The following is a 57671-nucleotide window of genomic DNA, read 5'->3' as shown; positions in this document are numbered from 1 at the left end:
GGTACAATAAATAAAATACCGCTTGTCCATTGTTCAAACCCTCCTTCAACGTAATATGCTAGCGTTAGATAAGACCAAAGAACGAACATTGCTAACATCAAGATGTAAGTCAACATGGCTCTAGAGTCAAAACCTTCTTTACTAAACAAAAATACCGTAAGAAACGAGACAGGAAGTAACGTGGCTAAAATGGTTAGCTCAAGTAAAGCGGTACCACTTTGAAGCGGGACTTGTAGGCGGTGCTGTATCACGAAGTAGGCTAGTAACATTGCCAAGCACACCATGGACTCTCTGCCTTGCTTAAATGAATAACAAAGGAGTAGCGCACAACCTAATAGTATGTACGGCAAGTTTGCGGCAATGCCCCAGTTTGCCTGAGTCATCTGAATAATGCTGTCCATGCCCGAACTCACTATGCCCAGTAGCAAAAAAGGGAATAAGAATCTGAAGCCTGATGAAGTCATTGACGATGAGGACATCTATTACAAACTGCCTGAAAATAGTTGACTATATAATTGGTTAGGTAAATCGTTTTATCAATATGGATATTTATCCGTTATTGAATTTCGAACTTTGAGAACTAGCAAGAATACGTCTATTTGTTCCTTTTCCCAAGTATTTTGGAAGACATTACGGCAAAAAGAGAGAGATTGATTAAATTAAGAGCAATCAATAAGTTGTTATAAACAAGTCGTTGCTATACTCATTTCATAGGAAAAAGGAGATTTACAGATGCAGATAAGCTCAGATGTGCACAATTACATGGAAACATTAGTAGGCCAGGTTCTCAGTTTGCCCGAATTTTTAGAACAGTATGACAACGAACAGTTAGCCGATATTGCTTGCCTTGCGCTTATCCAGCTCAAGCCTGTCTATATCCGTCATGATATTGATTTTTTGTCTTCACTTCCTGAACAAAAATTAAGCCAGTTTAAGCAAAGCGCGGATATAGCGGTGAAAAACGCCGCAGAAATGGTGAAAGAAGACAGGCGTAAAAACCGAGAGTATGATGTGCCTGTAATTTTTTCCCATACTAGTTATGATGATGACAAAGAGTTGGATTGGTATGAAAAACCGATCCTTAACGTTAATATTAAGTAAGAGTCGCTCAGTTGACTAGTGAGCTGACCCAAGGAGGAATCGTGGGATTTTTTTCGCGTTTGTTTGGTGGTAGTGAGAAAACGGTTGAAGCCAAAAATATCGAGCCAGTTGAGTATAAAGGTTTCTTTATTTACCCAGAGAGCCTTTCAGAGGGCGGACAATATCGCATCGCTGGTCGAATAGAAAAGCATGACAATGATGAAGTGAAAACACATCGGTTTATTCGCTCCGATTTACTTGGCTCAGAGCAAGATGCCAATGACCTTATGTTGAAGAAATCTCAAATGTTTATTGATCAAATGGGCGATAAAATCTTCGACTAGCAATTTACTGCAATTTGATTCCAGTCATCTTAAAAAGAGCCATTAGTGTATATGCTAGTGGTTCTTTCTTTTTAACGCTTAAATCTCTGTTAAGTCAGTATTTAATCGTTACCTGGTTAGACCTCAGTCTAGTACGGTGTTGCGTTGTTATTTTTCGAGCACAGAGCGACAATCATTCATTACTTAGCGTTATATGTAATGAAATTTAGTATTTAAATTACAAAACACTTGAAGTAATGAGACGCGTTCGATACAAACAGAATAATAACAGGGCTGTTAGTCAAGGTGTTATTGTGCAAATGGGTGTCCCCAAACATCATCTTTCGTTTGCAATTGTCTTGCGTGGTAAACAGATAGAAATAAAAAAGAATTAGAGTAGAGCGACGCTCTGTTTTGGGACTAATTTATTGATATGTATACAAGGAGTATGCGTTTTGCAAATCGGTGTACCTAAAGAGATACTCGCGGGTGAATCGCGAGTGGCTGCATCGCCGAAGTCGGTTGAGCAGTTAATAAAATTGGGATTCGATGTCGCGATTGAATCCCAAGCGGGGGTGCTAGCGAGTTTCGATGATGCCGCTTATGAAGCAGCTGGTGCGAAAATCGTTTCTAGTGAAGAAGTTTGGGCATCTGGCCTTATTTTAAAAGTTAATGCGCCAATTGTGGATGATGAGCAAGGCATTGACGAAATTGCGTTACTGCAAGATGGAGCAACACTGGTTAGCTTTATTTGGCCGGCTCAAAATGCTGAGTTGATGGAACAACTTTCCAGTAAGAACATTAACGTTCTTGCCATGGATTCCGTTCCTCGTATCTCACGTGCACAAGCCTTAGACGCGCTATCTTCGATGGCTAATATCGCTGGTTATCGTGCAGTGGTTGAGGCAGCTCATGAGTTTGGTCGTTTCTTTACAGGTCAAATTACGGCTGCCGGTAAAGTACCTCCAGCGAAAGTATTGGTTGCGGGTGCTGGCGTCGCTGGCTTGGCGGCTATCGGTGCTGCAGGTAGCTTAGGTGCTATTGTCCGTGCGTTTGACGTTCGCCCAGAAGTAAAAGAGCAAGTTGAATCGATGGGCGCTGAGTTCCTGACCGTTGACTTTCAAGAAGAGTCAGGCTCTGGGGATGGCTACGCAAAAGAAATGTCTGATGACTTCAACAAAAAAGCGGCAGAGTTATACGCAGAGCAAGCTAAAGATGTTGATATCATTATTACGACCGCGCTCATCCCTGGTAAACCTGCGCCGAAGTTGATCACCAAAGAAATGGTCGACAGCATGAAAGCGGGCAGTGTAATTGTCGACTTGGCAGCTGCTAATGGCGGTAACTGTGAATATACAGTGAAAGACCAAGTTATCATGACGGATAACGGCGTAAAAATTGTTGGTTACACTGACATGGTTGGTCGTTTGCCAACACAATCTTCTCAGCTTTACGCGACAAACCTTGTTAACCTTCTAAAACTGCTGTGTAAAGAGAAAGATGGCAACATCAATATTGATTTTGAAGATGTTGTTATCCGTGGCGTTACCGTGGTGAAAGAAGGTGAAGTTACTTGGCCAGCGCCACCAATTCAGGTTTCAGCTCAGCCGCAAGTGAAACAAGAACAGCCTGTGAAGCCAGAGCCTAAAGTAGAAGAACCTACGTCTCCAACGAAGAAAATTATTGGTGTGGCAGCGGCTGTTGGAGCCTTTGCATGGGTTGCATCGGTTGCTCCGGCAGCGTTTCTTTCTCACTTTACTGTATTTGTTCTAGCGTGTGTTGTCGGATACTACGTAGTATGGAATGTTACCCATGCACTTCATACTCCACTAATGTCAGTAACGAATGCTATCTCTGGCATTATTGTCGTTGGTGCATTACTGCAAATTGGACAAGGTAATGGCGTCGTTTCATTCCTATCTTTTATTGCCGTATTGATCGCGAGTATCAATATCTTCGGTGGTTTCACCGTCACCAAGCGTATGCTTGAAATGTTCCGCAAAGATAAATAGGAGTCACAATGTCTGCAGGATTAGTACAAGCAGCTTACATTGTTGCTGCATTATTTTTCATCATGAGTTTGGCGGGGCTTTCAAAGCAAGAGTCTGCTCGTAATGGTAACTACTACGGTATCGCTGGTATGACGATCGCGCTGATAGCGACGATCTTTAGCCCAGATGCGCAAGGTTTTGGTTGGATCATTATCGCGATGGCGATAGGTGGTGCGATCGGTATTTTCTATGCGAAGAAAGTGGAAATGACCGAGATGCCAGAACTGGTTGCGATTCTACACAGCTTTGTAGGTTTAGCTGCGGTTTTAGTTGGCTACAACAGCTACCTAGATGCGCCAGAAGCAGCAACACATGCTGAGCATGTTATCCACCTTGTAGAAGTATTCTTGGGTGTGTTCATCGGTGCCGTAACTTTCACCGGTTCAATTGTAGCATTTGGTAAGCTGCGTGGTGTGATTTCTTCGTCGCCACTTAACCTACCTCATAAGCACAAAATGAATCTCGCAGCGGTTGTTATCTCTACGCTTCTTATGATCTACTTCGTAAAAGCAGATGGCAGCATGTTCGCTCTTATTGTGATGACTTTGATCGCGTTCGCATTCGGCTACCATTTAGTCGCTTCAATCGGTGGTGCTGATATGCCAGTTGTTGTCTCTATGTTGAACTCATACTCAGGTTGGGCAGCAGCGGCAGCAGGTTTCATGCTCGCAAATGATCTATTGATTGTAACAGGTGCTTTGGTAGGTTCATCAGGTGCGATTCTTTCTTACATCATGTGTAAAGCAATGAACCGTTCGTTTATCAGTGTTATTGCCGGTGGTTTTGGTCAAGAGATAGTGATTTCAGGTGACGAAGAGCAGGGCGAATATCGTGAAACAACGGCTGAAGAAGTTGCAGAGATGTTGAAGAACTCAAAATCAGTAATCATCACTCCAGGATATGGCATGGCAGTAGCTCAGGCACAATACCCTGTTCATGAAATTACTGATGTACTTCGTTCACAAGGTATTGAAGTTCGCTTTGGGATTCACCCAGTAGCGGGTCGTCTACCGGGGCATATGAATGTGTTACTCGCTGAAGCAAAAGTACCGTATGATATCGTTCTTGAAATGGATGAAATCAATGATGACTTTGCAGAAACCGATACCGTATTGGTTATCGGTGCTAACGATACGGTCAACCCAGCCGCACTGGAAGATCCGAACAGCCCAATCGCTGGTATGCCCGTATTGGAGGTATGGAACGCGAAAAACGTAGTGGTATTCAAGCGCTCAATGAATACTGGTTACGCAGGAGTACAGAACCCACTGTTCTTCAAAGAAAATACATCAATGCTATTTGGTGATGCGAAAGAAAGTGTTGAGTCTATTTTTAAAGCACTTTAACCATTCTTGATTTAAAACTATACAGGGTCAGCAATCGCTGGCCCTTTTTTGTTCCGTTTCAATGTTATAGTAATGCAAATCCTTCTGTTAGCAGATGTCAATTGCTTGTAGATTGATGTATAGTTTTGGCTAATGTAACAAGTGACGGTAACAGTTTGATTAAAAAGTTTTTGCTCGGTTTTGCAACTGTATTGCCGCTTTTTTCGGCACCTGCATTTTCCGATTCACTACCAGAAAGAATAGATACGTTTACAGAGCTATTTAACTATGAAGTAGCTCTTAAGTCGTACGATATTCGTATTCTGCAATCAAATTATCCTACCAAGTTACTTGCGCCAGATTCGCTTCTGCCGCAAACGTCTGACTATCCGTTAAAAGATATCCAACAGCTTTACAGCTTGGCGAATACTTGTCGTGGCAAATTACCATTAAGTCCTTTAATTACTGAGCCTTTAGTATTTACAAGGGCGATTTGTAAAGGGACGCAGCTGACACCTCGTTGGTTCTCGCGTAGTGGTCTCATTCACCCTGGTGGTGGGACGTATGCGGCACGTTATGTGGATAAGTATCCAGAACTCAAACCCAAACTATCTCAGTACATGCATATAAAAGAGCGTGATAACGAGGAAGGGGATGAGTTGCTAGAAAGCTTGAAAAACATGGATGACGACGCCATTAATGCTTTGATTGCAGGCGCGAGCATGTTTATTGAAGGTAACGAACTTTGGTTAAGACGTGGTGACCGTTACTTTGTTTTCGAGAAAGATATCTGGCAAGAGAACGTAGCGAATGCGGGTCTGTCATACGCTCTAGCGTCTCAAAGCAAAAGTTGCTTTGTTAAACGAGGTAATATTTGTTGGGATGTAGAAGATCACTCGCAAGTTTTGCGGATCAGTATGATCATACTGGTAATCGCCAATATTCTTTTGGTGATTGGTTGGGCGGTGTACCGTTGGAATAGCAAGCGAGAAGAACTACGTAGTAGAATGCTCGTGTTGCAAATTTTAACGCATGAGCTCAGAACACCGATTGCATCTCTGTCACTAACGGTTGAGGGCTTTCGTCGAGAGTTCGAGCATTTGCCTGAAAGTGTGTATGACGAATTCCGCAGATTGTGTGAAGATACGCGCCGCCTGCGTCAATTGGCAGAAGCGAGTAAAGATTATTTGCAATCTGATAACCAAATGCTTGCAACAGACTGGGTACCATCCGTTGCAGATTGGTTAGAATTTAAGATCGAAGAAGAATTTGATAGTGCCGTGCTTTTTAACATCAATGAAGATGTGGCTGCTAAAGTTAATGTGTACTGGTTAGGAACTTGTATCGATAACTTGCTTCGTAATGCGCTTAAGTACGGTGTCGCACCGGTTGAATTGGATGTCTCAACTAGTGAAGAAAAAATAGTATTCCAAGTCCGAGATGCAGGAGGCCTAACGGCTAAAGATTGGGCAAATTTGAAGAAACCGTTCGTAAGTAAGAGCGGGTTAGGACTTGGATTAACAATCGTTGAATCTATGGTAGGCCGCATGGGCGGAAAAATGTCCTTAATGGGACCACCTACAACTTTTATATTGGAGATACCTTGTGAAACAGACACTGCTTCTCGTTGAGGACGATAAAAACTTGGCTGACGGCCTGTTAGTAAGCCTGGAACAAGCAGGATATGAGTGTTTACATGTGGAGCGTATTGCAGACGTAGAGCCACAATGGAAAAAAGCTGACTTGGTAATTCTCGATCGCCAACTCCCAGATGGTGACTCTGTACAATGTCTCCCAGAATGGAAACAGATTAAAGACGTACCAGTTATCTTGTTAACGGCACTTGTTACCGTAAAAGATAAAGTTGCAGGCCTTGATTCCGGCGCGAACGACTACTTAACAAAGCCTTTTGCTGAAGCGGAGCTTTTTGCGAGAATCCGTGCACAGCTACGAGCACCGGATTCAGCAGAACAAAGCAACGCTGATAAAGTGATTACGAAAGACTTAGAGATTGACCGCTCGACTCGTGAAGTGACTTATAAAGACGAGCTAATTACGCTTACTCGAACAGAGTTTGATTTGCTGCTATTTTTGGCGTCAAACTTAGGTCGCGTGTTTACTCGTGATGAGCTACTTGACCACGTTTGGGGTTACAATCACTTCCCGACAACACGTACGGTTGATACACATGTACTGCAGCTTCGTCAAAAACTGCCAGGACTGGAAATTGAAACACTTCGTGGTGTTGGCTACAAGATGAAAGCATAAGTCGTAATGAAAATACTACTCCCTGTAGTTCTCTCATTAGCGTTAGTGAAACCAGTCCATGCGATGGACTGGTTTCAAACTAACACGCCTTTAACACAGGCACATCAACACTTACTTGAAGATGATCTTGCGGGTATGTTCAACTCTCTTGTTGAACTCTGGCAAACTGAACCAAGTAAAGATTTGACTCCTCACCTTAATGATCTTCTTGGTCAGTCACTATCTAAAAACTGTGGCAAGGCTCTCACTGGTGTAACGCTGCCTGATTGGATAAGTGGTGTGAACGTTATTCGTCAGACTATTCAAAGCCCTGGGCGAGATACATTTAGATTGGTGATCAAGCTAAGAGCTACAACTGACATCGAAAATATTTCATTTAATCGATGGGTGGATGATTCTATATCCGCGGACAGTTCATTCAGCTATGAACAACAGCCGAACGGGACAGAACTTGCCAACGAGCGTAGTTACTCGAAACGCTATAACTTAACAGGTAAGCTTGAAGCTGGTTTATATCACTTAACCGTTGTTTCTACTGATAAACAAGAGTATCGAACTTGGGTAATACTTGGAGATTCAAACTCTTCTCAATATGTTCGTTGGACATCTAAAGAGAATTGGAAAGTAGAAAAGAGCGCACTTCGTAATCCCCATTGTCCATTACCGCAACTTGAAGTCGGTTTGTATGACTACATTGATGGCCAGTACGAGCAAATGTGGAAAAAGACTTACGAGTCTAACTATCCAAATTCATTGGAGCTAGCGGGTGTCCCAAACGATAGATACGTATTGGCGGTAAGTATCAATAGTCGCCGTTGGCAGGGCGATATAATTGTTGAGCAGGCTCAAACTATTAGCCGAACCTATGATCTTTCCCAGGAAGAATAGTTAAAGAAATACTACTTGTGCCGATAAAGGTTCAGGACGAACTAAAATCACAAGTGTAGTATGAAAAACAAATATAAAATTCTTGCCACTTCTGTTGCTACTATTCTTTTCGCTAATGCTGCCTCTGCTGCTACTTATGCGATAGAGGCTCGTAGTGATGCAATGGGTGGCGTTGGTACCGTATCAGCAACTTATCTAACTGCGCCTTTTTTCAACCCCGCTCTTACTGCGATTTATCGTCGAAATGACGATGCAGGCATGATCGTGCCAAGTTTTGGTGGCAGCTACGATGATCAATATGATCTAGTTGATGAGATCGAACGCATCAGCAAATTAACAGACGTCGATGAAATCAAAAAATCGATGGATGCTATCGATGGGAAAAAGACAGACTTTGATCTTGGTGGTGTCGTTGCCATTGGTATCCCCAACAAATTCTTATCTGCAACTGCATACGGTAAGCTATACACTGAATCATTCGTACAACCAAATGTTGATACCTCAGGTACTAATCCATTAGATGATAGCTATGTACAAGGTGTTTCTATTGGCGTGGCTGAAGCTGGTATTTCACTTGCTAAATACACTAATTTCATGAACCAACACCTTTCTTTTGGTGTTACTCCTAAACTTCAGCGTATATACACGTACTCATACGCCACAAGTTTTCAGAATTTTGATACTAAAGACTTACGTGAAAATGAGACCGCGGAAACGATGTTTAACTTAGACGCAGGCGCACTTTGGTTCTTTGGCCCATATCGTCTCGGTATTTCAGCAAAAAATTTGATTGGAAGAGACGTTAAAACAAAATCATTCCAGTATGGCAGTGATACGATAAAATCATACGAATATAGCATGCGTCCTGTATACACTGTTGGGGCTGGGATTGTTGCCGATTACTTTACGATGAGTGTTGACTACGATCTCAACGAAGAAAAACGTTTTTCATCCTTTGATGATAATACGCAAATGATTCGAGCTGGTATTGAATTTGATATTTTGCGTCAAATGGCATTACGAGCAGGGTATATGAAGAACTTAGCTCGAAGTAATGACGAAGGAACCATTACTGCTGGTATCGGGTTGTCTCCACTTAAGTTGTTCGAATTGGATATCGCAGCTCAGTACACAAACGAGAACGCTATGGGGGCATCCATTAATTTCCTTGCTACCTATTAATTGAATCGTTATAGTCAGCTCCTCAAAATGAGGAGCTTTTTATGTTTGACGATTTACCCCCTCTATCTCACCAAGAGCAACAACAAGCTGTAGAGAGAATTCAAGAATTGATGGCGAAGGGCACAAGTACTGCAGAAGCTATCAAAATTGTTGCCGAACGGATTCGATCTGAGTACGCAGAAAAACAACAACAACAAAACTAATCAATTCATGGACAGGGCATACGCCCTGTTTTTTTGCCTTTCTATTTTCTATTCCTTTACATTCCCAAACACCACCCTAATTACGCTGTAACTACAATTTACTAAACCTATATGGTTTTAATCTTGTTCAATTGCCTTTAAGACTAAATAGCGAGTTGGTAAAATTTTACCTAATCGTGTTAACCTTAGTTTTCGTAGCACAGGTAATTAGGCATTTTTTAAAGAACTCATAAATTAAACTCAATAATATCAATTATTTACCGCGGGCATTTAATCTGCCAACCATATTGGTTGCGATTGATCTTGTAATTTAATTACAAAGCCCAAGAGAGCTTCGTTCTCAGACAGAAGATTATGCTAAAAAAAGAAAAAAGAGACACCGTAACTTATAACGATAATTAAACTAGAGTTATTAAATAAGCGATATAAGAACAGTAAGCACTCGCAGACATATGTAATAGATGAATCGAAATTCATCTTATTGAGCTGCTTTTTTAGCCGAAATACGTCTCCTGGATTTGAGCGGAGCGTTACATATTGAATATGCTTAATCTAAAGTAGTTTTACTAAACTAGGCGACGTTGAAGTGGGTAATATGAATCCTCAAGAGTAGTAGAAATCAAGAGCAGTAACGCGCATTACAACGTAACGTTTTCTGGCATCCTTCCTGTTAAATAGTCCGATAATTAGAGAAGAAATTGGAAAAACATCGTTTATCTTTGGATGAGAGGAAGCAACAAGGTTGCAATGAAAACTATTTGCCTGTTTTAAACTAAACTCCTTTAACTATCATGTAGCAGTAGTTTTGATGTTGTGTTCGCTCTATGTGGACTAGACTTAATATGAGAACAAAAACTAACCTAGGGAGGAATGATGGGTTATAAGCACGTTTTGGTTGCTGTCGACTTATCTCAATCTAGCCAAGCCGTTATCGAAAAAGCAATAATGCAAGCAGATAACTCAAGCAGCAAACTCTCATTTGTTTACGTAGATGTTGATCGCATAGTCATGGAAGCGAAGGAAGAGCAAGAATTGGAAAGAAGGCTGCAAGAGCTCGCTGATAAATGCTTATATCCAGTAAACGAGACCATGGTAGTAATCGGCGATCTTCATATAAAACTATCGGGAATCGTCAAAAAAGAGGGGATAGACTTAGTTGTATGTGGTCATCATCACAACTTATTGAGTCGCTTTTTTTCATCGATACCAAAGGTTGTGAACGAAGTTGAAGCTGATTTATTAATCGTCTATTTAGACGAGTGATCGACAACTCTTGTTCGCACTCATCATTTTTTGTCACTAAAAAGCCGAACGTTTATGTTCGGCTTGGTGTATCGGTGATAATAAAAGTTTTTAGCCAGGAATGATTGATGCCTCATGAGATAAAACAGATGCAGACTCCGCGTTTGACTGCAGATCAAAATGTACGTTAACTTGCACGCCTTCTCGCTCAAAAGTGACATCATCAAAATCGGTCATAGCGATTTTGAATCCATTTCTAGCAAAAAAGCCAGTCACCATAGTTCGCTGCTTAATTTCTAATGCAGACGCGAGTAGCTTATCCATGGCATTCTCCTTGGTTATTGTGGGGATATGGGTAGAAGATACACATAGATTGGTATGAAATCAATTTTATATAAAGTTGCTTTTGATTAAAATTTTAATGTAAGTCAATCTATCGTTTACCCCACGTGATTTATTCCACGCAAAACCTTGATAACAAGACGGCAGAGCATCTCACATTGTGATAGCAAGCATAAAGATGGTGGTGTTAATAAATACCGCCGAAACAATATGTTACAAAGATTAGCGTTAGGCCTAGTTGAGTAGACAACGCAAAATTCTAAACCTGAACAACCGCCCTAAAATGACTCACTCTTCAATACTTGTGATAACTCAGACCTAATAAAAGTAGATATCTCAGCTAGCTTTCTTGGCAAAGGGTTTTGATAAGGGTAGGCAATATACATGGAACGTTCTATATCAAAAGTTTGCGATATTCGGATATTTTTGTCTATATAGTTACTTTTAATAAGATAGTTTGGAATGACACCAACCCCAACTCCCTCAGAAACAAAGTTTATTAAAATAGAGGTGTTATCAACTTCGATAACATCAGTATATTGATTTTTAATTGATTCCTTATTCGAATGATGTTTGTAGATTAATAGTGTTTTGTTGTTGGCATTACTTACCCTAGATATCAAAACATCACTATAATCACCAATTTTATGTGCAATAAGAGTGTCATCAATAACATTATTAAGCCTAATCGCTAAATCTACGTTGCTTTCTAATAAATTTTCTACATTGTTACTTGACGATATTTCAAAATCAACTTTTGGATATCGTTCTTGTAAGTCTTTAAGAACAGAACCAAAAATAGAAGAGGCTATAGAGTTGGGCATTGTGATTTTAAACTTTCCATCAATGCATTCACTCAACGAGCTAGCTCTGTAATTTAACTCGTGCAAACTCTCTAACGTCTTGATAGCAAGCTCTCTAATGCTTTCGCCATGATCAGTTAAAACGAGTTTCCTTGTTGTCCTGTGGACGAGTGTTACGCCAAGTTGTTTTTCTAATGCTGCTAGCTGCCTGCTGACTTGAGCTTTCGACTTTCCAAGTTCTTTTGATGCCTCTGTAAGAGAGAGGTGTTTACAAATGGCAGCAAAGCAGATCAGCTCATTGTTCATCAATTCCATGATTGTTACCTTTTTGCAACTCTGAGTCACGTTGTCTTTTAACTGGTGGGAAAGTATAACTTGCATCATCGGAGGGGGACAATGATATTTAAAATCCGCCATGAAATAATGGCAGACTACTATCTTAATAAAACCATATTGGATATTAAGTTAAACCGATATCCTGAAGGAATTAACTCAATCGGATTAAATATAGAAAATAAAGATTTAAAAATAGAAATTTTGTCTCGTGAAATTACTAAGTTGGATTCGGGTGATTTAATTGTTGATTGCGCATCATTGATAATGACTCATTCCATATCGAAAAAATTAATAATAAAAGTTGAAATTGATTTTTTAAATTATAAAGTTAAACGTGTAAGGATATTAAAATATGAAGACTGCAATACAAAATTCGAAAAGATCTGTTTATCAGAAAGATACATTGTATAGAATAATAAATAATATTAGTACTTTGTATACCAAATCACTAGTAAAATTATTTGGTGAAGAGTTGAGAATCCATCATTGCAAACATAAGATTAATGTAAGAACCACTAACGAGTTGAGTGAACATATGAAGAAAGATCTAGGTATAGATTGAAAAGTAGAGAGTTTACATCTGTTAGATTCCTTGTTCCTATAAAGATAATCTAGTACTTACACGTTAGGGTTAAGCAAACGCGTATCCATGTTGACTCATATTGAATGAGCAAGATGCAAAACCAACGTGCATGGTGTCGGACGTAACCAAAGATACAGTTCAAGTGGTCGCTGTGGTGGAATCGAAGTTCATGGCCCAGACAAGACAGCTGATGAAGCTTGCAAGGAAGCAAAAGCCAAATACGGTGTAACTAAACTGACTTCACCAATGCTAACCTTCTAACCCTTAAGTTCGCATTATATGTGAAAGGGTTAATATAGGTTAGACAGGGGCGCCTGCTTGTAAGGCATTGATTAAGCGGGGATTATTGTACTTATCATCTATCAAACCGAACACCAAATTTTGATCGTCTAGTTCCAGTAAGTCAGCGATTTTAAAGGCTATTTCCCAATCCATAGAACAGCTACCCGCACGCCAGTGGGCTACGCGACTACGACCAACGCCAAGTTTCTGAGCTAGTTTGTAGTCTGAGCCCAGTTCGTACTTAGCTTTTACTCTGTCTAAAAGTATGTTTGTGTAGTTCATTTAGTAACTGTTTAAAAAAGAAACAAGATTGTTAAATTGTAGAGCATCTTACGTGCTATTTCAGTAGTTTAACTCGTTTGTACGTTTAAAATAATTCGTTTACGGTTGCCATGTTCAAAAAAGAGACAGCTTGCGGAGGCTATGAACATGGAACGTATAATCTCAAACCCAATTCACTTACCTTGCCCTGATATGGCAGGGTGTGCAAATCCAGACCCAATCAAAACGGCTAAATCACTGCGTAAAATCGCAGAATTACGCGAGAAGTTCGCCGAGCAATTCCCTAAAAAGAAACAGACCTACATTCCTACACGTTTTCGTCAGGGGGTTGTAGCATGAATTTGAGTATCTGGAAATCGCGCCGTAATCAGCGCCAACTTGTTGCATCACAAGACAACGGAACTCATATCTACTTCGATAGTTTTGAGCTTGAAGCCGTTGAAGCCTCACTTTGGCTTTACCAAGGGATGACGCTTGTCGCTTGCATCAAAGCACAAAACGACACCTTAGCCGATATTACGACTACCGCTAACCGTATGGCGACACTTGGCGCGCAAAACAACGGCCAACCACTACACGAAATCCGCAAGCAAGATGAAGCGCCCCAAGTGGGCGCGGATTCTTCCCTTTAATCAGGGGGATGCATGGACTTCGACACCAAAGCCATAGAAATCAAGATGGCGGGCAAGACGTTCGCCAATGATGCTATTCATCAAAGCGCCTTTTCACGCCGATTCTTCCCACGCTTACCCGCGATAGTTCGCAATGATGTGCGCCGTAAAGTTGAGGCGCGCACACAGCGCCAAAACGCCACACGTGAAAACGTCATTAAAACCGCCAAAGACGCGGTGAAATTTGGCTTGAAGTGCGCTCACCATATCGAGAATCGTTACTCGTTTGTTGACAGTCGCAAGGGCGCGCATAGCGAGCCATTAACGCACAAGATTTTGATGCGTGACGATGCGCTGACCAAATTCGCGGAGAAGTACGCCGACCAATGCGCCGAGATTTTATCAAGCCTAAATGCCGAAGGTTACGCCTCTTTTGTCGAGGCGTTAGCCGCGGTTTATTCTGAGCAAAAAGCGTTACTTAAGACCATTCACATCAAGCCGCCTTACGTGAATTTCAAAGTGAAAGACGTTGAAGTGTTAGAGCAAATGCTAACAGCTGCGGTACTCAAAATGCAGTCGGAAAAGTGGGTCGAACGTCGTTTGCTGCGTCTGCGTGGTGACTACATCGAGTACGCCCAAATCACGATGAGCCGTGTGGGTGACAAAGGCCATCAAAGTAAATACGTGTCAGAGATTTCCTTTAGTAACTGGAAGCGCAAGCAACGCGAATCCGAGAAATACATGAAGTCGATGAGCGTGTACAACGAGGAAACAGGCGAGCACTTTCCATTAGAGGAAGTGGCAAAGCGCACCATTGCTAACCCTGAGAACCGCCGTATTGAAATGATGGTTCGCTCTCGTGGCTTTGAAGAACTGGCCGACGAACTGGAATACACCGCGCTTTTCATTACGTGGACACTGCCGAGCCGTTATCACCGCAATTCACCAAAGTGGGACGGCTCAAGCGTCAAAGACGGACACGCCGAGTTAATGCGCCAATGGTCACTTGCTCGCGCTAAGTTGGCAAAGTTAGAGATTGAATACTTTGGTTTTCGTGTGGCCGAGCCGCACAAAGACGCAACCAGTCACGCGCACTATTTCTTGTTTTGCTCTCACAAAGACAAAGCCAACATCATTCGTATTCTACGCGGTGAAGCGATTGCGCCAGACCGTGAGGAACTGGGCGACGACATCACGCCACGCTTTGACGTCAAAGAAGCCGACCCAAGCAAGGGCGGCGCAACGGCGTACATTGCCAAGTACGTCTCGAAGAACATCAACGGTAAACACATGCCAGACACCGAAGCCGAAGAAAGCGCATTTAAAGTGCGCGCTTGGGCGTCGGTGCATCGCATTCGCCAATTTCAGCAATTTGGTGGTGAGCCTGTTTCCTTGTGGCGCAGTTTACGCCGAGCGACAGCCGAACAAACCCAAAAAGATGATCAGCTAGAAGAACTGAGACAAGCGGCAGACTCATCCAAATGGGCGCTGTTTTGTCAGTTAGCTAAGGGCGCGAAGTTGGCTTACAAAGAAAACAAAAACGACTACGGCGAGCCAATCAAAAAAATCATTGGTTTTGAGTGGTGCGGTCAAGTCATCGAAACCGCTAGCGAGTGCTATTCGCTCGTGCAAACGAAAGACGTAAAGCGTCTTTTAAAAAGTCGCGGAGCGACGTCTTGGAGCACTGAAAATAACTGTAACTCCCCACTCATTACGGAGTTGAAGAAGCTCACCGGATGGAGCTTTGAGGGAGTGAAATGCCTATTAGAGCCGTTGGCGAATGGGGCGACGGTTTCCATCGACCAATATTGTTCAATCAAATTACAAAACAACACATTACGACTGATTTAACCCGTTTGGGATATTGCTTGCGACAACGATTTCAGCAACTAGGTAAGGACAACCCAATGAGCACCATCGACAAAATCACCCAAGAAATGGAAGCCGAAGTGAAGCGCAGCAAAGGCGGCGTGTTTTGGCGTCTATTGCTGGTCTGGATGAAGGAAGTCAACAAACAGATTCAGAACAAACCGAACACCGATGAAGAACTAGCCGAGGCTTAATTAATGGAAATGCTATCTCTTAAAGAATGTCAGCAAGCAATGGCCGCGCTCGATGCAGCCGACAAACTCAACGCCAGTGTGGAAAAGGAGTTGAGCCAGTTCAAAAACATGGACACCAACGCGATTATCAAACGTGCAAGCAAGATGCTCATGACGGGTAATTTCTCGCTTGAAGCGTTTGGTTTGAATCCGACACTGTTCGACCAAATCGAGCAGCTCACCAAGCTCAATAACAAGGTGCGTGAAAAGTATCGTGGTTGTGTCAAAGGCAACATGCAGCAATTGGAAACCGTCGAGGCGGCCACCGATGAGTAAACACCCAAACCCAATTCGCGGGCACGTATCGTGCCCCGTTTGTAGTTCGGCTTCTACCGTTCACCGAGTGGGTGAAGGCAAGCTGATTGCCGAGGGCGAACCCACCAAAAACGGGCGTAATTTAGGACTGCTGTATTACAAGTGTCCGAGCTGTGGCAACAGCCCAATGAGCAAAAGCATTAACGCCTTTGTTGAATCCAACATGGTTGAATCGGTTGAACAGTTAGAAGCGAGTGACGCCGTCACAATTGAGGCCGAATCGCCAACGGTTGAACCAGTGACCGAAACCGTTGTAAGCACTGATACGTCTAGTGTTGAAGTGATTGAGCAGGTGGAAGCGCCAAGCGTTGAAAGCGAGCAAGCAACCGAACCGGAGCCCGCACCAACGCCCGTTAAAAAGCCGCCGTTTCCGGTTAAAAAAGTCTTAGCGGGGATAGCGTTTGTCGCCTTGCTGATTTGGGCGATTCGCCAACTGATGCCAACCAAGAAACCAACCGAACCAGACACCGAACAGGGAGAGCCAGTCAATGCAGGATGAAATGGAAAACCAACCAGAGCTAGATGATTGGGGCGACTTTTCCGCGGTTATCAGTGGACTCGAACAAACCGAAGTCAGCGAACTAACCGACTTACCAACCGAAGTGGCCAATGATGACAACCACCAACCCGCGTGTGAAATGTTTGAGGGCGCATTGTCGGTGCTGTTCACCATTGCCGAACAAGCCACGTCGATTATTTCCGGTGTGGATTTTGAGTTTGATGAAAAAGGCAAGGCGGCGGTGATTGATGCGGCGTTGCCCGTGTTGGAAAAACACAGTGATAGCGTGTCGTCGCTGTTTGGGGATTACATGCAAGAAGCCGTTTTAGGCTTGGCGGTGTTGTCGCTGGTCTACAGTGCCAAGAAAACCATGGCATATCAAAAAGAACTATTAGCCATCGAGGAGGAAAAACAGCGTGAGCAAAAAGAAAAAGACGCCGCTTAAATTCCCCAATCCGGTCAACTCCAATCCGTCACACGATGCCGAGCATGTCATCTATGTGGCGGGCACGGGCGGGGGTAAAACCTCCGCCGTTAAGCACTTGGGGTTAGTGCCAAAAGCCGCGCAAGCGGTTTTTTTTGACCCTTACCGCAACTACGCGGGGGCGAAGTTCCGCGGCCAACAATGCCTTGAAACCAACTCGCGTGTGGCGTTTGTCAAAGCCTTGGTGATGGCACGTAAACGCGGCAAGTCGTTCAAACTGGCGTATATCCCCAAAGATGGGGCTTGCTCGGAGGAATTGGAGTTCTTTAGTGCTGCGGTATGGGCGGTGGGTAATGGCGACGCTAAACAACTGCATGTGATCATCGAAGAGCTTGCAAGCTGCGTGGAAACGTCCGGCAAACTCAAAGGCAAAGCGGGCGAATTGTGGCGCGGTGGGCGTCAATATGGGCTTGTGCTGCATTCGATTTTCCAACGCGGACAGGAAGTGCCCAAGACCGTGACCGAGCAATCACCTGTATGGTGGATTGGCGCGGTTAACTCGATGGCCGATGCACGATGGCTCGCGGATAAAAAAGGCTTGTGCGTCGATACCTTGGCGGGCTTGAAGTCAGCCAAGAACAACAAAGCCGCGATTGGTAAGCCGATTGCCGAATATATGCTCGTTCGTGACGGTATCGGCAACGTCGAAAAAGGCGCATTCAACTGTCTAACCGGAGCACTTCAACGCTAAATCCAACCTATAGGTTAACCACTTAACCTATAGGTTGCGCCTGCTTTCGCTTCCTCTCAAATCCCTGTTTCATGAAATCACTTTTTAACCGTGTACAACCGAAAGGGACAACATGAAACAGCAACACAAAAACCTATTGATGGCACTGATTATCACGTTAATCGTGATTGCCGCTATCAACAACATCAGCGTGCTCAATCCAGTGCGTGAAACTCTCAACGGCGAAAATGGGTGGTTCTAATGGAAGCACTAAAACAACCTTTTAACCCGCGTCCACGTGAGCTTGACCCTGTAGAGGGTGTGAACTGGGGCAACCAAGCCACCTTGCGTTTGGTATCGGGTCCAACTTACCAAAACATTGAACTGGTGACGGACATTCTCGACGCGGCAGACATTGAGCGCATCACGGTGAAAGTAAACGGCCGTGAAATCGTCAACGTGACGGGTCAAGACCTGTTCGACTTGCAAGAGCACAAGAAAGAATACGTGCAAGCGGGTCGCTACGTGCTGAACTTCTCGGATTTGTCGATGCGCACCAAACTGGGTATCCGTACAGGTGAGCTAGTCACGCTGCAAGGCGAAATCTGGTTCATGTACATCCAGCTAAAAGCCAAAACGGGTGCCGCGGCACCAATGATTCGCGCTCGTGCTCATACTACGGCGGCGCAAAGCCAACGCATCTACATGCCGCGCATCTATTCCCAAACGTGGTACGCCGCATCGAGTGGTCGCACACCATTTGACTTTGCAGAGCGTAGCGCGGCGCTGTCTATCAAGCGTTTGCACCTCAAAGACAACACGATTGAACGCGTTCGCGTCCTGCGTGATGAACGTGAAGAGCTCAACGTCAACAAGGCCGATAACGCCTACGACTTAGCCGCGGCAGGTCGTGAGCAGAATGCGGGCTTCTTCTCGATGGACTTCACGCGTTGCGGTTTTGGTAGCGAAGCACGTTTACCAACGGCGGCCATGAAACAACTGGCGTTTGAAGTGGAAAAAACGGCACCGGGCAGCATTCCGGTTCTGATTGAAGCCATCGAACAAGTGGCGGTGCCTACCGCGCAGTAAGGGGGCGTTATGGCGCAAGAGCAAAGCATGTGGGGTTCCATTTGGGATGGCGTCTTAGAAACGGGCGGCGAACTGATGACCGACGTCACCGACTTGGGCAAAGACTGGCTCGGCGTGAAGATTGAGAACGAAGCTCAACGCGTCGAGTCCAGCAATCCAGATGAACAGCGAAAGCACAATAACGACTACCAACAACCCACGGGTGAGCCTGTGTACACCTCCGCGTTTGCGGGGGTGACCACCACGCACCTGATGATGGGAATGCTGTTCGTACTGTTGTTATTGGCGATGTTCTACGTCGCTAAGGGGAAGAAGTAATGCCGTTTATTCCATACCTGATTGCAGGTGCGGTGGGCGTATGGGCGGGCATCAAAATCACGGGCGGTTTTGACCGCATCGGATGGGTGCTCGGTCTGCTTCTGGTGTGTTATGTCCTGTACAAGAAAGGATTCAAATTATGATTGGTGGGCTTTTAGGCAATTCCGGCTCGATGCCAATTAGCGCCAACGGTGGTCCCGCGGTCAGCGGTGCCGATGGTGAATCAAGTGGCAGCCTCTCGGTAGGCAATATCAACATGGGCGGCGGCAATTCCACCACGTTGATGATTCTTGTAGTGATTGTGATTGCGGCGGTGTTGCTATGGAAAAAGAAGTAATTGAAGTCGTGACGCAATCGAAACGTGCGCTTGGTGAACTCAAGCCCGCGTTTCGCGCTTGCCCTGATGCGTACGTTGAATTGTGCAAAGCGGTCAAGGATGGCCGCGTGAGTCTGTATCGCCTAATCAGCAATGAAAATGATCTCATCATTGCGGGTGAGCGTGATGGGGATAACTACTTTTTGTGGGGCGTCGCGGGTCGAGGTCTGCGTTCGGGCATCAAACAACTGGTTAATGTCGTCAAAGCCGCGGGGATGCAATCGTTATCTGCGGATACGGCGTTTCAAGGCGTCGCCCGCTTGGTGCGTTCGATTGGCGTCACTGCCAAGCAAGACGGTGACTTTATTCGTTTGGATTTGGGGGTGCTGTAGATGGGTAGTTCTAAATCAAAATCGAGTAATACCAGTAACACCACTAACGTCAGCGGTCAGAATGCCATTAGTGGCGATAACCTCGGTGTGGCGATTTCGGGGGTGAACAACTCGACCATCAACACCACCATGACCGACCACGGCGCAGTGAATGCCGCCATGGAGCTTGGCGAAAAGGCGTTTGATGAAGCCTTTGCGTTTGGCGGCGAAATGCTCAACAGCAATGAGCGTATTTCACTTGAAGCGATGGACACCACGCACGACATTGCCGAAACCGCCATTGATGAAGTGGCTGATTTTGCGGGCGATTCCTTGGCAACGTACGCCTCAACCAACAGTGAAAACCTCGATATGTTGGCGGGACTGGCGGGCAGCCAAGCGGCACAGAACTCGAAGAATCTACAAGCCATGATGAACTTGGCGAAATTCAAACAAGACGGCGGGCAAGTCGAAACAAGCAAGATGATGGTGGTATTAGCAATCGTGCTTGTGTTGGTGCTTGGCTACGTAATGGTGAAGAAACGATGAACACGCAACTATTAGCGGGGCAAGCCATCCCGCTGACGCCAGATGGCAATTGGCTGTATCTGAAATCGGCGCAAGCTGAGATTGAAGTCTATCGCGAATCGTCCGGTGAGCGCGTCACGCTTGGTAAATCGTCGGTGTTTAACGTGGGCGAAGGTAAACACCTTGGGCGTTTGCTTATCTCAAGCCGCACCGATAACCAGATTGAAATTCAGTTTGGTTTTGGGATGTTCACGCCGCCCGTTGAGGGTCAAAGCGTGGTGGTGCAAGCACTGCCGAATGTGGTGATTGAGCGAATGCCAGGGGTGACGGTTGAACACTTACCCGCGGTAGAAATCGCGCCCAATCAACAACTGGCGGTGAATCAACTGCCTGCTGTGAAAATCGCAGCGAATCAACAGCTCGGCGTCACGACGTTGCCACCTGTTGAGTTCAAAGCGCCGCAACCCGTGACGGTTCAATCGTTGCCATCGGTGGAAGTGTCTGCATTACCTGCGGTCACGCTCGAAGCAACGCAAGTGGTCAACGTCGATGCGCAAGTCAGTCGCAACCTCATCACCGAAGCGGTGAGCGTGTTCCCGCACAACATTGCACAAAACACCACGCGTAAAGCCATCACGATTAAGGCGGCGAAAGCCAATACCGCCTCGGTGTTTATTGATGCGTTTGAACTGGAAGCGGGCGAGCGCATCACCATTGAAAGCACGGCTGACATGACCTTAACGGGCGCGGAGGGTGACAGCGTCACACTGTTGGAGGTGTAACCATGCCGTTGTTTATCTTAATTATTTTTGTTTTTGGAATTGGAGCGTTCACCATGACGACATCAACCACATCAAGCGTTCGCGGGATTCGCATTAATAACCCGCTTAACATTCGCATTGCACCAAATGCATGGCAAGGCAAGGTGACGCCGTCACGTGATAAAGCTTTTGAAACCTTTCAAGCGCCCGAATGGGGCTTTCGTGCGGGCGCCATTTTGCTGCGTAACTATCAGCGCCGCCATGAGCTGCACACCTTGACGGAAATCATTCACCGCTTTGCACCACCAAACGAAAACCACACGGCCAACTACGCACGCTTTGTCGCGGGTCGCGTTGGTGTGGGTATGGATGAGCGCATTGACTTGGTGAACAACAAGCCGCTGTTGGTCGAAGTGCTTCACGCGATGAGCATCATGGAAGTGGGTCGCCACTACAGCAAAAACACGGTGCTGAAAGGCGTCAATCTGGTTTAGGGAGAAACACAACATGTTTGAACGTTCAACATTAAAAGGCTTAACGCTTCTCGGTTCCGTTATCGCTGCGGCGACGGGCTACGGCCATTTATTCAGCGTGGAGCTGACTGATACGGGCGTGAATTTTGGCGGCGCGGTTGGCTTAGCCATTCCCGCCGTGATTGGCGCGTATGAGTCGTTGCCGGACAAGTGGAAACCAAGCAAAAAAGTAGGGGGCTTGGATGGAAAACGCCCTTATTAACGCCTTATCGGGTCTGGGGTTTTCGTCCGAGTCGCTGGTCATGTTTGTGCTTATCGGCATGAATCTGAAGTACCAAATCGCCATCAATAAACAGCTTACCCAAGGGCTGCAAGATGTACGCGAAAGCGTGTTGGTGCTCACGGCCAAACAGACAGATTAAAGAGTATTTATCATGACAGATTCAGTTAAACCGCTTCCAACGGGAAGCACGGATAAAAAAGTCGAGCACATTGCCGACTATCTAGAGCGCGCCATGGCAGAAGTGGCGCTTGCTGGCAATGCGCCTGACAACCTATTGCGAAACCCAAGCTTTGCGGAGTATTACAGCGCAACGCTTTCGAATGATATTTTGTACGGCCACGCGGTAGATAAAGCCAAATCTTTTAACTTCATGAAAGGCATTGCAAAACCCATTTGTCCATCGTGGAGCATTGAGGTTCAACACGGCGGCAGTATCAGTTATTGCAAAGTGAAATCCGGCCGATATAGCAAAGCCGACCTGCACCAAAACAAGGATGGTAACGCCGTTATGTTTGGTGGTCTTGGTATGACGGGTAACGGTGCCAATGCGGTGTTGTTCCAAGAGTTTGATACACCAACGTTGATTGAAGATGGCGAGCAAAACTATTACGCCTACGTGCGTTGTTGTCAGGCAGGTGGCCCGCAAAAGATTCGCTTTGGTATTTGTGATTTGGACGGAGACGGCAACGCAACCAGTGTCCGAGCGTCACGCACCGTTGAACTTCCGGCGGGTTTGTACGACGTAAAAGAGTTCTGGCTTGAAATCCCAAGTCTGGCCGAAGGTGGCGCGACCATTAACTATCGTAAACGTGCGTTTTTCATCGAAAGCGCCGCGCGGGGCGTGTTGTCCGTGGAAGGTGCGGGGGTTTACTACGGCAAAGCCGGACAAGTGCCAAAACTCAATTACACCAATCAAGGCATCGGAAAAGAGTTCATTATCACCAAGAAGTTCTCAAAAGCAGACCCAACCTTTTTCCTACCTTGCGTTGAGGGCTGTTACCCAATTGATAAACACTTGTCGTTTATCATCATGGGTAACCAAGGTTTTGAGTTTGAGTTTCAGGCGCGGGACACCGATTTCAGCTTGGGTGATGATGGCACCGTCACGATGTCGAACATTGGCATGGTGAGCTCAACGGCAAACGCGCAGGTTCGTGGTTTCTTTAGCCAAAACCTATACATGAACTTTTTCGATGTCGCGCCGCCGCTAGTGTAAGCAATGAAAGCTAAGGCTTAAACCGTGAGAACTGGTTCGAAACGTCATTAATGATGATTTACACAGCGAGTAGGGAGCCGATACTTTTGGCGGGTCGATTGACCTCGATAGGCTTCAAATGACGCCACCAAAGCAGAAGCCTAAAAAGCCGAACCCTTAGCGATGGGGTTCGGCTTTTTGGTTTGTGATGAAAGCTCACTTTTAAGGAAATCAATAAACTAATAACCATCGGAATTGTTTGACGTATTTAGTTTCGTTACTACAATGAAGCTTGATTTATATGCTTGACAAAAAAGAGTTAAAACAATGGCAGAAAAAAAGCTAGGGGCATCCAAAAGCACTGTTAAAGACAAATTAAAAAGCACTACAAAAGCAAAAGCGTTCGCTGAGTATATTTGGAATGCCATAGACGCTGATGCAACTGAAGTCGATATTTTGACAGAATTGGAGCTAGACCCAAATAAGATTCATAGCATTACAGTCACAGATAATGGTACGGGCATCAAAACTAACAATGATGTTACACCGTTTGATGAACTGGGCAACTCGGAGAAAAAAAATAGCAAAAACCCGCTAATTCGAGGTAAGCATGGTAGGGGGCGGCTAAGCTTTTTTAAGTTTTGTGACAATGCAAGATGGGAAAGTAAACACAAGGAAAACTCTAAGGCAGTTCAGATTGAGATCCATGAAGACTCCTTAGACAAATTTACAGTTACTCACACTGAACCTAAACTTTTTAAAAACTCTACTGGTACAAGCGTAAAATTCAATAATGTCCATTTAACTCCAAATGAGTTTAATAACACAATAAAAACGTACCTAATTAACAATCTTACATGGATTACACTATTAAAGCCTAACTTAAAAATCAATATTAATGGCGCGCGATTGCCACTTCCAAAGTATATCGACCATTCTGAAATCAATAAAAACGTGTCATCGCACAGTGTTGATTTTGAATCAATTGTCTGGGAAAGTGCTCTTGATTTAGAAAAGTCAAATATTTACTTTTGCGATAATGATAACAACATAATTATTAAACAGAAATTTAATAAAGACTCATTTAATTGTTCTTGCATTGTTCGCTCTAGCTATTTTTCCCAGTTCGTGCAAAAGGATGATGGTAAGTTGGTTCCATCATTTGATAAATCATCACCTATATATAGTGAAATATTATCTATTGCTAAGGAAGCTCTTAGCACTAAATATTTAGAATTAAGAAAAGATGCAGTCGATGAGTTAATTATCGATTATGAGCACAAAGGTTTTTTCCCTGACTCAAACTCCACTGGTCGACTAGCACAATTTAAGACCGAACAATTAAAGGATGCAATCAGAGTTATATATAAAGCCGATTCTAGTGTATTTGAAGGGCTGGCAAATGATAAGCAAAAAGCCATATTAATCAAGCTTATAGATAGAATAGTAAATTCGGATAATCCAGAGAGTTTGTTTGATGTGTTGGGTGGTGTGATTTCGTTGTCGGAAACTGACATGAGAATACTTTCTAATACATTAGAAAAAATAACCATGTCTAACATTGTAAATACAATCAACAAGTTAGAAGGTCGCATTGAAATACTGGAACTTCTTGAGGCACTTCTTAAAAATAAAAAAGACACTTATGAAGTGGCTCATATTCAAAAGGCTATTGAATCAAATTTATGGCTCTTTGGCGAAGAGTTTGGCGTAGTCACGACAGAAGAGGACAAGTTCGACAAGGCTCTTCGTAATTACCTAAAATTCAATGAAGAACGTTATGACCTTGTGGATGACCATGATAACGAACTATACCACCCAAAACATTACGATAAGTATGAAATTGTTCATGAGCACAAAAATAAAGAAATGGATGTGTTTGCGTGCCAAAAAATGCCTATATACATTGATGGGAAACCCTTTTTTAAGAACCTTATCGTAGAGTTAAAAAGGCCATCGGTTAAGCTAACAGATAAAGAAGTTTCTCAAATAAAGAAGTATATGAATGTAATCAAAAATGAAGAACGCTTTGACACTAAAAATGAGTATTGGGATTTTGTTTTGGTTGGAAACGTGATTACGAACAAGCCTGACAATCGCTTTGACATCGATACACAATTAGATAGCAATAAAATTCATGGAATGCCTGGATTACTTTTACAGTCGGGTAAAATTAGGCTTTGGATTAAAGAGTGGAACCAAGTAATTGGTGACTATAAACTTAAGTACTTTCACATAATTGATTCCCTCAAAAGAAAGTATGGTGAGATTGAAGAAACAAACCCAGACAAGCTCACAGAAAACATTAAGCAACTCGCATCAGTTTAACCTTTATTTTTTGTTGGTATCCATTCGGCGGCTTTCATTCGACGGCCGCCACGAAACGGCAACAGATTTTCCTTAGCAGGATAAATCTTGGGATACTCAAAGTGTCCGTACATTTCCACAAACTGACGATGTTCGTCACGCCAAAACACAAAACTTTCCAATTCTTTAGGGCTAAACTCACGACCTGATGGTGTGATTAACACAGCGCGTTGCTCACAAACTCGAAAACCTGACCAACGGATGTCATTAGGCAAATAACCAAGTGATTTGATGAGTAGCAGTTTTTCCGCCATTGGATTCACCGGAACGGTGCCATCTAACCAACGAACAACCGTCGGCTTGGTAACGTGAAAAAACTCGGCGCCTTGCTTAAGGGTTTTAAATTCGCGCCAGAATAGAGTGCAGAATGATTCGTGAAACATGACAACGCTCGCAATTTGATGAACAGACTAAAATTATTTTTTTCTTGTTTTTTCGCCTTAACCGAACGCCTCATAATGTGGCGGTAAGGGGTTTGGGCGAGTTTTGTAGATTGCGGGAAACAATCGCCAGTAATAGTACAAACGACTTAAACGTTTAAAACTCACAAAATTAAAATTTACGGCTTGGTTATCAGAGACTTATGAAAGGCTTAATCAAAGAGTTAGACTTTGTTAACAAAACACCCCTTGGTGCGCATTATATGTGTTATGTTAAATTCACAATGATTAGTATTCTGTACACGTACTTACCCTAAGGCTAGATAAATTAGAACGTTAACTTTATAACCCCTCTTACTTTCTTGGCAAAATCTATGAGCGTATATTTGTACATATAATGCCCTGAAAGCTGTTTTTCTAATTTAACCATAATCTATTTACCATAAACTACGTTATCAGAAGATCTATTTAACTAAAGTTAAATAGATCTCTACTAACGATTGCTATGATTTCGTGCTCAGCACTTGAAACTTTTCTGGAGAAATGCCTAGAGCTGACACATTAGCGTAAAGACATCATGTTGGTTGTTTAGGTTACAGATTTTATTGTCTGATTGAACTTGGTAAACCTTAGTAAGTCTGCTCATCAAACTTCTTTACAGCTATGAGCTGCGTATATTCGATTTATCATGCTGCTCCAATCGTGTAATTTAATTATTATGAATAGCTAAATTTTCGCCTTTTGTTTTACATTCCATAAAAAATGACATGGATTTGCTGTCATCTTCGATTTGTAGTCACTATAGGACTTGTACCCATGTGCCATAGCGAGCGCCGTTGCTAATAAGCTAGTTCCTCCTGTTGCCATGCTTAGACCCAGACCCGCAAAAGCAATACCAACATCAGTTAAATGGACTTTCTTAATATGCTTCATTTGTGGCGCTATCTGCCGCATTTGAACTTCAAATAATTCATGTTGTGTATCTTCAATGATCGTGCGAACACGGTCTGGGTCAGTTTCATTTCTTGCTGCTCGGAAGCCTTTTTCCAGTTCAGCACGGAATGAATGAAATGCCTCACCATCATTGTTTCGTATTGACATCAAATCCTCCGACAAAACCTTGTCCAAAAATGGTACATCCATTTGTAAAGTACAATTCAAAGTATTTGATTTTATGTCACTTTCGCTAACATTCATGTTCAACAACTTACTTTCAAACGGGTGTTCAGTACCAAACATACACTCCAAAGAATTACTTAATGCAAGTCGTTTGTTAAGGTCAATGAAATGGTTTCTTGCTGTTTGATTCACAGACTGTTTTACCCATTGAGTGAAGTCCTCCTTCTCAGGAGGCACAGATGATAGCTTTTGAATCATCGTGTATATGTTTTCTTTTGCTGTTGGTTTAAATTCTGTTGGGTTAAGCATATAACCCATACAAAATCCCTCCTCCATGCCTTTAAAGTGAATACTAATCTGGCGGCATGGATACAAGTCACGCATTACAAGCATACGACCATTGTCATTTTTAACACTTCTAACATCTGCACTTGCTTTATACTCATACAAAATATGTGTTGGTAGAGCGTCTTCAAAGCCAACATCAGAAGATATGATTGGGATTTCAGCACCTCTTTCTAACTCGAAACTAACAGGATAAAGCTTAACGTAACCACCAACTACCAATGGTCGTAACTCAATAAGTTTTATAGCGGCTTTAGCTAGGCTTTCACGATCAATTTTAGGTGTTGAAGCCATTCCCATGAATGACGTCAAGGCCTCTGTGGCTGACGTTCTGAAATCAGTTAGTTTAAAGACAGGGTCTGTTACAACTGCTTCTTCCAAATACAATGCTGCTTGTTTTAAATGAGAAACTTGTGACATTGTGTCGGTTGCCATGCAACGAACAGTGTCGTGTGCCTTTATGCTGTTTCTGGTCTCAGGAAGCACTTTCAAACAGTACTCGCGGTAATTACGCAGTTCTTTCTCTAGAGCTGCGTCTGAGACTCCAGTGTAGAGCCGAGTAATCAATGAGCTATCTAGTAACAGTGAATCATTCAGATAATCGTATGCGTAACTACCCATCTATTCTTTCCCTAATTTTCTGACGCCAATAGCTGTATTTATGTCCTCCATGACGCTCTTGTATTGTGCCTTATGCTGCGCCCAATCCTTTCGTATGATCATTTTGGATTTGTGAGGTTTCTTTTTTGGGGATGATTTTTATCAATACCAATATAATATTGACTCCCTACTCTCTTTATGTGGCTTTCTTATGGTAGGTAGAGTCGTTTATAACTTTCAGGAAATAATCTAGTAAACCTGCTCTAAATAGACGAGTTGACGCTGCGGCATTTTTATAAATGCGACCTTGAGTGTCCAATTCCATTACCGGACACTTGAACAATTTGTTATGTTCACGGCTACTCTAAATCAACGGTAAGGTTAATATCTTTAAACTGCTCGAACTCTTGCGGACTTAGACTTAATAAAAATTCGAATGGAGAGCTGTTCTTTACTGCTTTTTCGACCGCGTTATCAAACGAGCGAAGCCCACTATTTTTTAGCACCGAGAATTCGGTAACCTCAGCTTTATCATTAAGTTTAAAGTTTACACGGACATCGTACCCTAGATACTCATCTTGCTGGTTCAATTCATCTTGTATTCGAACTTTCATCAAGGATGCATTGTGAACTAGTCTAGCCTCTGGCGAATCATTGAAACCAACACACCCAGCAATAAACATTGATATTAATGCAATAAAAATTGCGTTTTTCATTATTAACGTTCCTTGAACATAACGCCGCATTAAGGTGTGAGCAACGCAACCACGAAACTGAACCAAACCACCGTAAACACAAAACCCAACAATGGAATGAAAAATGCCATGCGTTGGGAATCACTCTTAAATGCTTTGTTATATTCGTACTCAATACATTGAATTACTGTACAAAAACGACTTTCCTATGGTAAGCCAAATACTCCTTTTTACGCTCTGATAAGCCACTAATTTTGACTTTAAGGTCGACTCTCCACTGCTCTAATTGCGCTTCAATTTCAGCACTTGAGATCATTAGTTCTCCAGTATCGGAGACAGAGATGTAACCTTTATCAAAGAGAGCATCAATGTGAGGAGCTAGTAAGAATCCATTTTCTGGGTCTAATCTCTCTTCGTTGGTCGACACTCTCCACGGTTTGATGTGGCTAGCGATTAGAAATCGCGGATCAGTCGTGCCAGTAATAGGACAACTTGAAGAGATTTTGAATAGGTTTTGTCTATATCGCCCCTGACCTATACGTGAAGAAGCTAAGGCAATTCTTTCTGTTGATTCAGTTACTGAAGCCTGAACTTCAGCATCTAGGCTTAACTCATGTGCTTTTAGTAGCTGGACAGTACATAGACCATCTTCGTGGGATACAACAAACTCGCCACGTAACTCAAGACTATTGAGGTGGGATGCAAGAGCCTTAATTCTTGACGGAAAGCGAGTGATATCTGAACCTGAAAACTCACATAGAAACCAGTTATCTTCGATTACAATAACACTTTCTTTTAATGCATAACCACGATCATTAAACTTCACTTTGAGAAGATAGCCATCTAGAAGAGCACCTAAATCTATCTGTGACTCTAAAGCATCATAAAACTTTGACTTACGTTTGTTGTAGTTGATTTTTCTCATATTTTTGCCAAGTTTCCCTCAAAGAATATAACGCCTTGCTAAGGTGTGAGTAACGCAATACAAAAGCTACCGCACAGCGCCTTAATCACCATAAGCCACCGCATAGTAAAAATGCCACGCGTTACGAATCACTCTTAAGCAATTTGTTAGTACATGCGCTACTTCTATTTATGCGCTCCAAGATATTGAAAAGTGGCATGATATGAAAGGCTTTGAACACTGAAGTGAGACGGGCAGCTACAAAACTTTACCGCTATTGAGAGACGAGAGTTGGCTAGAAGAAAAACGCACTGAACTCCCCTACTTTTACTGACTTCAAATTAGAAAAGGATTCTTTCCTCGCACTTCAACAGCCACACCAAAAGTAATCAAGGTTCTCTCAAAAGCCACCACGAAAATGAAGAAGCGCCAAAGAAATAGGCTAAGAGTTAGAAACCGTAAACGATGACATCAAAGCGAACACTCCTCATATAGTGCCACCGGAAAGAACGTGAAAGGTACAAATTGAAAGGTGTAAAGACGAACACCAAAACAGATAAACACCAAAACTAATGACCTTTGATGCTAAACCCGTACTAACGCCCTGTTAAGGTGTGAGCAACGCAATACCGAAGCCTCCGCATACCACCTTAACCACTAAACCTAACGCATAGTAAAAATGCCACGCGTTGCGAATCACTCTTGAACAGTTTGTTATGGTTCACTTTTTACATGTGGATTTAAAAAGTCAGGCATCCTATCCGCTAATGTTTGCGTTGACCAAGAAGCTAATATATCTCCACTGTTTTGGAACAAATACCAGATGGTTTTAACTCTACCTCTTGGACGAGGGAAAACGACGGCTAAAAAACATGTACTAAAATACATATCATCGCTTTGTGTATCTTCATTAGCGCAGAGTGTACTAAGGTCGACATCAAGCTCAGCGCTCATAGGACCATAAACCAAGTAATCATTAACAGCTACGCTTTCGTTTTGTTTTTGAACAGCTTCTTGAGTTTTGAATAAAGCAATTAATTTTGCAGTCTTGGAAGATATTGAAAATTGCTTACCTAGCTTCTTGAGCGTCTGAACTATTTTCCACAAAAGCTGCCCCATGGCTATAGAAGACAACGTGATTTGAACTTCTTTGGACATCAATATATCCACAGCCATACCAGCTAACTCACCAGCCACAGCGCTCTGGTGAAAGTAATCGATCTCAATAGCATCTAATTCTTGTAACTGGCTCAGATAGTTCTGAATTTCTGGAATATCATCAAGATGGCTAGTTTTGAAAATGCGAATTGACATAAGAACCTCTTTTACACTGGATACTTCGGTGAACCATAACGCCGCATTAAGGGGTGAACAACGCAAACCACACGACCTAAACCATTGTGCCGTAAACACTAAAGCCAATTCAAACCAAAACTGCTAAGCGTTGTGAATCCCTCTTAAATGCTTTGTTATGTGGTGGTGTATTGGTGTCGTTTAACATCTCAAATATGCAAAAAATACGCACTAGATGTCATATTTGATGCAATTTTAAACTATGTTGTTACTGCCAATAACGGCAATTTGAATAAGGATATAATATGCCTGTGAAGCACACCCCACCAGATGGGCCAAGCATTGTACACAAAGGACAAAAGGGTGGAACTACCGGTTGTGGATTTAATACAAAGGAAAACCCTAGTCACTGGACAAATACTACTAGCAAAGTGACATGTGAGAAAAATGGTTGTAAAAATTAACTAGCCAATATAACAAGGGCAAGTATATTGCCCTTATTCAGTGTGCTAAGCCACATAACGCTTTCTAAGCGGCTGTTAGCTGCCTTTCGTATTGCTATAATGCAACCTCTTTAATAGCACATCAATGTGTAATCAAGCTGCTAACGAAAGTTAACAGAGATTAGATTGCATGATGCCTTATAGTTTCAGAAGAATGCTGTTACCCAAGTTCCTTCGGATAACTTTTAATAGGGGAAATTACTAGGTTCGAAGTAAGCAAGAGCTTTTGCTCCAAATAGTTTTGGGGCAAAAATTTGTTAGTGGTTTGAAATTAGCAACCTAGTGAATCTGCTATTTCTAATTAGTAACAGCTTCGATAGTGATTTTTTTATAGGTATCATCGATACAATTATAAAGGTCGACCCAATTGTAATCCGGTGCAGTTCCTTCCATTACATCATTTAACTCACTTCTGGCCTTTAGAAGCAGTTTGTTAGACGTATTATGCTTCGATAATGGTCTGCATATATTAATGGCAGCATTAGCATAGCCTCCATTTTTCAATGCAAACTTAAAAAATTCTATAGACTTTTCTTTAGCTATATCATGTTGATTCATGCAACTAAGTAGATCAGGTTGTCCTGTACAAATTTCAGCGTTAAACACTGATTGGTATAGAGCAGTGCCGATACATACTCTCTTAAGCCCTTCTAGTGCGTTGGTATGACACTCATTAACTAACTCTTCACAGCCACCGTCTTTACATACATACGAGATAAGTGACTCAATTTCAGGGAAATATTGTTCAGATAAAAGAGCTAACGTGTCTTTACATTTAGAATAGACAAGTTGAAAAAAATCTTGCATACCTAGAGAGCTAAATCTAGCAGATACGAAAGTATTTCCCCTTGATAATTCGAGATCAAAATTATCAGATGCTACCAACTCTCTGACTTTTTGCACATCATAAGACAGTGGAACAACCTCGATTTGAACTGCATTTTTTCCTTTCTTTCTAACCACGTTTCCTTGGACTCTATATACACTTTTATCGCTACTTAATGTCAATGTCAGCTTTTCAGCAGTATGAAATGTCGAATTATTAGTAACATCAGCTAGAAGGTAAAATTTAGGCAACTCACAACTATCCACTTGCAGTGCGATCCTAAATTCACTTTGCTTGCTTGTTATTTCTCTGGTAACAACTTCATGATATCTATGGTCTGTTTTGTAAGTAAAAGCCCCTATATAGTCTTCAATTATCCTCACAGATCGATTCTCTAGATAAGACTCACACCCATCAACCACCTTCAAGTAATGTGCTGTAAACCCAGCTAAGCTGAACTCTTCAACTTTAATATCGAAGTACTTTGTGTTCTCGCCGATAATTGTGACTTTTAGTCGTTTACCTTCTTTTAAGTCATCTAATAAATTACTTACAGGATAGAGATTTATTGGGTTGAAATTCACCTGCTTGGTAGCCCCGATTTCAAAATTAGACGAAACAACAGTTGATATGGTGTGTATCCGATTTCCAATTTCGAAATTCAGAGTTACAGGTAAACCTTTAGGAGGGAGCACCTTATTCGTTGTAGATAAGTTCAGTAGTATTTGTGGTTGATGGCAGTATTCTTTATTTCTAACCAATCGCAGCGTATGCCCCCATACATGCTTGCCATGAGTAGAAGAAATCAAAATAGTATCTTTCTCTTCATAGGTATAATCACCATATTCCCAAGGACTCTGGCTAGCTGAAGACGACAAAGAAAGAAAGGTTGTCATAAATATCAGCAGTGCATGAGTAAGTTGCTTAATTACTAAAATCAAGTTTAATGTCCTAAAAATTGGGTAACTATCGTGGCTCTATGATGGTTGAGATATAAGAACATCATTACAAAACGCCTTCAGGTAAGTGGCAATATTATTAAATAAATAGTTAGGGTTAGCCTTACCATCAGCTACAAGCTGATCGCATCGTAACCTCGCTATAGCTTTACGTACACCCCTATCTTCAATAGCGATGAACTGGGAATACGCAGCATCAACACAACCATCATATGTTTTCATATCGTCAATAAAAACGCTCATGCGACATGTACAAGGAGTCCAGAAACAATGCGATTTACTATCCAGAATGGACTGTACATGTACAAAAATGGCGTGTTCAGCGCTCAATATGTTTTTATCTTATTGTTATTAATGCAATTTAACTCCACATGATAAGCATGTACAAGGTCTAGTTCGTAGATAAGTTAAATTGTATATCGTCGTACGCTAAATGCTGTCTGAGTATGCTCCTATTCCCCTGCAGATTTTAAATTTAAGGGCCTTACTGTGAGCATTAAACATAATCGTTATTTACCATAAAATAGCTAATATCGATCTATCAATCTACGATTGCTTGCTCTTCAATTAGCAACTTATAAAAAATGGCGTCTATTTCTTTAGACGCCATTTTTGTTTACTGGAAATATTAAATTAGCCACCGGCTAATTTGACTGTCATGCCTTTCTTTTCAAGATGTGCCTTGATCTTGTCTCTAGCATCACCTTGAATCTCGATATTGCCATCTTTTACAGAGCCACCACAGCCACAGACTTTTTTGAGTTCTGCCGCTAATAACTTTAAAGGTGCATCATCCAAGTCTAAACCTGTAACAATGCATACGCCTTTACCTTTACGGCCTTTCGTTTGGCGCTGAATCCGAACAACACCATCGCCTTTAGGGCGAGATACTTTTTCTTCTTCCGGTTTAATTCGACCGGTTTCTGTTGAATATACCAGAGTCATTCTATTGTTTCTTTTGTTGTTGAGCTTGCATCGCTTTTTGCTTTGCAACCAAATAAGCTTCGATATGGCGTTGAATAGCGGCTTTACTGCCCTTAATCAGTTTACCATTAAACATACAGTACCAAGAGTTAGGTTGGCCTGTATCGTTTTGAATAGTATAGCCGTTAAAGACCTCTGATTTTGCAACACCAGTTTGCTGCACTCTTTGCCCGAGTGAAGCAAACTCTTTGGGATCAATAATCGATGCGGTGTCACACCACCAATCAATGCTTTTCTTTACCGCCGTCAAACTGCCCTGTAAAACGTGGTTCTTGATTTTAACCTTCCAAACACTGCCATCTGATCCGACTGACTGCAGGTTAAAACCTCTATAATTTGAAATCGCCATACCACTGAGTCATCTGTTTAATGCGTTGATATAATCATAATTGCTACTGAGCAATATTCAAATACGGCTTGAATAATCCTTGCTCTAGAAAACAACTTGTATCATAAAACGCGTCTCGATAACGTTAATCACTTTGCACTGTTTATACAATCTTCCAAGAACTCATGAAATTTGTGCCCGTTGTTTTGAAGCATTTTAGGGAACATTGAGATCGGAGTCATTCCTGGAAATGTGTTTACTTCGTTTAAGTAAATCTCATCATCTTCCGTTAGGAAAAAGTCGATACGAGATAAATGACGAAGATTCATTTGTTTAAATACCGTCTCTGACGCGTGTTGGATGGAATCTAATTGTATTTGAGTTAGATTCTTCGCCTCAACTTCTGTGAGCGAGTGACTTGAACTGCTGTACTTTTCATCGTACGAGTAAAAAGCACCATCAGGCGCGATGACCTCGCCTGGCTTAGTGATATGTAGTTGGCCATTCATCTCATATGCAGCAACTTCAAGTTCTCGAGGTTTTACTGCTTTCTCAACCAACACTTGGTCAGAAAACCCAAAAGCATCATTTACTGCATTAGAAAGCTTGTCTTTTTCTGTGACACTGTAACAGCCAACGGAAGAGCCTTGGCGAGCGGCTTTAACAAAAACTTTTCCCCACTTTTCAAAGGCTTTATGAGCTTGAACGTGAGCTTCTTCATCGTTTCGCGTTAAGAATAAGTATGGCGTATTGGGTATGCCAATAGCGTCGTACCAAAGCTTAGATGTGATTTTATTGAAACTATTGCTACTCGCTTCTGGCCCGCAGCCAAGATAAGGAATACCTGCGATTTCAAACAGAGATTGAATGTCGCCTGTTTCGCCAGGAAAACCATGTATACAAGGCACGATGAAATCAATGGTTTGATTAGATTCACTTGAGCACAACTGCTTGGTATTGAGATCCAAGTAAACCAACTCACCTTGGTTGGTCATCCAACCTTCGTTTTTTATTTCTACGCGTGTAACGTGAACGTCTTCAATAAGATTTAGTTGTTGTTCGACAAAGTTTGCAGACAATAATGAAATCTCGTGCTCAGAAGAGCCACCGCCGCATAGTAAAAGAATATTTTTAATCATGAATCCATCTTTCCGTGACCTACAAAAGATACTATTTATTATGATAAACCTTTGAAGTGTGACGTACAGTAATTTTAATGTGAGGAATGTTGTTCGAATAGGATTTGAGCAAATAAATAAGGGAGCTATTCGCTCCCTTATTTGATGTGTTAATTTAATTTGTTAAGCGTTGGGTAAGCTGAGTTTTTGATTGCATCAATGCTTTTAACAAATGGTCTTAACTGCTGAAATTGAGCTGGCAAAGTCGAAATCGCTTGCTTGGCTTCTGCGCTTGTTGCGTAGTCTCCGTATAAAACTGAGAACCACTTAGTACCGTTTACAACTTTGTAGTTTTCCCAAATTGGCTGACCGTTCTGTGGCAGCTTATTTGCAAACTGATCGACTTTAGCTTGGCTACCCACAGCTGCGACTTGAATGGTATAGCCGAATCGTTGAATGCCAGCTTGCTTTTTACTTGGTGGTTCGATCTTAACTGGCTTCGCCTGCTCTTTTGGCGTTAGCTTGACTACTTTCTTCTCTTCAGGCTTTGCCGTCATTTTCACAACAGTTGGTTGTACGTCTTTTTCTACTACAGCGTTTTCAGACGCCATAATTGGTTTAGAGATACGATCTGATTTGTAGTCCTCTCGGTAACTTTCTGAGGTCACATCCGTGATGTAAGTTTCAGATGCACAAGCAGAAAGCAGAACTGACAAGCCGATGATTGCGATTTTTTTCATGAAGTAACAAATGCTCTGGATAAATATTACGTTAAATCATGCCGATAGCAGGGCCGTTTATCAAGCATCAAATACAATAATCTGTGATTTTGATGTGATGAATAACACAAACTCCATAAGCATCGTACACATTTTCTGCAATGTCTGGTCTGAAGATGTTTTATCGGTAAATTATTCGTTTATGATTGATATGAAACCGAGAAGCCAACGTGACTTACAAACGGCCAGGAGTCAGCATGAATAAACTACATAAACTCTTTAAACCCAACTCTGTGGCCGTTATTGGGGCATCTCAAAAAGCATTGCGAGCAGGACATGTTGTGATGCGCAACCTTCTACAAAGTGGGTTTGGTGGCGCGATTATGCCAGTAACGCCGCGATATAAAGCCGTATCTGGCGTGATCGCTTACCCCGATGTAGCTTCCCTGCCCTATACGCCAGATATTGCAATTTTGTGTACGAACGTTTCACGTAACGAGCAATTGCTTAAAGAGCTAGATGAGAGAGGCACACCGTTTGCGATTGTTATCTCTGATGACCCTAAGCCTTTAGATATCTCATCATTGAACATTCGAGTCTTAGGCCCAAACAGCTTAGGTATCATCCTTCCTTGGCACAATTTTAACTGCACGTTTTCCCCTGTTGCAGCTAAACCCGGAAAAATTGCTTTCATCTCACAATCCGCGGCGGTTTGTACCACGGTTTTAGACTGGGCAAATGATAAGAACATTGGTTTTTCTTCGTTCATTTCGATTGGGCGCGGACAAGATATCGATTTTGCAGATTTGCTCGACTATTTGAGTATGGATGGAAACACTGAAGCTATTCTGCTTTATGTTGATAATATCCAAGACGCTCGCCGATTTATGTCTGCTGCGCGCGCCGCTTCACGTAACCGACGTATATTGGTGCTAAAAGCGGGCCGCTCTAAAGAGATGAATACTTTTGAGCAGCAAGACGGAGATACACTTGACGTAATTTACGATTCTGCTATTCGCAGAACTGGTATGTTACGAGTCAGCAATACGCATGAGCTTTTTGCCGCGGTAGAAACACTCACGCATTCTGTGCCACTTCGTGGAGAGCGTTTAGCGATCATCACCAATGGCGGCGGCCCTGCTGTTATGTCCGTTGATACTTTGATTGAACGTGGTGGCCAACTCGCAACGCTTGATGACGCTTCCATTGAGCAATTACAAGCAGTACTTCCATCCAACTGGCGTGCTCGAAATCCGATTGATCTGTCTGGTGACGCAACCCAAAAACGCTATATTGATACCATTAACGCACTGATGAATAACGACTGTGCAGATGCGATATTGATTATGCATAGTCCTTCTGCTGTTTCTGATCCTCTTGAAACTGCTCAAGCCGTTATTAATTCAATCAAATCTCACCCTCGGCATAAGCATTTTAATATCTTGACCAACTGGTCAGGAGAACAAACGTCGAGAGAGGCACGACTGGCATTTACTCAAGCAGGTATTCCAACCTATAGAACACCTGAAAGTGCGGTTGTAGCATACATGCACTTGGTCGAATACAGACGAAACCAGAAACAACTAATGGAAACGCCAACGACGGCAGAGCCATTACATTCTGGAAGTGTGAGTTCAGCAAAAGAATGGGTAAACGAACGACTACTGGATAAAAATACAGTCACCTTAGATACGCATCAAACCAGCCCATTATTTAAGCTGTTCGGGTTTAACGTTTTGCCGACGTGGATTGCATCTGACGACATTGAAGCCGTTCATATGGCAGAAAATATTGGATATCCTGTTGCGGTTAAATTGCGTTCTCCAGACATTCCTCATAAATCGGATGTTCACGGTGTCGCTCTAAATTTAAGAAACAGTCGAGAAGTTTCCAACGCAGCGCTATCCATTTTAGATACCGTAAAGCTCAGCTATCCTTCCGCCAATGTACATGGGCTGTTGGTACAAGGGATGGCAAAGCTCGGCAGCGCTGAAGAGCTACGGATTAGTATTGCAGTAGATAAAGTCTTTGGACCAGTGATCTTGCTTGGTCAAGGCGGCTCTGAGTGGAATATCGCCCAAGATGCCGTCGCTGCACTTCCTCCTTTGAACATGACGCTTGCGCGCTACCTTGTCGTTGTTGCCCTAAAGTCTGGAAAGATTCGCCTGCAGAAACACAAAGATGCGCTCGATATTACTGAGTTGTCGAAGTTCTTGGTTCGTATCTCCCAAATGGCAGTTGAGTTACCAGAAATACAAAAACTGGATATCCATCCAGTACTAGTGTCCGGAAGCGATTTAACCATCCTTGATGCAGATGTCACACTGTGTAAATACGAAGGAGACGCCCAAAAACGGCTAGCGATTCGCCCTTTCCCGGCAGAGTTTGTCGAAACTGTAACGCTTCGAGATGGCCAGCCTATCCTGCTTCGCCCTATCTTGCCTGAGGATGAGCCGCTACATGCTCAATTCATTAATAGCGTATCGAAAGAAGATCTCTATAAACGTTTCTTTTCTGAAGTTGGAGAGTTCAACCATGAGGCTTTGGCAAACTTTACTCAAATCGACTATGACCGCGAAATGGCGTTTGTTGCGGTAGCGTTTAATACTGACGGACCGTCTATCATAGGGGTAGCCCGCGCATTGATTACACCAGACAATAGTGACGCTGAGTTTGCTATTTTGGTTCGTTCAGATTTGAAAGGAAAAGGTTTAGGCAAAGTGCTGATGCAGAAAATAATCAGCTATTGCAAAGTTAAAGGCACAAAGCAAATGTCTGGAATGACCATGCCAACAAACAGAGGAATGTTGATGTTGGCTCAGAACTTGGGGTTTGAGATCGATGTTCAGTTTGCAGACGGTACGGCAGATATGGTGCTCCCTTTAAATTGAAAAGCGCAGCATTAGCGATGACTTTTACTTCTTACATTCGATAATCAATGGGAATCTAAGAAGTAAAAGTTACGTTGTTACTTTAGTTTCCAATTCTTTTTTAAGTACTGAATACACCAGGATTTTGCCTCACCCATAGTGTTCCGGCGCCATGCCAAAATAATATCCATCGGCTGTTCTTCAGTGCCTTCGATTCGTTTCAATACACCACTATCAATAAGAGGTTGTGCAATTTGGCTTGGTAATGTACCAATACCTAAACCTGCAGTGAGCGCTTCTACTTTTGCCGTAAAGTTGGTGACGGTCAAGCGAGGCTGTTTTTGAATGATATTAATTGAGAGCGCTGGTTGCTCACGTGCGGTATCTGCAATAGCAATAATCCGATACTTTTCTCGCGCTGCTTCATCAAATTTACCACTGCGCTTGTGAACATAGTGATCAGCGGAAGCTACCCAATACATACTCATTTTACCAATTTTTTCTGACTTAACTTCTTGAGGAAGCGTATCCAGTGATGGGCAAATCAGTAAATCAGCTCTCCCCGTATTCAACGACTCCCAGCTACCAGCCAGAATCTCCTCTTGCAGCCTGACTCGAGTTGAGCTGACCTCGGCCAGCGCATCAACCATCGGGAAAAAGTTGGATATAGGAATAATGCCATCGAAGGCAATGGTAATATCCAGTTCCCAGCCATTCGCCAATAACGTTGCATCGTTCACTAACTTTTCACTGGCTTGTAAAATGGCTCTTCCTCTTTCAAGAATAAGCTTACCTGCTTCAGTAAAATGGGCTTTGTGACCAGAGCGATCGAAGATAATAATGTCTAAGTCTTGCTCGAGTTTCTGGATTTGATAGCTCAGCGATGACGGGGCTCTGTCTAACTCATTCGCAGCAGCAGCAAAACTCCCTCTTCGATCAATAGCATCTAGAATATGGAGTGCTTCTAACGTAATTGGACTCTGCACATGGCCTCTCTTAATGTGACATTCATCACATTCGTTGTGTTTAGATGAACTTATCAAGAACTAACGACAAATAATATAACATATTGATAACTAAAGACTAGGAATGCTCATAGCCTAAGAAGAAGATTCAATACAAATCAATAAATGACAATGGTAATGATAGTAATTACTATTTAGATCCATTAATATCCGCGTGTTGTTACCTATTATGGATCTAAGGTATTGAAGCCAATGTATAAAAAATCAATTTTGTCAGCCTCCATTTTAGTTGCCCTTTCCCATACTGCTTATGCGGAAGAAGCTTCTAAGTTTGAAGAAGTCGTTGTGTCGGCCACCCGTACCAACCAAACCATAAACACTGTTGCTGCTTCTGTTGCTGTTGTATCAGAGAAAGACATCGAAGAAAACATGGTAAAGGACTTGAATGACCTATTCGAGTATACGCCAGGTGTTACTGTTAATGGCACTCAACGCCAAGGCGTCCAAAGTATTAACATTCGCGGGATGGAAGGTAAACGAGTTAAAATCTTAGTAGACGGTGCATCTCAACCAGGTGTATTCAGCGGTGGACCATATTCGTTTATCAATTCTAGTGCCGTTACTGTCGACCCCGATATGCTAAAGAGTGTCGAAATTGTTAAAGGAGCAGCTTCTAGCCTACATGGTAGTGATGCAATTGGCGGTGTTGTCGCATTCGAAACAAAAGATCCGAAGGATTTCCTCAAAGATGGTAAAGACTTTGGTGGTCAAGCTAAACTCTCTTATTCATCGGAAGATAACTCTTTTAGTGAGCATGTAGCTTTAGCAAAGCGTTTCGGTAATACAGAAGCACTTATAGCCTTTACACGCCGTGATGGTGCAGAGCTACAAAACTTCTCTAAGGCGCCTTACGATAACTATTCTGTGGACAACCAAGATTATTACAAAAACGATCTATTGGTAAAACTTCAATCTCAATTGAATGACGCTCATCGCTTGGAGTTTTTGGGAGAAGTTATTTACAACGAGACTGACTCAGAGATCGCACATAAAAGTTACAAAAACTTCAACGCTGAAGACACAACCAAGCAAAATCGCATTGGGCTCAAGCACATTTGGTTTGCAGATGCAGCTATCTCGGATACGATCACGTCCAAGCTTACATGGATTGGTAAAGAAGAAAACGGCGTCTCTAATCGCTTTATCGAAGCCAGCCCTGGTTACCCACCTTACGTACCGCCTAGTGGTGACAACCAACAGAAAAAAGATTACGAATATACTGAAGACAAATTTGAATTCGAAACTCAGTTAGATAAAGAGATTCAAAATCACTATATTGTTTACGGAATATCGTACAAACATAGTGACATCAGTAATACCAATCGCGAGTTTAATTCCGATCCTGGCACGCCAGATACTGTTTACGTTTACACACCGGATGCAAAAGAAGAAAGCTTTGGTTTATTCTTGCAAGATGAAATTTCGCTTCTTAATGACAAGCTAATTCTGACTCCAGGTGTGCGTTACGATTACTTCTCTACTAATCCTTCAAATACTTCTGAAGAGTCATTCGAGAAGTTTAGCGACTCTGCATTAACTGGTCGTTTAGGAGCAACTTACTCTATATCGCAACCTGGCACGATCTTCGCGCAAGTGAGCCAAGGGTTCCGAGCGCCATCGTTCGACGAGCTTTACTACACCTACGATAATCCGGCTCATGGCTATACCAACCGCCCTAACCCAAATTTGGGATCTGAAAAGAGTTTGTCTTATGAGCTTGGTTACCGTCATAACACTGCAGCGTCGGCAACTGAAGTAGCGTTCTACTACAGTGATTACAGTGACTTTATTGAGCAAACGTCATCAAACAATGGTGGTTTAACTGAATTCACAAATATCAATATTAGTGAAGCAAACATTAAAGGGGTTGAGCTCTCTAACCGTCTTGATTGGCATGCTATTGCCGGTCTTCCATCAGGCGTAACAACTCGCTTTGTTGCAGCATACACAGAAGGTGAAGATGGTGATGGTAATCCTTTGAACAGTGTAAACCCATGGAATGCCGTGGCTGCTGTAAATTACGATTCACCAAATGCACTTTGGGGGACAAGCCTAAAAGTAAACTACACGGCTAAGAAATCGAACAGTGATATCAACTCAGATGGTGATAAAGGCGGAATCAAAGACCAAGTTGCTTTGCCGTCTGCGACAGTCGTTGACTTAACGGCGTACTACAAACCAATGAAAGATATAACCATTCGTGCTGGTGTTATGAATCTAACGAATGAAGAATACCATCTTTGGAACGATGTTCGCGGTAAGACTGAGTTAAGTCGAGACAAAACGCAAGCTGAGCGTAATTACAACATTAGTGTTAAATACGAGTTCTAAACCTTAAAAACACAAAAGCCAGCGTAATGCTGGCTTTTTTTATGGCTTTCATTTCAAAAATGTAAAGAAAAGTATGAAAAATGAAAGTTTACTGTTTTGCCATCTCTTTTTTCACCATTACTGCTGCTGCAATGATGAAAGTGATGATCAGACCGAGTTCCATGAACTACCCCAATAGCTATGAGAAAATTTATAACCCAAATTAAGAGTCGGGCATAGTTTAACAGCTCTATATATACTTGCTACCTTTTAACCAGTAATTTACGATTTTTTCCGATTTGGATCAAAAAAGACGCAATCACGCGCCTTTTTGTTACTATTATGTAAATTAAAGATTAGGCGTCTGGATAACCTTGAGGGTTAGTAGACTGCCAGCGCCATGTATCGCCAGTCATTTCTTCTAGAGTGCGAGTTGCTTTCCAACCTAACTCATTCATCGCTTTTGATGGATCCGCCCAACACTCTGCAATATCACCTGGACGACGCTCAACAAGTTGGTATGGGACATCTTTACCACTTGCGGCTTCAAATGCTTTCACCATGTCCAGTACACTGTAGCCGTTACCAGTACCGAGGTTATAGATATGAAGGCCAGCTTTGCTACCTACTTTTTCTAATGCAGCAACGTGACCATCGGATAAGTCCATTACATGAATATAATCACGTACGCCTGTGCCATCTTTGGTCGGATAATCACTACCAAACACAGAAAGGAACTCTCTTCGCCCTACCGCAACTTGAGAAACAAACGGCATTAAGTTGTTTGGAATACCTTGAGGATCTTCACCTAGCTCGCCTGTTGGATGTGAACCTACCGGGTTAAAGTAACGAAGAAGTGTAATGCTCCAGTCAGGGTTCGCATTTTGGAAGTCGGTTAAACACTCTTCTACCATTAATTTGCTGCGCCCATATGGGTTAGTTGCGCTAGTTGGAAAGTCCTCTGTGATGGGTACAGAAGCAGGATCACCGTATACAGTCGCTGATGAACTAAATACCAACGATTTAACTCCGGCTTCACGCATTGCATCAACCAATACTAAAGTGCCATTAACGTTGTTGTCGTAATACTCTAAAGGTTTTGCTACAGACTCACCGACGGCCTTTAAACCTGCAAAATGGATAACAGCTTCAATATTGTGCGACTTTAGTGCTTCTACCATCGCCAATTTATCTCTGATATCGGCTTTAATGAAGGTTGGCTTTACACCACATACCTTTTCAATTCGATCTAATACCGTAGATTTACTGTTGTACAGGTTGTCTAGAATCACTGGCGTCATGCCAGCTTCGATCATTTGAATACACGTATGACTACCGATATAGCCCATACCACCCGTAACGAGTACTTTCATTTTATTATTCCTTCTGACGCGAATTGAGTTAGTTTAAAGCTTTGACGTTACGATTTAAACTGTCTCTTGTAATTCGCATCCCATTAATATTGCTTGGCCTTTCCCGGCTTTCTTTGCTTGATACATTGCCGTATCCGCACTTTTTAAAACTCGAGTAGCATCGCGCTCATTTACGCCGACTAATTTTACGCCGATACTAACGCCAACTTTGAGTAAGTGACCTTTGTACTCAATTGGAGCACATATGCTCTCGAGCAACTGTTCTGCTATTCGGGTGACCACTTTTTGATTGGCGGGATTAACCAACATGACAAATTCATCACCAGAAAGTCTTGCGATTAAATCACTATGCCTCGTCGCAGATGTTAGACGCTCGGAAACTTTTTTCAAAACTTCATCACCTGCATCATGACCGTAGGTATCGTTAACTTCTTTAAATCCATCCAGATCGAGGTACAAAACTGCAAATTCGTCACGCAAGTATCCAGAGCGTTGTACTAGTTGTTCCAACTCTAAATGGAACTTAGATCGATTGGCTAACCCCGTTAAAGCATCGTGATGAGCTAAATGCTCCAATCGTTCCATCTCTTTTGCGCCTGAAAGGTCGGTAAGAACAATAACCAGATCATAGAAACCATAGTCTTCACACTTAACGATACGATTGACTCGAGCAAACATCGGTACAAACTGACCAATATGGTTCTTCTCGATAACTTCACCTTGCCAAACGCCATAATTTTCTATCGACTCGATGATACTAGGCATCATTTCCTGTAACTTGCGCCACTTTAGCGTTTGGATGAATGACTTCCCAATAAGCTGATCCACCTCTAAGCCGACTAACTTAGTGACGGCAGGGTTTGCCATCGTAATGACACCGCGATGATTAAGAACAATGAGACCATCTTGGCTGCTTTCAAAAACACGTCCCGCAACACGTTGCCGGTTTATGGCTTCTTCAATTTCGGTGATATCTTGAATCGAAAACAGTAAGTATTCATGTGTCGAGAGGCGACGACTGGTTAGGCTCAACTGCTGTTCGTTATCTGCATTTTTGAGGTGAATATCATCGCACTCTAGGCCTCGACTCAGGATCTGACTCAGCTCATTCGGTGTTTTGGTTTTAATTAGATCACGAATATTGGCATATTTAAGTTCATCTAATTTTTTTTGAAATATTTGCTGGGTCGCCGTATTACAATGAATAACACGTCCGGAATTGTCTGTAATAACTAATGCATGCTGAACAGATTCGATAACCTCTTCTGAAAATGCGCGCTTTTGTTCTAGTGTGTCTAGTGAATGTTGCCGCTGCTTCTCACGTACTGTTAACCTGTTCATCATTTGATTGAAAGATCTCGCGAGCTCTCCAATTTCATCCTTGGCGTAATAGCGAGCTTGATGTTCCGTGTTTCGTCCGTGTGTCACATTCTCTATTACGCGGTTGAGTTCCATCACGGGCTTGAGAACAAGCCTCTCGATACTTATGTAAAAAACTGTGCCACCAGCGATCAGAAACAGAAGAAGTAAAGCGCCATCTTGAAGTAAAGATTGCATGGCTTCTACGATTGGACGATGAGAAAGCGTGACTCTAATGCTACCAATGACATAGCCATCATGGATAATCGGCTCTAGAACATAAAGAAATTTGGTTGATAAGGCATAGCCTAGAGCGTGCAACCTACTTCTTTCGGTTTGACTGGGAACGGGTGCTAGTGCCCCACTTATCTCCATAACAGCGAATGGTTGGTCATCTTGGTCATAAAGTTTGACCCGCGTTACATTTGGCTGGTTTAAAAAGTTGGCGAGAATAGTTTGAGCTTTTTGCTTGTCCTTTGTCGTCAGCGCATCTTTAATTGAGAAAGAAACGTTGTTAATCAACTTTCTTGTCTGCTCGACCAGTTCATGCTTAGACGATTGGTATACAGTATACGAGGTGTAACCTTTTGAGATAACAAAGATAGCCGTTAAAAAGACCAGAAGAGGCCAAATAAGCTTCGCTCGTAATGACATATATATTCCTGTCGCAGACAACCACAAAAATGACAGAAGAACCATTATGCAATCTATCACCCATGAAGGGCGACAAGATTAACACGATGCTAATGCAAAATAACCTTAAATTCTCAAAAATTGGATGGAAAAGAAACGAAATACCTCAAAATTCGGATCAACTCAAATAACGGCAACATCTTTATGGACTAACGTGATCTTTTTCGTCAGCTATCTGCTCAAAAAGCTTCGTTTTCATGATAGAAGAATGAAGTGAGTCACTGAACCTAGATGCATTTTCCTGCATCGTAAACCCATTGCTTGTGTAGAAATAAAACGTATGACATTGAATAAACAGCAACTTACATTGAACTGTGATATGGGCGAGAGCTTTGGCTCTTGGAGTATGGGCGCAGATGAAGACGTGATGCCCCATGTTGATATGGCGAACATCGCGTGTGGTTTTCATGCCTCCGACCCTAATGTCATGCACGACACCATCACTCTAGCGAATGACAACGATGTTGATATTGGCGCACACCCAGGTTACGCCGACCTACAAGGTTTTGGCAGACGAAGCATAAGCATGACGGGTGATGAAATTACGAACATGGTTATATATCAGGTTGGTGCTTTACAAGCATTATGCCGGGCGCAATACACAGACATCAGTTACATAAAGCCTCATGGCGCTCTATACAACGACATGATGAAAAGTGATGCGATATTTAGAGCGGTAGTAAAGGCGGCAGCACTGTTCAAAGTACCGTTAATGATCCTAGCTTCACAGGAAAACGAAAAATACTTAGAAATCGCAGACGATTATGATGTTCCCTTGCTATTTGAAGCATTTGCAGACCGTTTATACCAAGATGACGGCTTACTGACTCCTAGAACACAGCCCAATGCCGTGTTAAAAAGCGAGCACGCGATACTTGAGCAAGTCCGGACCTTAGCTGACTCTGGGCGTGTCAAAACCGCTTCAGGCGGTTACATATTATTGGAAGCCGACACAATTTGTGTTCATGGTGACAATGAAGAGTCGATCGCGCTGATCCAAAAGATCCGCCAAAGCCTATACGCTGGAGGAAATTAATGCATAAAGAGAAATTTAATATCTCTTTGATCTCCGAGTGCAGTATTTTCATTAAGTTTGATGAGAGTATTTCTGAAAATGCAGTCGGAGAGCTTGCTCGCAGCGTAAGAGAAACTTTCGCTTCAATTGTTATGAACGTTGTCCCCTCCTATCAAACTATTCTCATTGATTACTTACCTTTTCGAATCAACGAAAAGAACTTAGTCAATGAGCTGCAACAAATCGTGAGCCAGTTTGATACTCAATCACTTAAGCTTTCCCAGCCGAATCACATTACTATCCCTGTATATTACTCTGAAGAAACCGCGTTAGATCTATCTCGTTTTCAAAAGCGAGGTCTGTCATTAGACGATCTTATTACCCTGCATACGAAAACCGAGTACGCGGTTTCTGCAATTGGCTTTGCTCCAGGCTTTGCATTTCTCTCTGACGTTGATACTCAATTGTACATGCCAAGGCTTGCCACACCAAGAACACAAGTGCCGGCCGGAAGTGTAGGAATCGCAGACTCTAAAACGGCTGTCTATCCATCAGATAGTCCTGGCGGATGGAACATTATTGGTAAAAGCCCTCTTGCGCTCTTCTCCGACTCTCCTCCTTTTATACCGTTTGAAGTGGGTGACAAGGTCACCTTTAATGCTATTTCAAAACAAGAGTTTATCGATTTAGGAGGCGTACTATGAGTTACGGTGGATTACTGGTGGAAAAGCCAGGACCGCTCTCTTTAGTTCAAGACTTTGGTCGTTTTGGCTTAGCGCATGTCGGTGTGACTCAAGGTGGGCCGGTCGACGACTATGCTTACAGCTGGGCCAACCATTTGCTTGGTAACGTAGTCAATTGCGTTGCGATTGAAATTACTTTGGGTAACGCTTGTTTTATTGCCTTGCATAACTGCCACCTTGCTATATGTGGCGGTGATTTAAATGCAAAAATAGATGGTGAACCTATTTCAAATTGGTCTGACTTTACGTTGAAAAAAGGACAGAAGCTTCAGTTCGGAGTCGCAAGGAATGGACTTCGCTCCTACCTAGCGGTTAAAGGTGGATTCAATGTTGCTCAGCACTTAGGAAGCGCATCGACCGTCTCGCGAGAATCTCTAGGTGGTTATGATTCAAATGGTGGCGCTTTGAAAGCTGGCGATATTCTTCCCTTTGTCCCTCATAACTTACCGAAACGTAAACCAAGGCAAATGACGTTTCGTTTTAAGCCAGATTACAACTTACCTATTAAGTTGAGAGTGATTGAAGGCTATCAGAACGAGGACTTTGATGAAGAGGCTCGCCAAGCATTTTATAACAAAGCATTCATCATCTCCCCCAATTCGAATCGCATGGGCTACCGTCTTGAGGGCAATAACATTCGTCCACCTTACGAAGGCGTCCTATCAGAGGGAATTGCATTAGGTTCAATTCAAGTACCTAGCGATGGTAACCCTATTGTGCTGCTCAACGATCACCAGACTATTGGCGGGTATCCTAAATTTGGCTGCGTAGCTCGTATTGACTTACCTAGACTGGCACAGGCGAAACCCGGACAAAAAGTCAATTTTGTGAAAGGAGATAGACTAGGCTTGCAAGAAGTATGGTGCCAATGGGCTCAGTTTTTTGGGTATTAATACAACCACTGAGCCCAAACACAGCCGATTATGCAGGCATACCATAACGCACTGCTAAAGCTTGTGGATAGCCTCGCTCTTGAGTGAGTTTAATCGCGTACTGCTCGACCTCTTGTTCAGACCACTTTACAGCGACCGGATGCTGTGTTTCCACATTTTGGTTAGGATCGATGTCAAACCAGAATTGAAGCATTTTTTGCGCTGCGAGTAGTGTCGATGACGCTTTTACCACCTCTATTCTCGCGTAGTGGTTATCTTCAAAAGTCACATCTGCCGCTCTGAGTACTGGATCTGTGCCGGGAATTTGCTGAGCGCCAAATAATGCTTTTCCTCCTTTTACAGCAGAGTGATAGTCGGGAATGAACTGTGCCATGTGTTTGATGGCGTTGTTCGTTCGCTCTTCTAACACTTCTTCTCTCCAGCCGTTACGGATCTTCGAGAGTAAAGGCATAGGCAGTTCAGGTTGAGCAGATGAGTTCGTGCTCTCCACTAAACCATCTTCAAACAGCGTGATTCCTTTTGTCATACCATGAAGTTGAAAGTAACCATCGCCATAAGGCGTCAATTGAGCCATTCCTTTATCGGTTCCACGCGGGCCATGAAAAATAACTTCTGGCCATTGTTGTTGACAGTCTGCCCACCTCGTAACGTAAGCGGCTTTAAACTCCACCAACCTGTCTCGCTTGGCACCAACTGTGTTGTCAATTGAGCCTGTTTCAAAGCCACACGCGTTAACCAAGTAGTCGCATGTCATAAGGTAATCGATACCTTCACGTTCATAGCCAAGTTGCCAGTGTTCCCCCATCCAATCGGCTTGCTTGAACGTTGCTTGTGTGAAGACCGAAGCATTAGGAAGCGTATCTAGTGTTAAGTTGGCAATTGCAGCGAGGCGAAAAACACTCCAACCATATTCTTGAACTGCGACAACAGGATACTTTAGCGCTTCAAGATCAGCATGTTGAGCAAAAGGAATACACCACTCATCGAAGTTTGTAGGATGACTTGGTTGAGTACGTTGCGCGAGAGCTTCTAGCTCCGCTTTTGAATACAGTTTGTAGTATTCGCTTGGTTCGCCGAGCACTTTATTACTCTGATCTTTATCAACGAGCGTCTGATAAGCACTTTTCACAACCTCTAATCGCGGAATTAGTGTGGATGGGTCTCCACCATCGGAATGAGGAACCGCGATGATTGTCGGACGAATATTCAGTGAGAGCGGATACAGGCGAACAGTATCAATAGATTGTGCTAACAAGTCTAAGCATTGTTGCTCGGAAATCTCTCGATATAAATTACCACCAGCATGCAAATGACAAATGGGTGGACCATTTACTAGTGATACGCCCTTCTCTATTACGGAAACTTTAAAACCCAGCTCCGCAAAATGAATTGCTGCTGTTGCACCTGCTACACCGCCACCAACAACAGCGATATGCTTATCTTTATAACTTGGAAACTCAGACTTCATTGCTTCACTAAAAATTTTATAAGGAAAATTCTTTACTAACGGTGGATTCTACTCGTGTTTGGACTTGATTAAAATCACAAAAAGTTCATGGGTTTGCGAAATATCCAACAGCGCCTGTAAAGTGCATTAAAGTAGAAAAAATTTGCGAAAAAGTACTTGACTACATGGTTAAGAAGACACTTTTTTGTGTCTATGTGAATAAGAATTTCACTGTAAGACCCATGGCGCAAAGCCTGCAGAAACACCCCACTTTTTACCCCATTTAGTTATCCCAAAAGTTATCCACTGTTTTTGTGGATAACTAAAATAAAAGTGTCATGGAGTGTTCCAAACTTGATAACACTCGCTGCGATTAAGTGTTTACTGGAGTTAACAATCTTTTCAACAAACTCATCACTACAAGTGCCAACGTAACAAATGTTGCAAGCGGTAAAGCTATCCACAATTCGGGGTGAATTTGTGCATTGAGATCGAATCCATATGTCATGACTGCGGCCACACAAACTTCCGCAGCGAATACCGCAACACCACTAGCAATCAACGCCATAATTCCGTACTCGGCCCACAGGGTTGTGTTGATCCGTTTCTTACTTGAACCTAATGTGCGATACAAACGAATCTCTTGTTGTCGTTGGGACAAGCTTAACCTCAGTAGCGTAAAGATGAGCAGCAGACCAGCAACAACGCCTAAAAGAGCAAGGATGGTGATTGCTGATACGATTTGCTGAATCAAAGCCTGAATTTTCTCGCCCATAGTTCGGATATCTAAAACAGAGACCGTTGGGTGAGCACGTGACATTGACGTCAACAACGCTTCATTTCCTTCTTCAATCCTATAACTGATGAGGTAAGAACCAGGTAAATTAGCCATCACGTCAGATGAGAAAATAAAATAAAAGTTAGGCTTCATGTCACGCCATTCGACATAACGGATGGTATCTACTACTGCATCGTAATTCTGGCTGTTTATTACAAAGCGCAGCGTATCACCGAGTTTTATGCCTAAGTCATTTGCTACATCCGCTTCTACAGATACACTCCCTTTGTTTGTCCATTCACCCGAAAGCACATCATTATATTCTGGTAGGGTATCTCCCCATGTCAGGTTTAGCTCTCGACGTATCGCGTCAGAACCTTCTCCTTCGTAATCAATCTCTTTGACGTTTTGACCGTTAATCTCTGTTAGTCGTCCACGAATTATTGGATAAGCTTGTGACCGCGTAACTCCATTTTTATCTAGGGTTTCTAGGTAGTTATCGAGCTCATAATCACCAATGTTCAAAGCGAACACATTTGGCGCGTCTGCAGGTAAGGTTCTCTCCCAATCCGCGAGAATATCGCTGCGCACAAGCCAAATGATAGACAGCAACATCAAAGATAATGCCAAAGCACCAAACTGTAGACCGCTGGTTACTGGCGTCCGGTTGATACGACTCAACGCAAGCTTCATTGCAGGATGGGTTGAAACACGTGCAAACAGTTTTGTGAGTATGACGCTAACTGCTGCGAGTACCACAAACAGTACCGCTATACCAGTGAGCACGATCCAAACTAAGGTGTTGTCTGCATACAGTAAAAGCAATGGAACAACGGGAACTAGAACAAGTAACATTCGCTTCCAAGAACGTTGCGCTTTGCCCTGCTGTAGCACTTCTAACGCGGGAGTTTTAATCAAGCCTAACAATGGTATACCGAGAGCGGGCACCGTAATCAAGACTGCTGAGATAAATGCCACCAAAAATGGTGTGACGCCGTAACTAGGGAGTGGATCGGGTAATAAGTCTTTGAGTGGAATGCGTAATAAATACTCCAGCCCGCTCCCTAGCAGTAGGCCGACGACACTGGCACTAATGAGAAGGATTGTGACTTGAATAAATAACCACTTTTCAATCCATCGGCGGCTCGCACCAAGACTTTTCAACATCGCAATAGTTTGTGTCCGGCTGTTCACGTAATTTTGACAAGTAAGAACCAATGTTGTCGCCGCCATAATGATGACAATTGCTACGGTCAAAGACAGATACTGCGTCGTACGTTCAAAAACCTCATTACTACGACTGGCAGTATCTTGCGTGCGCCAGCGATCGCTCGGAGAAAGCCGCGTATCATCTTGTAAGCTCTTTAGTGTTTTATCATCGGCTTGTAAAAACAGACGGTATTGAACTCGGCTCCCAACTTGAATTGCTCCTGTTTTATCTACGTCACTTTGATGAATGTATGCAGAAGGCATTTGCTGAAATGGATTAAAGCTCAAGCCAGGTTCCATCAATACTGCGCCTGATACAGTAAACTCGGCATCGCCTATCGTGACACTGTCACCTGACTTTACGCTTAGTTGAGTCATAATCCGTTCATCAAGCCAGAGTTGGTTCTCTTTAACGCGACCGGCTGGATTATTTTCAAGAACGAGCTCTCCCATTAAAGGGTAATTATCATCCACCGCCCTTACAGAAATAAGCTGCATACCATTATCGCTAAATGCCATAGTGGCAAAGCGTGTCATCGTCGAACGGTCAAGACTTTCAGTCGAGGCTAACAACGTGTCCGGAATGGGATTAGCAGACACAAACACCGCATCTGCCGTTAATGCGTCCTTCCCCTGCTTGACGATCACCTGCTCCATTCGTTCTGCTAATGCAGAAAGCGCAAAGATACTCGCAATCACGAGAATAAGAGCAACGCTAATAGGCCAAAGATTCCCCTGCCTTATTTCGCCGAAACTCCAGCGTATCAAACTTTTATTCGACGAGTGCTGTGATGTACTGTTTTGCTCTGTGGATGTTGCTTCACTTGATGATACTGCAGACATTACATCTCCTCCTTAAGCTCACCCGCCTCCATACGATAAATACGGTCACATCGGCTTGCTAGATGACCATCGTGTGTTACTAAAATCAGAGTTGTCCCGTGCTGTTCATTAAGATCGAATAGCAGCTCAATCACTTTGTCTGCGGTTTGATGGTCAAGATTGCCGGTAGGTTCGTCTGCGAACAACAGTTCAGGTTGTGTCATAAATGCGCGCGCTAGTGCAACTCGCTGTTGTTCACCACCAGATAACTGGCTTGGTAGATGGTCGACACGTTTTTCCAATCCAACAGCAGCTAATAATTCCGCTGCTCTTGCTTCATCTTCGGCTTCACCACGTAAAAGACAAGGAAGTGTGACATTACGTAATGCACTCAAACTCGGGATTAACAGGAAACTTTGGAAAACGAAACCTAAAGAGTCAGCGCGAATTTTCGCACGTGCTTCATCGTCCAGTTTTGATAATTCATGACCTAATAAAGTAATTTCGCCTGATGTCGGCGTATCAAGACCAGCTAGCAACGTCATCAATGTTGACTTACCTGCACCGGAAGTTCCGACGATGGCGATTTTTTCTCCTTTTCGGATGTCAACATTTACGTCTTTGAGGATTGTTAATTGTTCTTGATTAGTAGAGACTTGTTTAGAAACCAAATTGGCTTGAACAATAGGTGCATTAAGTACAGGTGTTTGCATGATTCGTATACTTTCCTTAGTTCTATTTTTTTGTTTTTCCGCTACTGCACATGCGAGCGAAAAGCTACTTGTCTTGGGTGATAGCTTGAGTGCAGGCTATCAGATGCCGATCGAAGAGAGTTGGCCTAGCTTACTCCCTGATGCGTTGTCAGAACATGGTCAAGATGTAACAGTTATTAATGCCAGCATTTCTGGCGATACAACCGGCAATGGCTTAGCACGGTTACCTCAGTTGCTAACTCAGCATAGCCCTGACATGGTACTTATTGAGTTAGGTGCCAACGATGGCCTAAGAGGTTTCCCTCCTAAACTTATTACGTCGAATCTTTCAAAAATGATTACCATGATAAAAGATTCTGGTGCGGACGTTGTCATGATGCAAATTCGGGTTCCACCTAATTATGGTAAGCGCTATAGCGATATGTTTTACGATATCTACCCTAAGCTTGCACAGCATCAACAAGTTGCCTTGATGCCATTCTTCTTAGAGCATGTTGTCACCAAACCAGAATGGATGATGGATGATGGCCTTCACCCAAAACCAGATGCACAACCTTGGATCGCTGATTTCGTTGCTCAAGAATTAATTAAACATCTCTAATTTTAATGGTCTAGCTCAATAAGTTTTACGTAACTTTACGTTAATCTATTTTCAATTCCACTCATCGAGGATAGATAACAACATGCGAATAGAACCGTTAATTCAAGGTGTTGTTGCTCGCTCTGCGCACCCCAAAGGGTGTCATGCATCTATTAAAGAGCAAATTGAATACGTAAAGTACGCCCCACAGATCAAAAAAGGCCCAAAACGGGTTTTGATTATTGGTGCCTCCTCTGGTTTCGGCCTAGCGGCACGAATAGCCCTAACGTTCGGTGGCGCTAACGCCGATACCATTGGCGTCTCATTTGAGCGTGGCCCTTCAGAGAAAGGGGTTGGGAGTGCGGGTTGGTATAACAACGTCTTTTTTAAGCAAGAAGCAAATCAAGCCGGGCGTACCGCAATAAATATTGTTGGCGATGCATTCTCTGGTTCGGTGCGCAATCAAGTGATTGAAGCCATTGAAACGTACTTTGAGGGTGAAGTTGACTTAGTCATCTATAGCTTGGCAACCGGTGTTCGACCTAAACCTGAATCTGATGAGTTTTGGCGCAGTGTCATTAAACCTATTGGTGAACCTGTCACTGGCGCTTCTATCATGCTGGAGAACGATAAGTGGATAGAAACCACCTTAACGCCTGCAACAGAAGAGGAAGCCAATGCCACCATTAAAGTAATGGGAGGCGAAGACTGGGAAAGCTGGATTGACACACTCATCAATAACGACTCTATCGCAAACGGCTGCAAAACCATCGCCTTTTCTTACATGGGCCCTGACATTACGCACCCAATTTATCTCGATGGTACGTTAGGTCGAGCGAAAATCGATTTACACCAAACCAGTCATTCATTAAACCTCAAACTCGCCAACTTTGACGGCGGTGCTTACGCAACCGTGTGTAAGGCGTTGGTGACGAAAGCCAGTGTATTCATACCTGCTCTAAGTCCTTACCTGTTAGCGCTTTATAGAGTGATGAAGGAAAAAGGTACTCACGAACGCTGTATTGAACAAATGCAGCGACTGTTTACTACGAAGTTATACGATCAAGAGAAAGTGCCAGTTGACGGTGAACGCTTGATTCGAATAGATGACTTGGAACTTGAACCGCAAGTTCAACAAGAAGTCCACGCTCTTTTAGAACAAATGAATGCTGATAACTTTAAAGAGATTGGTGATTACCAAGGTTTTAAAGATGAGTTTATGAAGCTCAATGGCTTTAACTTTGAAGATGTCGACTATTCGCAAGACATTTCTATTGAATCGTTAATGTCGCTTAAGCCTTGATGCTTGTTATCTGTTTCAAGGATGAGATATGTGACAACTATTCCTAGTCCTGAACACTTTTCAGGACTTTTTTTTGTTTCGAGCCCTAGCCACCCTATACTTAATTAAAAAGCGAGAACAAAATAGAGCAGTCTGCATTTTTAATTCACAGGAAGTGAAACCACGTAAAGGATGACCTATATGGGGAGATTGCAAACATTAGACTACGAAATCCCTGAGTCTATGCGAAGAAGTTGGCAGGAAATCGTCAACTTACTGGCTCAAATAACGCACGTACCCACCACATTAATTATGCGTATCCATCCAGATCGCATAGAAGTAAATACATCCAGCGAAACTATAGGTAATCCTTATCGTACTGGCGATACTGAGTTGCTTGGCAACGGTTTGTATTGTGAGCATGTCATAAAACACAAAAGTGAACTTATTGTCCCAAACGCGCTTGAAGATGAAGAGTGGCAAAATAACCCTGATATCAAACTAGGTATGATCTCTTATTGCGGCTTACCGCTATTCTGGCCAAATGGAGAGACGTTTGGAACTATTTGCATGCTTGATTTTAAGGAGAATGAATACTGCGACACTTACCGGCAATTGCTTGGGACTTTTAAAGATTCAATCGAAGCGCAGCTTTCCATCGTGCATCAGCAACACAAACTTCAGCGTCTTAACAACGAACTCAAAAATAGAGTTGAGAATCGCACTACAGATTTGGCGCAGTTAAGTTATTCCCTAACGCAAGAGATTGATCGTCGCAGAGCCGCTGAAAAGCAGGTGAGCTACCAAAAAACACACGATCAAGGAACTGGATTCCTAAACCGAGCAGCACTCGAAAATATAGTCAGTGACACACTCAGAACGTTAGATCACAGTCAGCAATCATTAATCGTAATAAACATTGGTTTTAGCAATGCACGCAGTATCCAAACCCGTTATGGCTTTGAAGCTTTCGACGAAATATTGAAAGAGTTTCGGTATCGTCTTGGTAAGCGGGAGTCCAGACATTTTGTTACGGGGAGGCCTAGCTCCAATGATCTCGTATTGCTCGTTTGGGGCACAGACATCGATATAAAATTGCATCAGCTACTGAATGATATTACCGATATTGGTATGGGAAGTTTTTATGTAAAAGACACAGAGGTTCACCTAAACTCTTACATTGGTGTTGTACAAGCTCACCGAACCAGCAATGCTAAACAACTACTCCAGAACGCATGTTATGCCATGCTTTTGTGTAAAGAATCTGGCGAAGCGTATAGTTATTTCTGTGAAAGCCATTCAAATGAACTCAACAACCACAATCAACTGGAAAGCTACTTATTGCAAGCGGTAAGAAACGACGACCTAATGCTCTACTTTCAACCCAAAGTACACCCTCAAACCCACAAGTGGATTGGCGCAGAAGCGTTATTACGCTGGAGGCATCCAATACTTGGCGACGTATCCAACGAAGCATTAATACATATGGCTGAACAAAACGGGCTTATCTTTGAAGTTGGCTCTTTTGTTCTTCGAACCGCGATAGACAAAGCAAAACAATGGTCTGAGTTAATCGATAACTTCAAAATGGCCGTCAACGTTTCTCCCATTCAATTACAAAACGTAAATTTTGCAGAACAAGTGCAACACCTACTCGAGTCTTTTCATTTGCCAGCACACTTTCTCGAGCTCGAGGTGACCGAAAGCGCCTTAATTGCCGATGAGGTCGTAGCACGCACTACATTAAATAAACTGCACAAACTAGGCGTGACATTGTCACTTGACGATTTTGGTACAGGATATGCCTCGTTCAGCTATTTAAAGAAATATCCATTTGATGCCATCAAAATTGATAAAAGCTTCGTCCAGCAAATGGAAAAGTCGGACGATGACCGCGCGATAATTTGCTCTATCATACACATTGCGAAAAAACTGGAACTCCAAGTCGTGATCGAAGGCATTGAATCTCCCCAACAAGAACAGTTTCTCATTGGTGAGGGCTGTGATATCGGACAAGGTTTTCTTTATGGTAAACCTATGCCTTGTAATGAATTTGAGCAAAGTTTGTTTAATCAGCGCCTTTCTGGCGGGCAATACGCCTACTCTTCCTAAGCATTCTCTTTACTATGAGGGCGGTGGTTTCTATAATCGCCGCCCGCTTCTATTAAAAGGCCAATATCTTCATGGATCAGTTGACTGCCACGCTTAAGAAAA

General features: G+C 42.8%; 61 protein-coding genes (2 of these 61 only partly in view). 41 read left to right on the top strand and 20 right to left on the bottom strand.

What is annotated here, in order from left to right; all coding sequences use genetic code 11:
* Positions 1-479, bottom strand: the beginning of a protein-coding gene (locus tag R7O13_RS03705) for a sensor domain-containing diguanylate cyclase (protein WP_025998618.1). Its footprint begins 760 nt before the window's first position; the window shows 479 of its 1239 coding nt (coding positions 1-479); its start codon is at positions 477-479; its stop codon lies off the left edge, out of view.
* Positions 480-732: 253 nt separating this feature from the next.
* Here R7O13_RS03705 and R7O13_RS03700 point away from each other — a divergent pair, with 253 nt between their 5' ends.
* The 10 genes from R7O13_RS03700 to R7O13_RS03655 all read left to right on the top strand — a co-directional run bounded on the left by R7O13_RS03700 (position 733) and on the right by R7O13_RS03655 (position 10583).
* Positions 733-1101: a late competence development ComFB family protein gene (locus R7O13_RS03700; RefSeq protein ID WP_005376241.1), complete on the top strand. Its 369-nt coding sequence runs from the start codon at positions 733-735 to the stop codon at positions 1099-1101.
* A gap of 41 nt (positions 1102-1142) precedes the next feature.
* A complete protein-coding gene (locus R7O13_RS03695; RefSeq protein WP_213903780.1) occupies positions 1143-1424 on the top strand; it encodes an HlyU family transcriptional regulator in 282 nt (93 codons plus the stop codon).
* 434 nt (positions 1425-1858) lie between these two features.
* Positions 1859-3415, top strand: a complete 1557-nt coding sequence (locus tag R7O13_RS03690) for a Re/Si-specific NAD(P)(+) transhydrogenase subunit alpha (protein ID WP_054575447.1) — start codon at positions 1859-1861, stop codon at positions 3413-3415.
* Positions 3416-3423: 8 nt separating this feature from the next.
* Positions 3424-4800, top strand: coding sequence for a Re/Si-specific NAD(P)(+) transhydrogenase subunit beta (pntB, locus tag R7O13_RS03685; protein WP_005376248.1), 1377 nt, complete (start codon positions 3424-3426; stop codon positions 4798-4800).
* A gap of 155 nt (positions 4801-4955) precedes the next feature.
* A complete protein-coding gene (gene vxrA / locus R7O13_RS03680) occupies positions 4956-6410 on the top strand; it encodes a sensor histidine kinase VxrA (RefSeq protein WP_025767766.1) in 1455 nt (484 codons plus the stop codon).
* Entirely contained in the window at positions 6385-7047 is a 663-nt protein-coding gene (gene vxrB / locus R7O13_RS03675) for a response regulator transcription factor VxrB (RefSeq protein ID WP_005376251.1), read from the top strand. Before vxrA ends, vxrB begins: the two co-directional genes overlap by 26 nt.
* A gap of 6 nt (positions 7048-7053) precedes the next feature.
* A complete protein-coding gene (locus tag R7O13_RS03670; RefSeq protein ID WP_053303637.1) occupies positions 7054-7935 on the top strand; it encodes a DUF2861 family protein in 882 nt (293 codons plus the stop codon).
* Positions 7936-7995: 60 nt separating this feature from the next.
* On the top strand, positions 7996-9117 hold the full coding sequence (locus R7O13_RS03665) for a conjugal transfer protein TraF (protein ID WP_005388052.1): 1122 nt from the start codon (positions 7996-7998) through the stop codon (positions 9115-9117).
* A gap of 41 nt (positions 9118-9158) precedes the next feature.
* On the top strand, positions 9159-9320 hold the full coding sequence (locus tag R7O13_RS03660) for a YoaH family protein (RefSeq protein WP_005376257.1): 162 nt from the start codon (positions 9159-9161) through the stop codon (positions 9318-9320).
* An 873-nt stretch (positions 9321-10193) separates the two neighbouring features.
* Complete coding sequence (locus tag R7O13_RS03655) at positions 10194-10583, top strand: universal stress protein (RefSeq protein ID WP_017634770.1); 390 nt, start codon at positions 10194-10196, stop codon at positions 10581-10583.
* A 90-nt stretch (positions 10584-10673) separates the two neighbouring features.
* On the opposite strand, the gene R7O13_RS03650 is transcribed toward R7O13_RS03655, so the two are convergent.
* Both R7O13_RS03650 and R7O13_RS03645 read right to left on the bottom strand, forming a co-directional pair.
* Entirely contained in the window at positions 10674-10886 is a 213-nt protein-coding gene (locus R7O13_RS03650) for a hypothetical protein (RefSeq protein ID WP_005376260.1), read from the bottom strand.
* 296 nt (positions 10887-11182) lie between these two features.
* Positions 11183-12022, bottom strand: coding sequence for a LysR family transcriptional regulator (locus tag R7O13_RS03645; RefSeq protein WP_025998628.1), 840 nt, complete (start codon positions 12020-12022; stop codon positions 11183-11185).
* Between the two features lie 81 nt (positions 12023-12103).
* Here R7O13_RS03645 and R7O13_RS03640 point away from each other — a divergent pair, with 81 nt between their 5' ends.
* The gene (locus R7O13_RS03640) at positions 12104-12454 is read left to right on the top strand and encodes a hypothetical protein (RefSeq protein WP_318303009.1); all 351 of its coding nucleotides are present in this window, start codon (positions 12104-12106) and stop codon (positions 12452-12454) included.
* Positions 12455-12926: 472 nt separating this feature from the next.
* Here R7O13_RS03640 and R7O13_RS03635 read toward each other — a convergent pair whose 3' ends face one another.
* The gene (locus R7O13_RS03635) at positions 12927-13190 is read right to left on the bottom strand and encodes a helix-turn-helix domain-containing protein (RefSeq protein ID WP_005390085.1); all 264 of its coding nucleotides are present in this window, start codon (positions 13188-13190) and stop codon (positions 12927-12929) included.
* Positions 13191-13337: 147 nt separating this feature from the next.
* Between R7O13_RS03635 and R7O13_RS03630 the strand changes: the two genes are divergently transcribed.
* The 21 genes from R7O13_RS03630 (at position 13338) to R7O13_RS03530 (ending at position 25533) form a co-directional block, all read left to right on the top strand.
* Positions 13338-13529 (top strand): hypothetical protein, encoded by a 192-nt coding sequence (locus tag R7O13_RS03630; RefSeq protein ID WP_005455288.1) that lies wholly within the window; start codon positions 13338-13340, stop codon positions 13527-13529.
* Positions 13526-13822, top strand: a complete 297-nt coding sequence (locus tag R7O13_RS03625) for a hypothetical protein (protein WP_005479376.1) — start codon at positions 13526-13528, stop codon at positions 13820-13822. The genes R7O13_RS03630 and R7O13_RS03625 overlap by 4 nt, the downstream gene beginning before the upstream one ends.
* Positions 13823-13834: 12 nt before the next feature.
* Entirely contained in the window at positions 13835-15652 is a 1818-nt protein-coding gene (locus R7O13_RS03620; RefSeq protein WP_262629666.1) for a replication endonuclease, read from the top strand.
* Positions 15653-15669: 17 nt separating this feature from the next.
* A complete protein-coding gene (locus tag R7O13_RS03615) occupies positions 15670-15864 on the top strand; it encodes a hypothetical protein (protein ID WP_165439095.1) in 195 nt (64 codons plus the stop codon).
* A 3-nt stretch (positions 15865-15867) separates the two neighbouring features.
* Entirely contained in the window at positions 15868-16179 is a 312-nt protein-coding gene (locus tag R7O13_RS03610; RefSeq protein WP_140135575.1) for a hypothetical protein, read from the top strand.
* Complete coding sequence (locus tag R7O13_RS03605; RefSeq protein WP_262629668.1) at positions 16172-16717, top strand: hypothetical protein; 546 nt, start codon at positions 16172-16174, stop codon at positions 16715-16717. The genes R7O13_RS03610 and R7O13_RS03605 overlap by 8 nt, the downstream gene beginning before the upstream one ends.
* Positions 16707-17162, top strand: coding sequence for a hypothetical protein (locus R7O13_RS03600; protein WP_262629669.1), 456 nt, complete (start codon positions 16707-16709; stop codon positions 17160-17162). Before R7O13_RS03605 ends, R7O13_RS03600 begins: the two co-directional genes overlap by 11 nt.
* Complete coding sequence (locus R7O13_RS03595) at positions 17134-17892, top strand: hypothetical protein (RefSeq protein ID WP_213906831.1); 759 nt, start codon at positions 17134-17136, stop codon at positions 17890-17892. Before R7O13_RS03600 ends, R7O13_RS03595 begins: the two co-directional genes overlap by 29 nt.
* A 112-nt stretch (positions 17893-18004) precedes the next feature.
* Complete coding sequence (locus R7O13_RS03590) at positions 18005-18133, top strand: hypothetical protein (protein WP_005457441.1); 129 nt, start codon at positions 18005-18007, stop codon at positions 18131-18133.
* Positions 18133-18960: a major capsid protein P2 gene (locus tag R7O13_RS03585; protein ID WP_318303006.1), complete on the top strand. Its 828-nt coding sequence runs from the start codon at positions 18133-18135 to the stop codon at positions 18958-18960. Before R7O13_RS03590 ends, R7O13_RS03585 begins: the two co-directional genes overlap by 1 nt.
* Before the next feature lie 9 nt (positions 18961-18969).
* Positions 18970-19278, top strand: coding sequence for a hypothetical protein (locus R7O13_RS03580; protein ID WP_025627790.1), 309 nt, complete (start codon positions 18970-18972; stop codon positions 19276-19278).
* Complete coding sequence (locus R7O13_RS03575; protein WP_005457439.1) at positions 19278-19421, top strand: hypothetical protein; 144 nt, start codon at positions 19278-19280, stop codon at positions 19419-19421. Before R7O13_RS03580 ends, R7O13_RS03575 begins: the two co-directional genes overlap by 1 nt.
* Positions 19418-19615, top strand: a complete 198-nt coding sequence (locus R7O13_RS03570) for a hypothetical protein (RefSeq protein ID WP_005457419.1) — start codon at positions 19418-19420, stop codon at positions 19613-19615. Before R7O13_RS03575 ends, R7O13_RS03570 begins: the two co-directional genes overlap by 4 nt.
* Positions 19600-19986: a hypothetical protein gene (locus R7O13_RS03565; protein ID WP_046876228.1), complete on the top strand. Its 387-nt coding sequence runs from the start codon at positions 19600-19602 to the stop codon at positions 19984-19986. Before R7O13_RS03570 ends, R7O13_RS03565 begins: the two co-directional genes overlap by 16 nt.
* Positions 19987-20514 carry a chemotaxis protein gene (locus tag R7O13_RS03560; protein WP_256913356.1) on the top strand — a complete coding sequence of 176 codons (528 nt, stop codon included), beginning with the start codon at positions 19987-19989 and terminating at the stop codon, positions 20512-20514.
* Positions 20511-21275, top strand: coding sequence for a hypothetical protein (locus tag R7O13_RS03555; protein WP_256913357.1), 765 nt, complete (start codon positions 20511-20513; stop codon positions 21273-21275). The genes R7O13_RS03560 and R7O13_RS03555 overlap by 4 nt, the downstream gene beginning before the upstream one ends.
* 2 nt (positions 21276-21277) lie before the next feature.
* Entirely contained in the window at positions 21278-21748 is a 471-nt protein-coding gene (locus R7O13_RS03550; RefSeq protein ID WP_046876230.1) for a structural protein, read from the top strand.
* A gap of 13 nt (positions 21749-21761) precedes the next feature.
* Positions 21762-21989, top strand: a complete 228-nt coding sequence (locus R7O13_RS03545; RefSeq protein WP_017636136.1) for a hypothetical protein — start codon at positions 21762-21764, stop codon at positions 21987-21989.
* On the top strand, positions 21970-22149 hold the full coding sequence (locus R7O13_RS03540) for a hypothetical protein (protein ID WP_017636135.1): 180 nt from the start codon (positions 21970-21972) through the stop codon (positions 22147-22149). Before R7O13_RS03545 ends, R7O13_RS03540 begins: the two co-directional genes overlap by 20 nt.
* A 12-nt stretch (positions 22150-22161) precedes the next feature.
* The gene (locus tag R7O13_RS03535; RefSeq protein ID WP_253657060.1) at positions 22162-23226 is read left to right on the top strand and encodes a hypothetical protein; all 1065 of its coding nucleotides are present in this window, start codon (positions 22162-22164) and stop codon (positions 23224-23226) included.
* Between the two features lie 306 nt (positions 23227-23532).
* Positions 23533-25533, top strand: coding sequence for an ATP-binding protein (locus R7O13_RS03530; protein ID WP_180761565.1), 2001 nt, complete (start codon positions 23533-23535; stop codon positions 25531-25533).
* On the opposite strand, the gene R7O13_RS03525 is transcribed toward R7O13_RS03530, so the two are convergent.
* The 10 genes from R7O13_RS03525 to R7O13_RS03480 form a co-directional block, all read right to left on the bottom strand.
* Positions 25530-25955, bottom strand: a complete 426-nt coding sequence (locus R7O13_RS03525; protein WP_069543457.1) for a phage protein — start codon at positions 25953-25955, stop codon at positions 25530-25532. The genes R7O13_RS03530 and R7O13_RS03525 overlap by 4 nt on opposite strands.
* Positions 25956-26678: 723 nt before the next feature.
* On the bottom strand, positions 26679-28037 hold the full coding sequence (locus R7O13_RS03520; RefSeq protein WP_318303003.1) for a hypothetical protein: 1359 nt from the start codon (positions 28035-28037) through the stop codon (positions 26679-26681).
* A gap of 338 nt (positions 28038-28375) precedes the next feature.
* Positions 28376-28732 carry a cell envelope integrity protein TolA gene (locus tag R7O13_RS03515; RefSeq protein ID WP_318303001.1) on the bottom strand — a complete coding sequence of 119 codons (357 nt, stop codon included), beginning with the start codon at positions 28730-28732 and terminating at the stop codon, positions 28376-28378.
* A 163-nt stretch (positions 28733-28895) separates the two neighbouring features.
* Positions 28896-29636 carry an HNH endonuclease signature motif containing protein gene (locus R7O13_RS03510; RefSeq protein WP_318303000.1) on the bottom strand — a complete coding sequence of 247 codons (741 nt, stop codon included), beginning with the start codon at positions 29634-29636 and terminating at the stop codon, positions 28896-28898.
* Between the two features lie 693 nt (positions 29637-30329).
* On the bottom strand, positions 30330-30929 hold the full coding sequence (locus R7O13_RS03505) for a hypothetical protein (RefSeq protein ID WP_318302999.1): 600 nt from the start codon (positions 30927-30929) through the stop codon (positions 30330-30332).
* A 779-nt stretch (positions 30930-31708) separates the two neighbouring features.
* On the bottom strand, positions 31709-33178 hold the full coding sequence (locus tag R7O13_RS03500) for a hypothetical protein (protein WP_318302997.1): 1470 nt from the start codon (positions 33176-33178) through the stop codon (positions 31709-31711).
* Positions 33179-33829: 651 nt separating this feature from the next.
* Entirely contained in the window at positions 33830-34141 is a 312-nt protein-coding gene (gene yciH, locus R7O13_RS03495) for a stress response translation initiation inhibitor YciH (protein ID WP_005376292.1), read from the bottom strand.
* A 1-nt stretch (position 34142) separates the two neighbouring features.
* Positions 34143-34529, bottom strand: a complete 387-nt coding sequence (locus tag R7O13_RS03490; RefSeq protein ID WP_005376294.1) for a DUF3319 domain-containing protein — start codon at positions 34527-34529, stop codon at positions 34143-34145.
* Between the two features lie 128 nt (positions 34530-34657).
* A complete protein-coding gene (locus tag R7O13_RS03485) occupies positions 34658-35647 on the bottom strand; it encodes a D-alanine--D-alanine ligase (protein ID WP_033907069.1) in 990 nt (329 codons plus the stop codon).
* Between the two features lie 149 nt (positions 35648-35796).
* On the bottom strand, positions 35797-36366 hold the full coding sequence (locus tag R7O13_RS03480; RefSeq protein ID WP_318302996.1) for an SPOR domain-containing protein: 570 nt from the start codon (positions 36364-36366) through the stop codon (positions 35797-35799).
* Between the two features lie 236 nt (positions 36367-36602).
* On the opposite strand from R7O13_RS03480, the gene R7O13_RS03475 reads away from it, so the two are divergent.
* Positions 36603-39236, top strand: coding sequence for a bifunctional acetate--CoA ligase family protein/GNAT family N-acetyltransferase (locus R7O13_RS03475; RefSeq protein ID WP_238967188.1), 2634 nt, complete (start codon positions 36603-36605; stop codon positions 39234-39236).
* A gap of 77 nt (positions 39237-39313) precedes the next feature.
* On the opposite strand, the gene R7O13_RS03470 is transcribed toward R7O13_RS03475, so the two are convergent.
* On the bottom strand, positions 39314-40201 hold the full coding sequence (locus R7O13_RS03470; RefSeq protein ID WP_017634152.1) for a LysR family transcriptional regulator: 888 nt from the start codon (positions 40199-40201) through the stop codon (positions 39314-39316).
* Between the two features lie 231 nt (positions 40202-40432).
* Here R7O13_RS03470 and R7O13_RS03465 point away from each other — a divergent pair, with 231 nt between their 5' ends.
* Positions 40433-42571, top strand: coding sequence for a TonB-dependent hemoglobin/transferrin/lactoferrin family receptor (locus R7O13_RS03465; RefSeq protein ID WP_005376305.1), 2139 nt, complete (start codon positions 40433-40435; stop codon positions 42569-42571).
* Between the two features lie 335 nt (positions 42572-42906).
* Here the strand turns inward: R7O13_RS03465 and galE are convergent, their stop codons facing one another.
* Together galE and R7O13_RS03455 are read right to left on the bottom strand one after the other, a co-directional pair.
* Entirely contained in the window at positions 42907-43923 is a 1017-nt protein-coding gene (gene galE / locus R7O13_RS03460) for a UDP-glucose 4-epimerase GalE (protein ID WP_005376309.1), read from the bottom strand.
* Positions 43924-43977: 54 nt separating this feature from the next.
* On the bottom strand, positions 43978-45936 hold the full coding sequence (locus tag R7O13_RS03455; protein WP_318302993.1) for a diguanylate cyclase domain-containing protein: 1959 nt from the start codon (positions 45934-45936) through the stop codon (positions 43978-43980).
* 319 nt (positions 45937-46255) lie between these two features.
* On the opposite strand from R7O13_RS03455, the gene R7O13_RS03450 reads away from it, so the two are divergent.
* From R7O13_RS03450 to R7O13_RS03440, 3 genes are read left to right on the top strand one after another with little or no spacing between them, the layout of a single operon-like run.
* Positions 46256-47011, top strand: a complete 756-nt coding sequence (locus tag R7O13_RS03450; protein ID WP_005386314.1) for a 5-oxoprolinase subunit PxpA — start codon at positions 46256-46258, stop codon at positions 47009-47011.
* Positions 47011-47694: an allophanate hydrolase subunit 1 gene (locus tag R7O13_RS03445; RefSeq protein ID WP_318302992.1), complete on the top strand. Its 684-nt coding sequence runs from the start codon at positions 47011-47013 to the stop codon at positions 47692-47694. The genes R7O13_RS03450 and R7O13_RS03445 overlap by 1 nt, the downstream gene beginning before the upstream one ends.
* Complete coding sequence (locus tag R7O13_RS03440) at positions 47691-48626, top strand: biotin-dependent carboxyltransferase family protein (RefSeq protein ID WP_170893224.1); 936 nt, start codon at positions 47691-47693, stop codon at positions 48624-48626. Before R7O13_RS03445 ends, R7O13_RS03440 begins: the two co-directional genes overlap by 4 nt.
* Positions 48627-48654: 28 nt before the next feature.
* Here the strand turns inward: R7O13_RS03440 and R7O13_RS03435 are convergent, their stop codons facing one another.
* The 3 genes from R7O13_RS03435 to R7O13_RS03425 all read right to left on the bottom strand — a co-directional run bounded on the left by R7O13_RS03435 (position 48655) and on the right by R7O13_RS03425 (position 53595).
* A complete protein-coding gene (locus R7O13_RS03435) occupies positions 48655-50094 on the bottom strand; it encodes an FAD-dependent oxidoreductase (protein WP_138940264.1) in 1440 nt (479 codons plus the stop codon).
* 352 nt (positions 50095-50446) lie between these two features.
* Positions 50447-52903 carry an ABC transporter permease gene (locus R7O13_RS03430; protein WP_258473764.1) on the bottom strand — a complete coding sequence of 819 codons (2457 nt, stop codon included), beginning with the start codon at positions 52901-52903 and terminating at the stop codon, positions 50447-50449.
* A complete protein-coding gene (locus R7O13_RS03425) occupies positions 52903-53595 on the bottom strand; it encodes an ABC transporter ATP-binding protein (protein WP_047101137.1) in 693 nt (230 codons plus the stop codon). The genes R7O13_RS03430 and R7O13_RS03425 overlap by 1 nt, the downstream gene beginning before the upstream one ends.
* On the opposite strand from R7O13_RS03425, the gene tesA reads away from it, so the two are divergent.
* The 4 genes from tesA to R7O13_RS03405 form a co-directional block, all read left to right on the top strand.
* Complete coding sequence (gene tesA, locus R7O13_RS03420; RefSeq protein WP_005376324.1) at positions 53594-54196, top strand: multifunctional acyl-CoA thioesterase I/protease I/lysophospholipase L1; 603 nt, start codon at positions 53594-53596, stop codon at positions 54194-54196. The genes R7O13_RS03425 and tesA overlap by 2 nt on opposite strands.
* A gap of 82 nt (positions 54197-54278) precedes the next feature.
* Complete coding sequence (fabV, locus tag R7O13_RS03415; RefSeq protein ID WP_258480279.1) at positions 54279-55478, top strand: enoyl-ACP reductase FabV; 1200 nt, start codon at positions 54279-54281, stop codon at positions 55476-55478.
* Between the two features lie 180 nt (positions 55479-55658).
* The gene (locus tag R7O13_RS03410; RefSeq protein WP_213866348.1) at positions 55659-57569 is read left to right on the top strand and encodes an EAL domain-containing protein; all 1911 of its coding nucleotides are present in this window, start codon (positions 55659-55661) and stop codon (positions 57567-57569) included.
* Positions 57570-57640: 71 nt separating this feature from the next.
* Positions 57641-57671, top strand: the 5' end (the start) of a protein-coding gene (locus tag R7O13_RS03405) for an ABC-ATPase domain-containing protein (RefSeq protein WP_318302989.1). The gene runs 1625 nt beyond the window's last position; only the first 31 of its 1656 coding nucleotides appear in the window; the start codon lies at positions 57641-57643; the stop codon falls past the right edge of the window.

Source organism: Vibrio sp. Y176 (assembly GCF_033438945.1).
This window is presented reverse-complemented; position numbering and strand designations above follow the sequence as displayed.

What these genes read in the sequence shown, in the direction of transcription:
- R7O13_RS03700 (WP_005376241.1), top strand. Translation starts at nt 733, where the DNA reads ATGCAGATAAGCTCAGATGTGCACAATTACATGGAAACATTAGTAGGC.
- pntB (WP_005376248.1), top strand. Translation starts at nt 3,424, where the DNA reads ATGTCTGCAGGATTAGTACAAGCAGCTTACATTGTTGCTGCATTATTT.
- R7O13_RS03670 (WP_053303637.1), top strand. Translation starts at nt 7,054, where the DNA reads ATGAAAATACTACTCCCTGTAGTTCTCTCATTAGCGTTAGTGAAACCA.
- R7O13_RS03665 (WP_005388052.1), top strand. Translation starts at nt 7,996, where the DNA reads ATGAAAAACAAATATAAAATTCTTGCCACTTCTGTTGCTACTATTCTT.
- R7O13_RS03660 (WP_005376257.1), top strand. Translation starts at nt 9,159, where the DNA reads ATGTTTGACGATTTACCCCCTCTATCTCACCAAGAGCAACAACAAGCT.
- R7O13_RS03655 (WP_017634770.1), top strand. Translation starts at nt 10,194, where the DNA reads ATGGGTTATAAGCACGTTTTGGTTGCTGTCGACTTATCTCAATCTAGC.
- R7O13_RS03650 (WP_005376260.1), bottom strand. Translation starts at nt 10,886, where the DNA reads ATGGATAAGCTACTCGCGTCTGCATTAGAAATTAAGCAGCGAACTATG.
- R7O13_RS03645 (WP_025998628.1), bottom strand. Translation starts at nt 12,022, where the DNA reads ATGGAATTGATGAACAATGAGCTGATCTGCTTTGCTGCCATTTGTAAA.
- R7O13_RS03640 (WP_318303009.1), top strand. Translation starts at nt 12,104, where the DNA reads ATGATATTTAAAATCCGCCATGAAATAATGGCAGACTACTATCTTAAT.
- R7O13_RS03635 (WP_005390085.1), bottom strand. Translation starts at nt 13,190, where the DNA reads ATGAACTACACAAACATACTTTTAGACAGAGTAAAAGCTAAGTACGAA.
- R7O13_RS03630 (WP_005455288.1), top strand. Translation starts at nt 13,338, where the DNA reads ATGGAACGTATAATCTCAAACCCAATTCACTTACCTTGCCCTGATATG.
- R7O13_RS03625 (WP_005479376.1), top strand. Translation starts at nt 13,526, where the DNA reads ATGAATTTGAGTATCTGGAAATCGCGCCGTAATCAGCGCCAACTTGTT.
- R7O13_RS03620 (WP_262629666.1), top strand. Translation starts at nt 13,835, where the DNA reads ATGGACTTCGACACCAAAGCCATAGAAATCAAGATGGCGGGCAAGACG.
- R7O13_RS03610 (WP_140135575.1), top strand. Translation starts at nt 15,868, where the DNA reads ATGGAAATGCTATCTCTTAAAGAATGTCAGCAAGCAATGGCCGCGCTC.
- R7O13_RS03605 (WP_262629668.1), top strand. Translation starts at nt 16,172, where the DNA reads ATGAGTAAACACCCAAACCCAATTCGCGGGCACGTATCGTGCCCCGTT.
- R7O13_RS03600 (WP_262629669.1), top strand. Translation starts at nt 16,707, where the DNA reads ATGCAGGATGAAATGGAAAACCAACCAGAGCTAGATGATTGGGGCGAC.
- R7O13_RS03590 (WP_005457441.1), top strand. Translation starts at nt 18,005, where the DNA reads ATGAAACAGCAACACAAAAACCTATTGATGGCACTGATTATCACGTTA.
- R7O13_RS03585 (WP_318303006.1), top strand. Translation starts at nt 18,133, where the DNA reads ATGGAAGCACTAAAACAACCTTTTAACCCGCGTCCACGTGAGCTTGAC.
- R7O13_RS03580 (WP_025627790.1), top strand. Translation starts at nt 18,970, where the DNA reads ATGGCGCAAGAGCAAAGCATGTGGGGTTCCATTTGGGATGGCGTCTTA.
- R7O13_RS03575 (WP_005457439.1), top strand. Translation starts at nt 19,278, where the DNA reads ATGCCGTTTATTCCATACCTGATTGCAGGTGCGGTGGGCGTATGGGCG.
- R7O13_RS03570 (WP_005457419.1), top strand. Translation starts at nt 19,418, where the DNA reads ATGATTGGTGGGCTTTTAGGCAATTCCGGCTCGATGCCAATTAGCGCC.
- R7O13_RS03565 (WP_046876228.1), top strand. Translation starts at nt 19,600, where the DNA reads ATGGAAAAAGAAGTAATTGAAGTCGTGACGCAATCGAAACGTGCGCTT.
- R7O13_RS03560 (WP_256913356.1), top strand. Translation starts at nt 19,987, where the DNA reads ATGGGTAGTTCTAAATCAAAATCGAGTAATACCAGTAACACCACTAAC.
- R7O13_RS03555 (WP_256913357.1), top strand. Translation starts at nt 20,511, where the DNA reads ATGAACACGCAACTATTAGCGGGGCAAGCCATCCCGCTGACGCCAGAT.
- R7O13_RS03550 (WP_046876230.1), top strand. Translation starts at nt 21,278, where the DNA reads ATGCCGTTGTTTATCTTAATTATTTTTGTTTTTGGAATTGGAGCGTTC.
- R7O13_RS03545 (WP_017636136.1), top strand. Translation starts at nt 21,762, where the DNA reads ATGTTTGAACGTTCAACATTAAAAGGCTTAACGCTTCTCGGTTCCGTT.
- R7O13_RS03540 (WP_017636135.1), top strand. Translation starts at nt 21,970, where the DNA reads ATGGAAAACGCCCTTATTAACGCCTTATCGGGTCTGGGGTTTTCGTCC.
- R7O13_RS03535 (WP_253657060.1), top strand. Translation starts at nt 22,162, where the DNA reads ATGACAGATTCAGTTAAACCGCTTCCAACGGGAAGCACGGATAAAAAA.
- R7O13_RS03530 (WP_180761565.1), top strand. Translation starts at nt 23,533, where the DNA reads ATGGCAGAAAAAAAGCTAGGGGCATCCAAAAGCACTGTTAAAGACAAA.
- R7O13_RS03525 (WP_069543457.1), bottom strand. Translation starts at nt 25,955, where the DNA reads ATGTTTCACGAATCATTCTGCACTCTATTCTGGCGCGAATTTAAAACC.
- R7O13_RS03520 (WP_318303003.1), bottom strand. Translation starts at nt 28,037, where the DNA reads ATGGGTAGTTACGCATACGATTATCTGAATGATTCACTGTTACTAGAT.
- R7O13_RS03515 (WP_318303001.1), bottom strand. Translation starts at nt 28,732, where the DNA reads ATGAAAAACGCAATTTTTATTGCATTAATATCAATGTTTATTGCTGGG.
- R7O13_RS03510 (WP_318303000.1), bottom strand. Translation starts at nt 29,636, where the DNA reads ATGAGAAAAATCAACTACAACAAACGTAAGTCAAAGTTTTATGATGCT.
- R7O13_RS03505 (WP_318302999.1), bottom strand. Translation starts at nt 30,929, where the DNA reads ATGTCAATTCGCATTTTCAAAACTAGCCATCTTGATGATATTCCAGAA.
- yciH (WP_005376292.1), bottom strand. Translation starts at nt 34,141, where the DNA reads ATGACTCTGGTATATTCAACAGAAACCGGTCGAATTAAACCGGAAGAA.
- R7O13_RS03490 (WP_005376294.1), bottom strand. Translation starts at nt 34,529, where the DNA reads ATGGCGATTTCAAATTATAGAGGTTTTAACCTGCAGTCAGTCGGATCA.
- R7O13_RS03485 (WP_033907069.1), bottom strand. Translation starts at nt 35,647, where the DNA reads ATGATTAAAAATATTCTTTTACTATGCGGCGGTGGCTCTTCTGAGCAC.
- R7O13_RS03480 (WP_318302996.1), bottom strand. Translation starts at nt 36,366, where the DNA reads ATGAAAAAAATCGCAATCATCGGCTTGTCAGTTCTGCTTTCTGCTTGT.
- R7O13_RS03475 (WP_238967188.1), top strand. Translation starts at nt 36,603, where the DNA reads ATGAATAAACTACATAAACTCTTTAAACCCAACTCTGTGGCCGTTATT.
- R7O13_RS03465 (WP_005376305.1), top strand. Translation starts at nt 40,433, where the DNA reads ATGTATAAAAAATCAATTTTGTCAGCCTCCATTTTAGTTGCCCTTTCC.
- galE (WP_005376309.1), bottom strand. Translation starts at nt 43,923, where the DNA reads ATGAAAGTACTCGTTACGGGTGGTATGGGCTATATCGGTAGTCATACG.
- R7O13_RS03455 (WP_318302993.1), bottom strand. Translation starts at nt 45,936, where the DNA reads ATGTCATTACGAGCGAAGCTTATTTGGCCTCTTCTGGTCTTTTTAACG.
- R7O13_RS03450 (WP_005386314.1), top strand. Translation starts at nt 46,256, where the DNA reads ATGACATTGAATAAACAGCAACTTACATTGAACTGTGATATGGGCGAG.
- R7O13_RS03445 (WP_318302992.1), top strand. Translation starts at nt 47,011, where the DNA reads ATGCATAAAGAGAAATTTAATATCTCTTTGATCTCCGAGTGCAGTATT.
- R7O13_RS03440 (WP_170893224.1), top strand. Translation starts at nt 47,691, where the DNA reads ATGAGTTACGGTGGATTACTGGTGGAAAAGCCAGGACCGCTCTCTTTA.
- R7O13_RS03435 (WP_138940264.1), bottom strand. Translation starts at nt 50,094, where the DNA reads ATGAAGTCTGAGTTTCCAAGTTATAAAGATAAGCATATCGCTGTTGTT.
- R7O13_RS03430 (WP_258473764.1), bottom strand. Translation starts at nt 52,903, where the DNA reads ATGTCTGCAGTATCATCAAGTGAAGCAACATCCACAGAGCAAAACAGT.
- tesA (WP_005376324.1), top strand. Translation starts at nt 53,594, where the DNA reads ATGATTCGTATACTTTCCTTAGTTCTATTTTTTTGTTTTTCCGCTACT.
- R7O13_RS03425 (WP_047101137.1), bottom strand. Translation starts at nt 53,595, where the DNA reads ATGCAAACACCTGTACTTAATGCACCTATTGTTCAAGCCAATTTGGTT.
- fabV (WP_258480279.1), top strand. Translation starts at nt 54,279, where the DNA reads ATGCGAATAGAACCGTTAATTCAAGGTGTTGTTGCTCGCTCTGCGCAC.
- R7O13_RS03410 (WP_213866348.1), top strand. Translation starts at nt 55,659, where the DNA reads ATGGGGAGATTGCAAACATTAGACTACGAAATCCCTGAGTCTATGCGA.